Origin of the sequence: Streptomyces sp. NPDC048254 (assembly GCF_043201895.1) — a bacterium.
Classification (GTDB): domain Bacteria; phylum Actinomycetota; class Actinomycetes; order Streptomycetales; family Streptomycetaceae; genus Streptomyces.
Map to the genome: position 1 here is coordinate 1 of NZ_JBICZJ010000033.1, position 55,529 is coordinate 55,529.

Sequence of the window (55,529 nt, forward strand, 5' to 3'; positions counted from 1 at the left end):
TCCGTGAGCTCGTGTCGCCGCACCATACGGGCGTCCTGCCCGGCCAACCACGAGATCCACCCACCCAACCAAGAGCCATCAGAAACGGCCTAGTCCGGCCTAGTCCTGGTCCCGTACGCCGATCACGACGTTGGCGTACAGCTCCTCCGAGACCGCGAGCCGGGCGGTCAGGCCGACGACGGCGAAGGCGTCGACGGCTGCTTCGGCCTGGCGTTCGCTGGTCTCGACGAGGACGCAGCCGCCGGGCGCGAGCCACTCGGGCGCCCCGGCGGCGACCCTGCGCAGCACGTCGAGGCCGTCGCCGCCGCCGTCGAGGGCGACCAGCGGCTCGTGGTCGCGGGCCTCGGCGGGCAGCAGGCCCACCTCGCCGCTGGGGACGTAGGGCACGTTGGCCGCGAGGATGCCGACCCGGCCGCGCAGGGCGGCGGGCAGCGCGTCGAACAGGTCGCCGAGGTGTGCGTGTCCGCCGTAGGGGGCGATGTTGTGCCGGGCGCAGTCGACCGCGGCCGGTTCGATGTCGGCGGCGTGCAGTTCGGTGTCCCCGAGGGCGGCGGCGAGGGCCGCGCCCACCGCGCCGGAGCCGCAGCACAGGTCCACGACGACGGACGCGTCCGGGGCCTGCGCCAGGGCCCGGTCGACCAGGAACTCGGTACGGCGGCGGGGCACGAACACGCCCGGTTGCACCAGCACCCGCAGCCCGTGGAAGCCGGCCCAGCCGAGGACGTGTTCGAGGGGCTGTCCGGCGGCGCGCCGGTCCACCATCGTGGCCAGTTCGTCCGGGGTGCCGGCGGTGGCGAGGATCAGCTCCGCCTCGTCCTCGGCGAAGACGCAGCCCGCGGCGCGCAGCGCGGAGACGACGGCGGTGGTGTCGGAGAGGGAGAGCATCGCCGAGAGCCTATCCGGCCGCCGGTCCGCCGGTCACACGCCGACCGTTTCCTCCGCTTCCGCCTCGGCCTCGGCCGCCTCCGCCGTGAGCCCCGCGGGCGAGTCCGGTACAACCACGCTCGCGCCCCGGGCCTTGGCCCGCTCGTACGCCGCCGCGACCGCGGTGACCGCGAGGCCGACCAGGAGCCAGACGACGAGGGTCCACACGTTGCGGCCCAGGCCGTCGTCGCCGAAGTAGAGCAGGCTGCGGATGCCCTCGACGAAGCCGGCGCCGTTCCAGAAGGCGTGCAGGGTGCCGAAGAAGCCGTTCTGCAGCTCGGGGCGGAACAACCCGCCCGAGCTGGTGAAGTTGAGCATCACGAACAGCACCATCATGGCCAGCGTGGTCCACCGCTTCAGGAAGGTGTGCAGGCCGACACCGATGAGCAGGATGCCCGCCGAGTAGAGCCAGGCCATGCCCCAGACACCGGCCAGGTCGTGGTGGGCGAGGTGGAACACCGGTCCGGCGAGCAGCGCGCCGATGCCGCTGACGACGGCGGAGACGCCGAGCGCGAGCAGGGCGCGTATCCGCATGGGGAGCGTGCCGCCGGCCGCGCCGAGGGCGGCGACCGACGCGTAGGAGCCGATGCTCACCGCGATGAGCAGGAAGAACAGGCCCTGTCCCGTGGGGTCGTCGGCGACCGGCCGGGCCACGTCGGTGACCTTGAGCGGGACGCCCTCCTCGGCGGCGACGGGGGTGAAGACCTTCTCGACGGCGGTGGCGCCCATGTCGGACGCGGCGCTCGCGACCAGCAGTTCCGGCGCCTTGACGCTCGGCACATAGGCGCCGGTCACGGTACGGGAGGTCAGCAGATGGACGGCTGCGGTACGGGTCGGGACGGTACGGACGTCCAGCCGGTCACCCGCGGTGTCCTTGACGGTCTGCGCGAACACCTTCGCCTCCGGTCCGGCGCCGACCACGGCGACGGGCAGGTGGTTCGGCTCCGGGTGGACGAACGCACCCATGTACGCCAGCCCCATACCCAGGCACATCAGCAGCGGGGTGATCAGGTGCGTGAGCACATGGCGCAGTGCCGGTGATCTCATCGCGTACGACCTCCATACCTTCCGGCCAAACTAGTTGGCTTATACAACTCACACTCAAGTTGTACTATACAACTAGAACGTCGGAGGAGGAATTCCCGTGAAGGTGCAGCTGGTGTACATGCCGCCGTCGAAGGTCCTCCCGTGACGGCGGCCGAGGTGGCTGTCGAGACCATCCAGCGCGAGATGACGGCCTTCGCGCGCCGGGCCCGGGCGTCCGCCGGGCGTATGCACCCCGAGCTGTCACTGGTGTCGTACACGCTCCTCGGGCATCTGGAGGAGCGCGGCGGCTGCCGGGCGACCGACCTGGCCGCGCACTACGCGCTGGACAAGTCGACGGTCAGCCGGCAGGTGGCGGCGCTGGAGCGGGCGGGGCTGATCGAGCGGCGCCTGGACCCGGAGGACCACCGGGTCCAGGTGCTGCATCTCACGGACGCCGGGCAGGAGATCCTGGCCCAGGTCACCCGCAGTCGCCGGGCCGCGTTCCGGGAACGGCTGGCGGACTGGCCGGAGGAGGACCTGGTCAGGTTCGCCGGATACCTGGAGCGCTACAACGCCGGGACGTCCGCGGGCACCGGCGCGGACTGACCGAACGTCTGCGGCACCCGGGCCGCCAGGAAGGCGGTACGGCGGCGCAGCCGGAAGCCGAGGGACTCGTACAGCCGGATCGCGGTGGTGTTCTCGGCGCCGGTGTGCAGGAACGGGGTCTCGCCGCGTGCCCGGATGCCGTACGCGACCGCGCGGATCAGCCGGGTCGCCAGGCCCTCGCCGCGGTACGCCGCGTCGGTGCAGACCGCGCTGATCTCCGTCCAGCCCGGCGGGTGCAGCCGCTCCCCCGCCATCGCGATGAGCTTGCCGTCACGGCGGATGCCCAGGTAGGTGCCGAGCTCGACGGTTCGGGGCAGGAACGGACCGGGCCTGGTGCGCTCGACCAGGTCGAGCATCTCGGGCACGTCGGCGGGGCCGAGGCGGACCGCCTGCGGCTCCGGGACGGCGTCCATGCCCTCGTCCACCAGTTGCACGCCCGCGAGGTTCATGGTGAGCTCCCAGCCGTCCGGGAGCTCACCCCGGAAGCCGGCCAGCCCGACCTCCGCACCCGGTCCGGCCAGGGCGGCGAGGTCAGCCCAGTCCTGCGGGCCGGGATCGTCGGGCAGGGCCAGCCACGGGGAGACGTCCACCGGGTAGCGCAGCACCCGTCCACGCCGCTCGGCGAAGAGGGCGTGCGGGCCGGTGAGCGAGGCGAGGGCGGGGTTGTCCAGGACGTGCGGGGCGCCCGCGCCGGGGCTCGGGACGCTCATGCGGCGACCTCGATCACGATCTTGCCGCGCGTGTGCCCGTCCTCGACGGTGCGCAGTGCCTGGCCGGCCTCGGCGAGCGGGAAGGTCCGCGAGACGTACGGGTCGAGTTCACCGCCCACGACGAGCTCGGCCACCTCCTCGAGGACGGTGGCGGTACGGGCGCGTTCGACCCGGCTGCCGCCCAGCGCGGCCACGGCGTCCGGGGCGGCACCCGCGGTGATGAGCTTGGTGCGGTCGGCGAGCAGGCCGGCCGCCTCGGTGAGCACCTCGCCTCCGATCAGGTCGTAGACGCCGTCCACGCCCTGGGGCGCGGCGGCCCGCACCCGCTCGGCGAGGCCGGGGCCGGAGGGCACGTGCACGGCGCCGAGCGACTCCACGAAGTCCTTCTTGGCCTCGCTCGCCACGCCCACGACCCGCAGCCCCCAGGCGCGGGCGATCTGCAGGGCCGCCGCGCCGACTCCGCCGCCCGCACCGGTGACCAGCAGGGTCGCGCCCTCGGGCAGGTCCAGCTGGCGCACCCCGTCGTAGGCGGTGGCCGCGGCGACCGGCAGGGTGGCGGCGTCGGTGAAGGACAGCGCGGCGGGCTTGTGCGCCGTCACGGACGCCGTCAGCAGGGCGTACTCGGCGAACGCGCCGGCGGGCGTGTTGCCGAAGACCTCGTCGCCGACCGCGAACCCGGTGACGCCCTCGCCGATCTCCTCGACCACTCCGGCGGCCTCGCTGCCGAGGACGACCGGGAAGCGTGCCTCGCCCTCGCCCGGGCGACGGAAGCCGTTGCGCAACTTCCAGTCGACGGGGTTGACCCCCGCCGCCCGCACCGCGACCAGCAGCTCACCGGGGCCGGGAACGGGCCGGTCCACATCGGCGAAGGCCTCGGTCTCCGGCCCGCCGTGCCTGGTGTAGACGTACGCCTTGGGCATCGTTCTCCCTCGCTCTCTGATGCTGTCACCGGTGTCCCGCTACCGGCACTCTGCGGCAAGGACGATCGCCCGGCCGCTATTCCCGCACCCTCGGATCGTTCATACGGCCGCAATGATCGGGGCCCTGACCTGGGCCGCATCTGGCTGATCGCGTCACGGCAGGCCTGCCGGCCGGCCCGGCGGGGGCGTGCGGGCCGGATGCCTCGGGGCGCCGGGGCCGGGGGTGCGGCGCGCGGCGGAACCCGTGCTTCAGCCGGTGTCGCCTTCGTAGCGCCGGCAGGTGGGCCAGGTACCCCGTACGGGGTAAACAGACCGATGTGGACGCTGGCGTGCAAGGGGGGCACGCTGGAGCTGCGGACCGGCTGTCCGGCCCTACGGCTCCCGTGGCGGCGAGGAGGTCGACATGCGTACCCGAGTGCGTGGCTGGCGCTGGCGGCACAACCCGCTGCGGCGCAGGTCCGACCTGCTGGAGGCATGGATCGCGCTGGCCGTCGCGGTCCTGTTGTGCGTGGGTGCGCCCCTGGTGGGGGCGGTGGCGGGACTGTGGGCCCATGAGCGGGCACGGTCGGTGGCCACGGTGGAGCGGGCCGAGCGGCACATGGTCCGGGCGGTGGTCGTCGGGAACACGCCGGAGCAGCTGCCGTCGGTGGAGGGCGGCGACCGGGAGCACGCCTATCAGGCGGACGTCCGCTGGACCGAACCCGGCAAGGGCACGAAGACCGCCCTGGCCCGGGTGCCGGCGGGGACCCGGGCCGGTGACACCGTGGACGTCTGGTTCGACCGTCGGGGGCACGGCGTCGCCCCGCCGCCCGACGAGGTCGCCGTCTGGCAGCACACGGTCACCGTGGGCCTGTGCGGGACGGGCGGCGCCGCGGCCGTGGTGCTGCTCGGCCACGGTGTCGTCCGCCGGGTCGCGCTGCGGCACCGGCTCGCCGAGTGGGAACAGGAGTGGGCCCGCACCGGCCCGGACTGGACCCGCGGCCGAGCCTGAGGATCCGAAGATCCCCGCCTCCGCAGTTACTCTGCCCGCCGCCCGCGTCCGGGGTGATCCGACCACCTGTGACGGCGGCCCGGCCGCCGAGGATCCCCCGGCCGCCGCCGGCGACGAGCGGCCTGGCGCCCCTGACCAGCGGATCGACTTCCGAGGGCGGGGGTCACGGTAGGTGCCGGCCGGTACGGAAGCCTGGCGACTCGTCCGATGACCGACGTACGGTGTGATCATCCGCACGATCCCTTCGCCAAAGGCGGTTGTTGATGGCTCTGTTCGACCTTCCCTTCGACGAACTCCGCGAACACCGCAGCGCGTCGGTGGCGCCCGAGGACTTCGACGCCTTCTGGTCCAAGACGCTCCAGGAAGCCCGCGAGCACGATCTCGACGCCCGCTTCGAGCCGGTCGACACCGGGCTGTCGACGGTCGACGTGTACGACGTGACGTTCGCCGGGTTCGGCGGCCACCCGGTCAAGGGCTGGCTGCGGCTGCCGGCCGGGGCCACCGGACCGCTGCCGCTGGTCGTCGAGTTCATCGGATACGGCGGCGGGCGCGGACTGGCGCACGAGAACCTGCTGTGGGCGTCGACCGGGCGGGCGCACTTCGTGATGGACACCCGCGGCCAGGGCAGCGCCTGGGGCGGCGGGGGCGGCACCGCCGACCCGGTGGGCGGCGCCCCCGCCTTCCCCGGGTTCATGACACGGGGCATCGACGCCCCCGAGAACTACTACTACCGCCGGGTGTACACGGACGCGGTCCGGGCGATCGAGGCGGCCCGCTCGCACCCGCTCACCGACGCGACCCGGACGGTGGCGCTCGGCGCCAGCCAGGGCGGCGGGATCACCATCGCGGTCGGCGGCCTGGTCCCGGACCTGGCCGCGGTGGCGCCGGACGTGCCGTTCCTGTGCGACTTCCCGCGCGCCGTCACCCTGACGGACCGTCACCCGTACCGTGAGATCGCCCTGTTCCTCAAGACGCACCGCGGCCGCTCGGCGGACGTCCAGCGCACCCTGTCCTACTTCGACGGTGTGCACTTCGCGGCGCGCGGCCGGGCCCCGGCGCTGTTCTCGGCGGCCCTGGAGGACCAGACCTGCCCGCCGTCCACGGTGTTCTCGGCCTTCAACTCCTGGGCGCACGAGGACAAGGAGATCGAGGTGTACGACTTCAACGACCACGAGGGCGGCGGTCCGTACCACGAGGCGGCGAAGCTGAGCTGGCTGCGCGCCTACGCCTGAGAGACGGAGGGGCGCCGGAGATGGACACGCGCGAGGCCGCCGAGCGGTTCGTCCGGGTGTGGGAGCGGGGCTGGGCCGCGCACGACGTGGACGCGCTGCTCGCCCTGTACGCCGAGGACTGTGAGCACCGCTCGATGCCGTTCCGGGAACCGCACCGGGGCCGGGACCGGCTCGCCGAGTATCTGCGCTGGTCGTTCGAGGCGGAGCGGGTGACGGACGTGCGGTTCTCCGCGCCCCTGGTCGGGCCCGGCGGGGTCGCGGTGGCCGAGTTCCGGGTGCTCTCCGAGGAGAGCGGTACGGCGGCCACGCTGGCCGGGTGTGTGTTCGTGCGTTTCGACGGGCGGGGCCCGGCGGTGGCGAGCCGCGACTACTGGCACACCGCGGAGGGCCACCAGGAGCCGTACGGGGGTCTCTTCCTCCACTGACCTTCCCTCCAGTCCGACCAGTCGGTACGTTCGGGGTGCCCGGGCCGCAGCGTCGCGGTCCGGGTTTTCCGGCGTACGACGGAGGACGCATGTCCGAGCACGAGCCACCGGTCCACGGTCACTGCGAGCCGCGTTTCGCGGCGGTGCGGGAGGCTTTCGAGGAGAACTTCCGGGACCGGGAGGAACTGGGCGCCGCCGTGGCGGTCACGGCCGGCGGCGAGACGGTCGTGGATCTGTGGGGCGGCTGGGCGGACCCGGGGCGCGACCGGCCGTGGGAGCGGGACACCCTGGTGAACGTCTGGTCGACGACCAAGGGACCGGTCGCCCTGTGCGCACACATCCTGGCGGACCGGGGACTGCTCGACCTCGACGCGCCGGTGGCCGACTACTGGCCCGAGTTCGCGGCGGCGGGCAAGGAGCGGGTCCTCGTGCGGCATCTGCTCTCGCACCGCGCCGGCCTGTCCGGCCTGCGGGAGCCGCACTCGCTCCAGCAGCTGTACGACTGGGAGCTGACGACCGCCCGGCTGGCGGCGACGGAGCCCTGGTGGGAGCCGGGCACCCGGTCGGGGTATCACGCGATGACCTACGGCTTCCTGGTCGGCGAGGTGGTGCGGCGGGTGTCGGGCCTGCTGCCGGGGGCGTTCCTGGAGCGGGAGGTGACCAGGCCGCTGGGCATCGACTTCACCGTCGGGCTGCCGGAGAAGGAGGCCGGGCGGGCGGCGGTGCTGGACCATCCACGGGTCCTGTCGGACAGTGAACAGGCTGCGATCTTCAGCCAGTTGGCGCCGGCGGCGGTGGCGGCCCTGGCCAACCCGGGGGTGGGCGCGAGCGCGGCGAACACGCCGGAGTGGCGGGCGGCCGAGATCCCGGCGGCCAACGGTCACGGCACGGCCCGGGCGGTCGCCGTGCTGTACGGCGTGTTCGCGGGCCGGGGCGAGTACGGCGGCCTGCGCCTGCTGTCGCCGGAGGCGGCCGAGCGGGTGCGCGAGGGCCAGGGCAGCTGCCGTGACCTGGTGCTCGGGGCGGGTTTCGAGTACGAGACCGAGGTGGCGCTCGGCCTGTGGCTGAGCGGGGTGAACGGCTCCTACGGACCGAACCCACGGGCTTTCGGGCACGACGGGTTCGGCGGTTCGTGCGGGCTGGCCGACCCGGAGGCGGGGATCTCGCTGGGGTACGTGATGAACCGTATGGGGCCTCGGATCGCGGATGATCCACGCAAGACGGCCCTGGTGAACGCCCTCTACGCGAGCCTGTGAGGCCGGTTCGGTTTCGGCCGAACCTGTGAGCCGCCCTTCCCTGATGGTTTAGACCAATGCTAGATCTGGTCGCGCAATGAGCCCGCACGGCTACGTCTTGTCACCAACAGGAGGCGCGGCATGGCCCGCACCACCCAGCACGAACACTCCGAGAGCGAAGGGCAGCCCCTGTACGGGCGGATCGCGACACAGCTCCTCGGCGAACTGCGCGACGGCACCATCCCGCCGGGCGAACGGCTGCCCGGGGAACGGCAGTTGGCACAGCACTTCGGCGTCAGCCGGGAGACCGTCCGGCAGGCGCTGGAGGTGCTGCGCCACAGCGGTCTGGTCGCCACCGACCGGCGCGGCAGCCACGCCACGCTGCGCGGCCGGCCGGTGGAGAGCCCGGTCTCCCTGGCCTTCCCGGTGGGAGCCGGGACCACGGAGCACGGCGCGGTCGACCGGGCCACGGTGACCTGGGAGGAGCCACCGCCGGAGCACGCGGCGGCCCTGGGCCTCGCCCCGCACCGGCCGACCCTGGTCCACCGCTACGAATCCGCCTTCCCCGACGGCCGTGCCCTGCGCACCGCCGTGACCTCCTTCTCGGCCGTCGCCCTGACCGAGGTCGAGGAACTGGGCCGCTACCGGGACCGGGCCGACGGCACGGCCGCCGCACAACTGCGCCGGGCCTACGACTGGATGCGCAAGGCCGGCCTCACCCTGCACCACCGGGACTCGATCAGCCAGATCGCGGACGCGGCCTCGGTCCTGGTGACCCGCCGGGTGCACGACCAGTACGCCCGCCCGCTGGAGATCACCGACCTCGTGGTGGACGCCCAGCAGGACACGCTGGTCTACGAGTTCACGGTGCCGGCAGCCGGCTGACCTTCGCCGGCCTTCCTGGCCACGACGAGCCGGGCGCGCGGGCTGCCGTCGTCACGCCGGCCGAACTCGGGCAGCCCGCGCAACTCCACCGAGAACCCCGCCCGCTCCAACTCCCCCAGCACGGACCCGAGTAGGAAGGCCCGGTAGTACATGACGAACGGCGGCCGCCACACGGCGTTGCGCACCCGCATCACGGCGTCGAAGCCGAGCAGCGTCCAGAACCCGAGGCCGGTGGGGCGGGGCGGCGCCAGCACCGGGAAGGCGAAGGTGCCGTCCGGCCGCAGTACCGAGTGCACCTGGCCGAAGAGACCGGGCAGCTCCCCGGGCAGGAAGTGCCCGAACGCCCCGAAGCTGACCACCAGGTCGAAGGCGGGCCCGAACGGCAGGGCCCGGGCGTCGGCGCGCACCCAGTGCACGTCCGGCCCGTCGGGCGGGGGCAGGCGCCGGGCGATGTCGAGCATGCCGGCGCTGAAGTCGACGCCGGTGACGCTGTTCCGGCACGCCGGGGCCAGCACGTCCAGACCGGCGCCGGTGCCGCAGCACAGGTCGAGGCCGTCCGTGAACGGGCCCAGCGGGGTGAGCGCCTTGGCGACCGCCTCCAGGACCTGGTCCGGGGTCCGGAAGGGGGTGTGGTCGAACTTGGGGGCCAGCAGGTCGTAGCCGCGCTCGACCGAGGACAGGGCCTGGACGGTGAGCTCGCGGAGACTCGGGCCATCGGGGCTGAACATCCGGCCAGCTTACGGGAGCGACCGGCGCCGGACACGGCGCAGGCGCGGCCCGTACGACGGACCGCGCCGTCAGCCGGGTGGTGTCACGCCACGCTGAGCGTGAGGGCCCCCGTGTAGGTGGAGCCGGCGGTGAGGGCGGTCTCGGTGCCGTCCACCGTCAGCTTCACCGTCCTGCCGCGCGGCGCCCGCACGGCCGCGTCGGCGGCGAGGGTGAGGCTGGTCAGGTACGAGGTGCCGGTGACCGTCCAGGTCGAGCCGCTGTTCAGCCGGACGACGACGCCGTTGTTGACGGCAGCCTGCACGGTATTGGTGACGATGCCCAGTTCGTAGAAGGTGGACGAGTCGATGGAGGGCACCCGGTGCTTGGCCCCGGTCGCCGAGATGACGCCCTCGACGCGGGAGTCCTCGAAGGTGAGGACCATGTTCTTGCCGCCTCGCATGCCGTTGTAGAAGTCGCCCTTCAGCCTGATGGAGCTGAAGGTGGCGGCGCCGTCGGTGGCGTGGACGGCGGTGACGTCGAAGGAGGAGTCCTTGGCCGGGTCGGTGGTGGGCTCGGTGTAGACGCCGATGTTCATCATCTTGCCGTTGACGTTGACCGGCCCCGGGTCGTCCAGCTCGATCATCTGGAGGATGACACCGTCGCGCGGGTTGAGCCGGGCGCCCTGCGAGCCGTCGACCGAGATCGCCGTCTGCTGGCCCTTGTTGAGGAAGGTGGCCCGCTCGGAGTTGACGACGGTGCCGCCGTCCAGGGTGAGTTGACCGGCACCGAAGAACATGTAGCCGAAGTGACCGGAGTCGACGACCGTGCTGCGCACCGGCACGCTCGCCAACTCGGCCTTGGACAAGCCGAGTTCCAGTTCGGCGTTGAGCGCGGCGACCGCCTCGCGGGAGCTGTCGCCGTAGTGCACGACGGCGGCCGGTCCGGCGATGATCGTCGCGTAGGAGCCGACGTCGAAGCGGGAGCCGAGCACACGGACGGTGGCGTCGCCGATGGCGTAGGTGCCGTAGCCGTAGTCGCCGGTGTTGCCGACATGGCTGTTGATCGCGGTCAGTTTCAGCCCGCTGCCGCCCTCGACCGACAGCGCGCCCCACGTCTCGGAGAAGACGGTCGAGTTGAGATAGGTGGCGATGCTGTTCTTGCCGATCAGGTTGGTGGCGCGGACGTTGCCGTCGAGGCCGAGCATCCAGGGCACGGACTCCATGTAGGGGGTCTCGACGGTGGCCTGGTAGTCGGCGGGCAGCACGCCGTTGCGGGCGCGCAGGAAGGAGTCCTTGACCAGCACGTTGGCGCCGTTGTCGGCGATGACGGTGGTGCGGACCACGCCCTTGGTGCCGATCCGGGCGCCGTCCACGACCAGCCTGGTCGAGGAGCCGTCGCCGACCACGGCCGCGCCGTACCCGGCGAAGTCCGAACGGCCGTTGCCCGTCAGGGAGATGGTGGGGCTCTGCAGGGTGTAGCTGCCACTTTCGACGTAGACGCCGTTGAAGCACTCGCCCGTGGAGGTGATCGACACGTTCCGGGCGGCGGCGTCGGTGACCTTGCCGCCGCGGACGGCGGAGAGCACGGACTTCGCGGAGTCGACCCCGTCGGTGCCGACGTAGAGGGCCTGCCGGAACGGGAAGGTCAGCGTCTGGTAGGTGACGTCGTTGGACTCGGCGACCGTGAGGACGACGTCGCCGCGGTAGGTGCCGGCCTGGATGAGGGTCGCGGTGCCGCCGGTCGCGGTGAGCAGCTGGCCGGTCTCCACGCCGTCGACGGTGAGGCTGATGTCGTACCCGTCCGGGGCGGCGATCCTGCCGCCGTCGCCGACGGTCAGCAGGCTGACCCTGGTGGTCGCGGCGAGTTCGTAGGTCTCCCCCGCACCGACGGAGAGCGTGCTGCCCGACGCCTTCGGCGCGGCGGTGGCGGTGCCGGAGGCGACCGGAACGAGCGCGGCCGCCGCTGTGGCGGAACCGGCGATCAGAAAGGAGCGTCGGGATGTCAGCGTCATTGCAGGCCTTTCCACGGGTGGAGTGCGCCGTCGCGCAGAGTCACGAGTCGCCCGTCGAGACCGAGGCGACGAAGGCACTTGAGGTGTGCAGGTGGGAGTGAAGCAGCCTGCGGAAACCTGGGACAGGCCTGGCACACACGCATCCCGGAACCCGATGCCTTCGATCGTCCCGCTCACTTGACAGCGATCACACAGAGTGGCCACAGTCCATGACAGTGGGGACGCACGAAGGCGAGGCGGACGGCCCGCGCGCCGTCCACCTCGCCGTGTTTCCCCGGGTGACTACGCCGGTGCGACCATCCCCGCCGACAGGTCGATGTCCGCCCCGCACAGTCCGGGCATCGCGAGCATCGCCACCAGGGCGCGGGCGACCTCGTCCTCCTCGACCAGCCGGCCGAGCGCGGCCCGGGAGACGAAGTCGCGTTCCGCCTCCTCGACGGTGGAGCCGGTGAGTTCGGCGGTGAGCCGGAAGTTGCGGTCCATGCGGGGTCCCCGGACCGGGCCCGGGGAGAGGGAGTTGACCGCGACCCCCTGGGGGCCGACCTCGCCCGCGAGGGTCCGGGTGAGGCCGATCAGGGCCATCTTGGAGGCGGTGTACGGCGTGCGGTGGAGCAGCGGGCGCTTGCCGCTGACCGAGGCGACGTTGACGATGTCACCGCGTCCGGCGGCCAGCATGGGCGGCAGAAAGGCCCGGCACATGAGGTAGACGCCGCGGACATTGGCGGCGAACACGTCGTCCCACTCCTCGGGTTCGATGTCGACGAGCGGCCGCACCGGTCCCGCGACCCCGGCGTTGTTGACGAGCAACGACACGTCCTCGTCGCCGAGTCGGCGGGCCAGGGTGCGCACGGACGCCGGGTCGGAGACGTCGCACACCGCCGTGCGGGCCGGTTCGCCCGCCTTGGCCGCCGCCTCGGCGAGGGCCTGCTCGTTCCGGCCGACGAGGACCACCCGGGCACCGGCGTCGACGAGCGCCAGCGCGAACGCCCGGCCCAGCGGACCTCCGCCGCCGGTGATCAGGGCCGTACGGCCGTCCAGGCTCACCCTTCGTTCCAGGGCAGCTCGTCGCCCGCGGCCTTCGCGGCCCGTACGTCGCCGGAGCGGGCGTGCCCCTCGAACAGCTCGACCCGGGAGGCGCGTCCGCACAGCCGCCCGAGCAGGGCCTGCGAGGCGGTGTCGGTGACCTCCTGGTAGGTGACCGTCTTCAGGTACTTCCCCACCCACAGGCCGCCGGTGTAGCGGGCGGCACCACGTGTGGGCAGCACATGGTTCGTGCCGATCACCTTGTCGCCGAACGACACACAGGTGCCCTCGCCCAGGAACAGCGCGCCGTACTGGGTCATCTTCTCCAGGGCCAGGCGCGGCTCGGTGGTGAGCACCTCCACGTGCTCGAAGGCGAACGCGTCGGCGAGGGCGTACAGCTCGTCGAGGGTGTCGACGACATGGACCTGGCCGTGGTCGCGCCAGGCGGGCCCGGCGTAGTCGCGGGTGGGCATCGAGGGCAGGATCCGCTCGACCTCGGCGATGGTCTTCTCGGCGACCTCACGGGAGGTGGTGACGAGGACGGCCGGGGAGTCCGGGCCGTGCTCGGCCTGGGAGAGCAGGTCGACCGCGCAGACGAACGGGTCCGCCTGCTCGTCGGCGAGGACCAGGATCTCGGTGGGCCCGGCGAACAGGTCGATGCCGATCTCGCCGAACAGCTGGCGCTTGGCCTCGGCCACATAGGCGTTGCCGGGTCCGGCGATCAGGTTGACCGGCTCCATGGTGTCGGTGCCCACGGCCATGGCGGCCACCGCCTGGACCCCGCCGAGCAGCCAGATCTCGTCGGCGCCCGCCAGGTGCATGGCGGCGACGGTGGCGGCGGGGATCTCCCCGTGGATGGGCGGGGTGCAGGCGACCACACGCGGTACGCCCGCCACCTTGGCGGTGACGATGGTCATATGGGCGGAGGCGGTGAGCGGGTACCGGCCGCCGGGTATGTAGGCGCCGGCCGCCTGCACCGGGATGTGCTTCTGCCCGAGCCGTACCCCCGGGAGCGTCTCCACCTCGAACGCGCGCAGGGAGTCCCGCTGGTGGCGGGCGAAGCCACGGACCTGTTCCTGGACGAACGTGATGTCGTCGATGACCTGCCGGGGCACCGAGGCGACGATCTTCTCGACCTCCTCGGCGCTCAGCCGGAAGGAGTCGGGGCTCCACTTGTCGAACTTCTCGGAGTACGCGCGGACGGCCGCGTCACCGCGTTCGCGGATGTCCGCGATGACGCCGGCCACGGTGGTGCGTACCTGGTCGAGGGAGGCGGCCACCTCGGCCCCGGGTACGGCGTGCTTCAGGATCTCTGCCACAACTACGGCCTTTCTCAGGAGGATCGGGGTTACACCGGGGGCGCTTCGAAGAGCACGTCGGGGTCGTTGAACTGCTCCTTGGCGACCGACTCGCTCATCGGGTCGGCGGTGCCCCACTGGTCCTGGGTGACCGGGTCGGCCACGTCGTGGCGGCCGGGGTGCCAGAGGTCCTCTTCGAGGACGGCGAGTTCGGTGGTGTACTCGACGGTGTTGCCGTGCGGGTCGTGGAAGTACGAGAAGGTGTTGTCGCCCGCCAGGTGCCGTCCCGGCCCCCAGGTGAGCCGGGTCCCGGCGCGCAGCGCACGCCCGGTGCCGCGCATGTACTCCTCCACACCCCGCATCTCGAACGAGGCGTGGTGCAGCGACACGTGGGGCCCGCGCGCGATGGCGAAGGAGTGGTGCAGGGGGCTGCACCGCAGGAAGTACATGAGGTCACCCATGTGCGTGGAGTACAGGGTGTCGGTGAGCCGGAAGCCCAGGTGCCGGACGTAGAAGTCGCGCAGTCCCTCCGGGTCCTGGGAGTTGACCACACAGTGCGACAGCCGCACCGGGACGGCCTCGCGCTCCTCGATCCTGCGGTGGCTGCGGGTGGCCACGTCGGCCGAGACCTCGACGACCCGCCCGTCGGGGTCGAAGAAGCGCAGCCCGTAGCCGCCGCCGGGGGTGTCCAGCGACCGGGGCTCGTGGATGATCCGCACTCCGGCGCGGCCGAGCCGTACGGTGAGTTCGTCCACCGCCGCCGGGGACACCGCGCCGAAGGCGACGAGGTCCATCCGCTTCCGCTCGTCCTTGCGGATGCGGACGATGTACTGCTCGGGGCTGCCCTCGGCGGCGAAGAACGCGATCCCGTTGTCGTTCGCCACCTCGGTCAGGCCCCAGGTGGTGCCGTAGAAGGCGCGCTGGGTGGCGAAGTCCGGTACGGCCAGGTCGACATGGCGCAGATGGCTGACGGGCTGGAAGGTCATGGGTGGCTCCTGACGGTGTTGCGCTGACGGCCGAGGCCGGTGATCTCCGCCTCGATCACGTCTCCGGGCTTGAGGAAGACCCCCCAGTGCGCGCCGTTGCCGGCCGGGGAGCCGGTGAGCAGCAGGTCGCCGGGGCGCAGGGTGGTGGTCGTGGAGGCGTAGGCGATCAGCCGCGGAATGTCGAAGATCATGTCCTTGGTGGACTCGTCCTGCCGGACCACCCCGTTGTGCCGCAGCGTGATCCGCAGGTCGCCGGGGTCGCCGACGAAGTCCGCGGGCACCAGGAAGGGGCCGGTCGGCAGGAAGGTGTCGGCGTTCTTGGCGGTGAACCAGTCGGTGCCGATGGCCTTCAGATCGGGCCGGTAGAGCCGGTCACGGGTCGTCAGGTCGTTGCTGATCGTGTACCCGGCGACGTACGCCATCGCCTCCTCGGCCGGGATGTCCTTCCCCGGCCTCCCGATGACCAGGGCGAGTTCGAGTTCCCAGTCGTGCTGGTCGCCGAGCGCGGGGAGCACGATGTCGTCGTAGGGGCCGCACAGCGCGCGCGGTGATCCGAGGAAGATGTACGGGATTCCGGCGCGGATCCGTTCGTCCATCATCTTCTCGGCGTCGGCGCGGGCCTCCTGCGGGGTGGCGCCGTGCACGCTCTCCTTCTCGGCGGCGACCAGATCGACCACGTGTTTGCGGTAGTTGGCGCCGCTCTGCAGGATCTGGCCAGGCTCGATCGGTGTCAGGATCCGCAGGGCGGCCAGGTCGTGCCAGATGCCGTCGGCTTCGGCGGCGTCGGCCAGTTGGTGCAGCCGGGGCAGCCAGCTGTCCCAGTCCTCGACCAGCGCGCGTACCGACGCCACCAGGCCGGAGAGGTCGCGGATCCGCGCGCCGGCGACCAGCCCGGGGAAGGCGGCCGCGCCGTCGCTGAAGGTGCCGAGCGCGAAGGGGCCGGCAGGGGAAGGAAAAGGTTCGGGCACGGGCGGCTCTCCTCGTACGGGTGCGGGCTCGCCTTCGACGCTAGGCACCGCACACGGTCGGCGGAAATGGCCGTTGGCGATGGCTGCCATCGCCCGCGGTTCCGCCCCCTGCCCGCACTGACGTGCGGCGCCGCCATCGTCGTACGGGATGGATGCCGTCCCCCTTGCCGATGCCTCGATCCGTTGACCCTGCACGGACCGCCGACCAGGCTCGATGCCACCCCGAACCCGAGGAGAACACCGTGGTGGTCGAGCATGCGGAGCTGACCGTCGAGGAAGGCCGGGAGGCCGAATTCGCGGAGGTCTTCGGAAAGGCCCGCGAGGTGCTCGCCGAGGCCGGCGGTTTCCGCTGGGCGGAGCTGCTGCGCTGCGACGAACGGCCGCGGACCTTCCTGCTGCTGGTCGGCTGGGAGTCGGTCGAGGCGCACACGGTCGGCTTCCGGGAGTCGGAGCGGTTCGCGCGCTGGCGGGCGCTGGTCGGCCCGTACTTCGCGGCGCCGCCGGCCGTCGAGCACTACCACGAGCTGGGCCCGCGCTTCACCGGCTGACAGCCGCAGGCCGCTGACCCCTGCCTTTCCAATTTGAGGTCTTTCTACGTTGAACAAGGATCGCCCATGCCCGTTCACAAGGTGCTCGTCGTCGGCGGCGGCATCACCGGAAGCGTGCTGTGTCTCGCGCTCGCCCAGCGCGGTGTCGAGGTGGAGCTGGTCGAGATCTCGCCCCGGTGGTTCGGGGTGGGCCATGGCATCACCATCCAGGGCAACGCGCTCAAGGCGCTGCGTTCGGTCGGCGTGCTTGACCGGGTGCTGGCCCGGGCGGTGCCGTTCGACCTCATGCGGCTGCGCCGGGCGGACGGCGGTCTGATCACCGAGCTGGAGACCCCGCACACCGGCGGTGCGGACCTGCCGTCCACGGCGGGCGCGCTCCGCGCGGACCTGCAGAACGCGCTGTGCGACGCGGTGTACGCGCACGGCGTCACGGTCCGTCTGGGCCAGAGCGTCGAGCGCCTCGCCCACTCCCCCGATCACATCGATGTCACCTTCACCGACGGCTCCGCCGGCCGCTACGACCTGGTGGTCGGAGCGGACGGCATCAACTCGGCGATGCGCGCGCTCATCGGCATCACCACGAAGCCTCGCCCGGTCGGTATGTCGATCTTCCGGGTGGTGGCTCAGCGGCCCGCCGAGATGGACTGCGCCGAGGTGTACTACGGCGGCCCGCGCTACAAGGCGGGGTACAGCCCGATATCCGGCGACCAGTGCTACGCCTACCTCCTCGACGAGAACCTCGACGCCTCCCTGATCGGCCCGCGCGCCTCGCTGGACCTGCTGCGCGAGCGCGGCGCCGGGTACGGCGGCACGTGGGGGAGGATCATCGCCTCGCTGCCGGACGACACGGCGGTGGACTACCGCTGGATCGAGGCGGTGCTGGTCGACGAGGACTGGTACCGGGGCCGGGCGATGGTGATCGGCGACGCGGCGCACGCCTGTCCGCCGCTGATCGCGCAGGGCGCCGCGATGTGCATGGAGGACGCGGTGCTGCTGGCCGAGCTGGTCACCGCCGACGAGCCGGTGGACCGGGCCCTGGCCCGGTTCATGGCCCGGCGGCTGCCGCGGGTGCGGATGGTGCTGGACAACTCCCTGCGGCTCGCCGAGTGGGAGATCCACCCGGAGACCCCCGGCGCCGACCCGGCGCGGATCATGTCGGAGACGCTCTCCTCGCTGACGGTGGCCGCATGAGCACGCCCGTCGTCGACTTCCACGGCCATCTCGCGGTTCCCGGGGCCGACGCCCTGGTGGCCGGCACCGAGGGCTTCGCGACCGAACTGGCCGCCGAGCAGCGCGCCCACTCCCCCGCGTCGCTGGCCGCCAACCGGGCCCAACTCCAGCGGCTGACAACGCAGTTGACGGATGTCGGTGCCCGTCTGGCCGACCTGGACGCGATGGGCGTCGACGTCCAGGTGGTCGGCCCGATGCCCATGCACCACTACTGGGCCGGCCCCGATCTGGCGGTACGACTGGCCCGTACCGTCAACGAGTCGGTGGCCGCACACTGCGCCGCCGCGCCCGAGCGGCTGCATGGCCTGGGCACGGTACCGCTCCAGCACCCGGACCTCGCGGTCGCCCTGCTGGACACGGCGGTCACCGAGCTGGGCCTGCACGGCGTCAGCGTCTCCACCACCGTGGACGGCCGCGAGCTGGCCGACCCCGCGCACGACGAAGTCTGGCTGAAGGCCGAGGAGTTGGGCGCGGTGGTCTTCGTGCACCCCTGGGGCTGCTCGCTCGGCGAGCGGCTCGCCACGCACTACCTCGGCAACACGGTCGGCCAGCCCGCCGAGACCACGGTCGCGCTCTCCCGGCTGATCTTCACCGGGGTCCTGGACCGCTTCCCGAGGCTGAAGCTGGTGGCCGCGCACGGCGGCGGCTATCTGCCGACGTACATCGGCCGCTCCGACCACGCCTGGCGGGTACGGCCGGACGCGCGCGGCTGCGCCGAACCGCCCAGCTCCTATCTGCGCCGGATGTGGTTCGACGCCCTGGTCTACACCCCGCGCGCGCTGCGCCATCTGGTCGAGGAGGTGGGCGCGGACCGGGTGGTGCTCGGCACCGACCACCCCTTCGACATGGGGGTGACGGACCCGGTGGCCCGGCTCGACGCGGCCGGTCTCGATCCGGTCGCGCGGGACGCGATCGCCGGGGGCAACGCCCTGGAACTGCTGCTGAAAGGACACGTCCGATGACCGTCGGTCCCATCGAGGAAGAGCTCGCCAAGGCCCGTGCCCTGTACCGCAACTGGGGCCGCTGGGGCGAGGACGACGTGCTGGGCACACTCAACTTCGTCGACGACGCGATCCGCGCGCACGCCGCCGGTCTGGTCCGGCGGGGCCGTTCCTTCTCACTGGCGCAGGAGTTCAACGAGTCGGGTCCGCAGCGCGGCTTCCGGGGCCGGATCAACCCGGTGCACTACATGCGCGACACCGGCTCCGACGCGGCGGCCGGCACCCAGGGCTTCCCGCACGGTTTCGGCGGCGCCGACGACCATGTGCTGATGCCGCTCCAGGCCTCCACGCAGTGGGACGGGCTGGGCCACATCTACGACAACAAGCAGGCCTGGAACGGCCGTCCGTGCACGATCGTCAACGGCGACGGCGACTCCGTGACCGGCATCGAGCACATGCGGGACGCTTTCACCGGCCGCGGGGTGCTGCTCGACGTCGGCCGGGCGGCCGGCGACGCGCGCGGTGAACTCCCGGACGGCTTCCCGATCCTGGAGGAGCACCTGCGCACCACCATCGAGGCGCAGGGCGCCACGTCGAGTGTGCGCCGGGGTGACATCGTGCTCGTCCGCACCGGGCAACTGGGGCGGGTGCGGCGGCTCGGCGAGTGGGGCGGGTACGCGGCGGGGGACGCGCCCGGCCTGTCCTTCACCACCCTCGGCTGGCTGCACCGCACGGAGATCGCGGCCATCGCCTCCGACACCTGGGGCCTTGAGGTGCGGCCGTACGAGTTCGCCGAGCCGGCGATGTCGCCGCTGCACCAGATCGCCATCCCCAACATGGGCCTGCCGCTGGGCGAGATGTGGGATCTGGAGGCCCTGGCGGAGGACTGCGCGGCCGACGGTGTCTATGAGTTCCTGCTGGTCGCGGCGCCGCTGCCGGTGACCGGCGCGGTCGGTGCCCCCGTCAACCCCATCGCGGTCAAGTGAGCCGCCCGGTGACCACGATCAATCGGGGGACGGCCCCCGAACCCCCGGACGAGAACCGCTTCTCCGGCACCCTGCACCTCCCCGGTGACGAGGGCTTCGAGGAGGCCGTGTACCGGCGGGTCTTCAACGCCCGCCGCCCGGCCGGCCGCACCCCCGCGGCCGTGCTCGAGGCGGCCACCGAACAGGACGTGGTCGAGGGCGTACGGCTCGCCCTGGAGCGCGGCTGGCAGGTCACCGTGCGCTCCGGCGGACACAGCTGGGCCGCGTGGTCGGTGCGCCGGGACACGCTGCTGATCGACCTCGGCGGCTTCCGCGAGATGGCGTACGACCCGCGGACCGGGATCGTCACGGCCACTCCCAGTGTCAAAGGCGGCGACGAACTCAACCCGTATCTGGGTGAGTTCGGACGGTTCTTCAACGGCGGCCACTGTCCGTCGGTGGGCATCGGCGGTTTCCTGCTCCAGGGCGGGCAGGGCTGGAACGCGCGCGGCTGGGGCTGGGCGGCCGAGAACATCGTGGCGATCGACGTCGTCACGGCGGACGGCGAACTGGTCCGGGCCGACGAGAGGCGGCACAGCGACCTGTTCTGGGCGGCACGCGGTGCGGGCCCGGGGTTCTTCGGGGTCGTGACCCGCTTCCATCTGCGCACCCGCCCGCTCCCCGGGCACCTGGCGCACACCGTGCACGCCTACCCGCTGGACCTCTTCGACGAGGTCATGACCTGGTTGCACGACACCCATCACACGGTCTCCGACCTGGTGGAGATCGTCGCTCTCACCCAGACCCCGCCCGATCTCGACGGACCGGTGCTGCTGGTGACGGGTGTGGCGATGACGGAGACCCCTCAGGAGGCGGCCGAGGCGCTCGCGCCCCTGCACGCCAACCCGTACGCCGACCGGGCCCTGTTCCGGGTCGAGGCCCAACCCACCACCTTCGCGGAGCAGTTGGCCGGGCAGCGCACCGCCAACCCGGAGGGCCACCGCTACTTCGTCGACAACGCGTGGCTGACCGGCACCGCCGAGGAGGTCGTCCCGGCGATCCGCAAGGCGTTCACCGAACACCCCACTCGGGGGACCTTCACCATCTGGTTCTCCATGGCCCCGTTGCGCCGACTGCCCGACATGGCGTTCTCGTTGCAGTCGGAGATCTACTGCGCGAGCTATGTCGTCCACGACGAACCGGGGCGGGACGCTGAGCTGCGCGGCTGGCTGGACGGGGCGATGGCGGCGATGGAGCCGGTGACCGCCGGCCAGTACCTGGGCGATTCCGACTTCACGGTACGGCAGTTGAGGTTCATGGGCGACGAGCAGTGGCGGCGGCTGATGGAGATCCGGGCAGCCCGTGATCCCAAGGGCGTGTTCGCCGGCTATCTGAGCGCCGGGACCGTCACCAACACCAACCACTGGGAGCAGTGAGCCATGCGTTTCGCGACATACGAGCACGAGGGTGAGGAGCGCGCCGGTGTGGTGCGGGACGGGGTGATCCACCCGCTGCCCGAGGGGGTGAGCGTCCTCACGCTCGTCGAGGCCGGCGTGCTGTACGCGGCCGGAGTCGAAGCCCTGGACTCCCCCAGCGGGCCGACGGTGGACCGGGTACGCCTGCTGCCACCGCTGAAGCCGCCCTCGATCCGGGACTTCGTCGGGTTCGAGGCGCACATCGAGGGCGTTTCGAAGTCGCTGGACGGTCTGGAGCGGGTGCCCGAGGAGTGGTACCGGGCGCCCAACTTCTACTTCACCAACCCGCATGCCGCCTACGGCGCGCACGACGACGTGCCGGTCCCGGCGGGCTGCTCGGTGCTGGACTTCGAGCTGGAGGTCGGCGCGGTCATCGGCCGCAGCGGCCGCGATCTCACCCCCGAGCGGGCCGGGGACCACATCATCGGCTATCTGGTCTTCAACGACTGGTCGGCCCGTGACCTGCAGAAGCCGGAGAAGAACCTCGGCCTGGGCTTCTCCAAGGGCAAGGACTTCGCCAACACGCTCGGCCCCTACCTGGTCACCGCCGACGAGGTGCGGGACCGGCGGGATCCGGACGGCTTCCTGGACCTGGAGATGACGGTCACCCTGAACGGGGAACTGATCGGCCGGGACACCCTCGCCAACGCCTCCTGGACCTTCGAGGAGATGATCGCCTACGCCAGCCGGGACGCCTGGGTACGGCCCGGTGACATCCTCGGCTCGGGCACCTGCGGCTGGGGCTCGCTGGCGGAGTTCTGGGGCCGGCTCGGGGAGCGCACCCCGCCCCCGCTGAAGCCCGGCGACGAGGTGACGCTGAGCGTCGAGGGGCTCGGCACGGTGTCCAACCGGATCGTGCCCGGGCGGGCGGACGCCTACCTTCCGCGGGCCCGCAAGAGGGGCCGCACCCCGCGCCCGTAGCACCCGAAGCTGTGGGGGGCCTGTGGTGCGCGCAGGCCCCTCCACCTGGGGGTATCCGGTGCCCGGATGCCTGGCATCGCATCTTCCTGAGAGTCGCCCCGACCCCCTTCCTCGACGGCCGTCCGCTGGTTAACCTCCCGTTTCACCGAAGCTTCAATGACGTAGCCGGCCGGAAGGTGACACCCGTGGGTCTCGGAGCGATCGATCTCAATCTTCTGGTGGCACTGGAAGCGCTCCTGGAGGAGAAGAACGTCACCCACGCGGGGGTACGGCTGTCCACCAGCCAGTCCGCGATGAGCGGCTCGCTGGCCCGGCTGCGCCGGCACTTCAACGACGAGCTGCTGATCCGGGTGGGCCGGGAGTACGAGCTGACACCCCTCGCGGAGCGGCTGCTGCCGGTCGTCCAGGGCTCGCTGCAGAAGGCCGAGGAGGCGCTGTCGCTGACCCGGCACTTCGACCCGGGACGCAGCCGCCAGCGGTTCTCCGTGGTCATGTCGGACTACGTGATGACGGTGTTCGTGGAGCCGCTGCTGCGGGTCATCGCGGCCGAGGCGCCGGGCGTCCGGATCGACTTCCACCCGATCGTCGACGGCCAGCTGGAGACCGAGACGCATCTGCGCTGCCACGACCTGATGATCGTGCCGCTCGGCTACCAGCTCCCCGGGGTCAGCGAGGCCGTGATGCACGACCGGTTCGTGTGCCTCGTCGACCCGGACAACCCTCGCCTGGTGGACGGCCGGCTCACCCTGCGGGACCTCGCGGAGATGCCGCACGCGGCCTGCGCCATCGGCAAGAGCCACACCCCCGCCGAGCGCCAGCTGGAGACCCTCGGGATCACCCCGAAGGTCCAGGTCAGCACGCCCGGGTTCAGCGTGCTGCCGTTCCTGGTGAGCGGCACGGACCTGGTGGCGATGGTCCCGGAACGGCTGGCGAGGCGGTACGAGGGCTTCGCGCGCTGCGCGGTCGTACCGGCGCCGTTCCCGGACGTGCCGCTGGTGGAGGCCATGTACTGGCACCACAACCGGCACGCCGACCCGGCCCACCGCTGGCTGCGGGACACGGTCCGCAAGGTCGGGGCCGCGCTGGGCGAGGAGCCCCCGCACGAGATCGCCGACGTGGATGCCAGCCATCCCGAGAGCGCGTTTCCGCAGCTGTCCGCGGCTTCCTAGCGTGGACGGGAGGACATCCCGCACGCACCCTCGGAGGACATCGTGGAAGCCGTGAGCCGCACGCGCCTGGCGGGCCGTACCGTCGTCGTCACCGGAGCCGCCCAGGGCCAGGGAGCCGCGGAGGCGGCCGCGGCCGCCCGGGAGGGCGCCACGGTGATCGCGACCGACGTGCTGGACGAGGCCGGCGAGAAGCTCGCCGCGGCCCTGCGCGCCGACGGCCTCAACGTCCGGTACGTCCGTCTGGACGTGACCTCGCCGGAGGACTGGACGGCACTGGCCGCCTCCCTCGACGTCGTGCACGGTCTGGTGAACAACGCGGGCATCCCGATGCGGGCCCGGCTCGGCCAGGTCGAACTCGCCGACTGGAACCGGGCGTTCGCCGTGAACACCACCGGCGCCCTGCTCGGCATCCAGGCCCTGGCCCCGCTGATGCCGGCGGGCTCCTCGATCGTGAACGTCGGCTCGGTCGCCGGGCTCACCGCCCATCACGCGGTCGCGTACACGACCAGCAAGTGGGCGCTGCGGGGCCTGTCCAAGGTGGCGGCCCTGGAGCTGGCCCCGCGCGGCATCCGTACGAACGTGATCCACCCCGGGTACATCGAGACCCCGCTGATGGCCACCGCCAACCCGGTGTTCGTCGCCGCCCACCTCGCCATGACGCCGCAGGGCCGGCCGGGCACGGTCGACGAGGTGGCGCCGCTCGTCGTCTATCTCCTCTCCGACGAGGCGTCGTACGTCAACGGCGCGGAGATCACCGTCGACGGCGGTTACTCGGCGCACGGTCCGGTGAAGGCGATCACCGACGCCCTCGACCGGGGCTGAGCGTCAGCTTTTGAGCTGCTCCAGCGTGGACCTGGTGTCCGTCTTCAGCCAGTCCGTCACGTTGTCGAGTGTCGGCGGGTCGGTGTCGCTGTCGTACGAGGAGAAGTACGCGCTGTAGTACATGGTGTACGTCATCCAGCCGTCCCGCACCGCGAGCGTGGCGTACCGCGAGCCGCTGGTGGTGGAGCCGTTGCTGGTGTCCTGGGTGACCAGGTAGGCCTCCTCGCCGATGCCGCTCACCGGGCTCACGTCGTAGTCCGTGTGGCTGTCGCCGTACTTCTTCCAGGTGGCCGTGAACTCCGGCCCCGGGTCGGTCTTCTTGTGCAGGTCGACCGTCATGGTGAGATAGGCGTCCCCGTAGCTGGAGCTGGTCTTCTTGAGACTGAGACTGCAGTAGCTCTCGTCCAGCGCCGGGTCCTTCAGCACGTTCTTCGTCGGGGACGAGTCGTCGACGGGGTACTCGTCCTTGAACGACGAGTAGTCCGCGCCGGAGCAGAGGTTCGCGGGCGCCTGGTAGCCGCGCAGATCGGCGCGGGTGCCGAAGCCTCCGGTCAGGAAGATGCCGCCCGCCCAGGCGGCGGAGGCGACCACCGCGCCCACGACGGCCCACAGCACGGCTCTCCCGGCCGCGTTCCCGCCCGCCGACGGCGGTGCGACCGGGGGCGGGTAGCCGTAACCGGGCTGCACGGCATAGGGGTTGCCCTGCTGCGCGCCTTGTTGCGGGGGTGGCGCGGGCTGGTTGACGAGGGTCGGCTGGGCGTAGGGGTTCTGCGGGGGCGGCGACTGCGGGTTCGGATACGGGTACGCGGTCGGCTGGGGCTGCTGGGGCGCTACCGCGGGCGCCTGGTCCGGCTGCTGCGGTGGCTGCTGGGGCTGCTGGGGAGTCGACGGCGGTTGCTGCGGCGAGGACGGCGGCTGCTGCGGTGGCGTGGACATGTCGTGAAGATAAGGCATTGCCCGACATCAAGTCCCCTCCCGGCCGGGACCGTTATGGATTGCGGACATCCGTTGCCGTTCCACGACCTCCCGAGGGCACGGGAGTTGACGCAACGTCAGAAGGCCGGGGCGGGAGCCCCGGCCTTCTCCTCGTGTCCGCGGTCAGGCGGACGCGGGCTGCACCGGCAGCTGGGCCGCCGCTCGCGCGGTGTTCTTGCGGACCAGCAGCAGGGTGACCAGCGCGCCGAGCAGCGAGGCGCAGCCGCAGATCACCACGCCCAGGGCCATGCCGTGCGCGAGGGCGTCCTGCGCGGCGGCCCTGGCGCTGTCGCTGCCCGCGTTGACCACCGCGAGCGGACCGGCGGCGGCCTCCATGCCCGCGTCGGCACCGCTCAGCTTGCCGACCAGCGCGGAGGAGGCCGCGCTCATCGCGATGGTGCTGATCACGGCGGGTCCGAGGCCCTGGCCGAACTCGCGGACCAGGCTGGTCGCACCGCTCGCCATGCCGGTCATCTCGATCGGTACGGCGTTCACGGCGGCCGACGTCAGCGAGGAGACCACGCAGATGAAGCCGATGCCGAGCAGCAGGACCGGGCCGATGAAGGCGGCGAGGTCGGTGGTGGTGATGGGCAGCGCGGCGATCCAGAACTGGCCGGCGGCCATCGGCAGCAGACCGCCCATCAGCAGCCAGCGCGGCTCGACCCGGGTGAGCATCCTGCTGAGCACCGGTGCGAGGAGCAGCGGGATCAGCTGGAGGATCACGAACGGCATGCCGGCGCGCAGCGCGCTGAGGTGCATCACCGCGCCGAGCCGGATGGAGACGCAGTAGGCGGTGCCGATGAAGCCGAACATGCCGGTCAGCGCGACCACCGCGGCGGCGGCGAACGACGGGATCTTCAGCAGCTCCAGGTTGAACATCGGGGACTCGGCGCGGTTCTCCGCGACCACGAAGCCGACCAGTGCGACGGCGGCGAGCACCAGGGCGAAGACGATCGAGGGGCTGCTCCAGCCGCGGTCGCCGCCCTCGATGATGCCCCACAGCAGGGCGGTCAGGCCGACGGCGACAGTGATCTGACCCGGCCAGTCCAGGGCGCGGCCCTCGGGCGCCTTGGAGTCGGTGACCAGCGCCCAGCAGGAGATGCCGACCGCGATGCCGAGGACGACCGGCGGCACGAACGCCCAGCGGAAGTCGGCGACCGTGGCGAGGATGCCGGAGGACAGCGGGCCCACGGCGGAGGCGAGGGAAATACTCAGCGCCCAGATCGAGACCGCCTTGGCGCGGTCCTTCTCCCCCGGTGTCGCGGCCGCGATCACGGCGAGGGAGCTGGGGAACAGCGCGGCGGCGCCGACACCGGCGAGGGCCTGCCCGATCCAGAGCATGGTGATGTTCTGCGAGGTGGCGTTGAGGAGTTCACCGACCGCCAGCACGAATCCGCCGAGCACCAGCAGCCGCTTACGGCCGAACAGGTCGCCCACCACACCGAAATTCAGTTCCAGAATCGCGGTGGGGAGAATGAAGGCCGAGGTGACCCAGGCGACCTGCGATCCCGAGGCGCCGAACGCGGCCTGTATTTCCCCGTTGATGGGCGAGGGAACGGTAATGCACAGCTGCGCGGCGGCAACTGCCAGACAACAGGCCACGAGCGTGCCCACGTCCAGTTTTCTCACAGCGTTGGTCATTCCGTACTCCATCTCACGGGTTATCGGTGGTGCCGCGCTCTATGAGTTCGATGAGATTTCCCTCGGGGTCCTTGACCCAGGCCATCCGCACCTCCGGTTCAGGGGACGGGCCGGGTTTCAGCACCTCGCCCGCCCCGTGGGCCACCAGGGCGGTGTACACGGGGTCGAGTTCGGGGGTGGTGACCGCGAAGTGCCCGTACCCCTCGGTGAGGGCGGCGGTCATCGGGTCCGGTGCCCTGAGGCCGGGCGCGGACCCGGGCCTGGCGAGGAGTTCGATCCGCCAGCCGTGCGGGTGTTCCAGGACGACACCGGTCAGGCCGGGTCCGTCGAGACGGAACTCGAAGACGGTCTTCAGGCCGAAGGCCGTCCGGTACCAGGAGAGTTGGGCGGGCAGGTCGCGTACGTTGACGCCCACGTGGTCCAGCCGTGCGTGCATCGGCGCTCAGCCCGCCATCGCGCTGTCGCCGCCGTCGACCATGAGGTTGGCGCCGTTGACGAAGGCCGCCTCGTCCGAGCAGAGGAAGGCCGCGGCACGGGCGATGTCCTCGGGCTGACCGATCCGGCCGACCGGGATCCGCGCCTCCAGCTGGGCCTTCGGGCCGTCCGGGTCGTCGAGGAAGGGGGCGGTGGCCGAGGTGCGGGTCATGCCGGGGGCGATGGTGTTGACGCGGATGTGGTGCGGGGCGCCGGCCGCGCACAGGTGCCTGCTCATGGCCAGCACCCCGCCCTTGGCGGCGCCGTGCGGCACCATCGGCATGAAGGGCGCGCCGCGCACGGCGGCCACCGAGGCGACGTTCAGGACGGCCCCGCCGCCGCGCGCGACCAGGTGCGGCCAGGCGGCCCGGGTGCAGAAGTAGGGGATGTCCAGCTCGTTCCTGATGGTGAAGTACCAGTCCTCGGCCGGCATCGTCTCGAAGGGGCCGTTCCGCAATGCGGAGGCGTTGTTGTAGAGGATGTCGATCCCGCCGAACTCCGCGATCCCGGCCTCGATCCACTCCCCCGCCCCGGTCTCGGTGGAAAGGTCGACCGGTGCCAGTGAACGCATCATGCCGCCGGACTTCTCGACGAGTTCCACGGTTTCGGCGGCGCTCTTCTCGTCGATGTCACAGCCGAATACGGTGGCTCCCTCCGCCGCGAATACCTGTGCCGCGGCCCGGCCGATTCCAGCTCCCGTTCCACTGATGAAAGCGATTTTCCCGGCCAGTCGACCCATGATTGCCAAGTCCCTTGTCCCATGCCGCCGAAGTGCGGTGGTGGCAGCGTAGGTAGGGCTTATGGCCAGAACAAGAAATGCGTCGGGGAAGGGCCATCGGGGGTTCGTATGGCTGGTATGCGGCTCAGGCGCCCAGGCGGACCGGGAGGGCGCGAACGCTGTTGCCGACGAAGCTTGCTTCCCGGGCGAGGCCGTCCTCGGGCACGGCGAGGTCCAGGGCGGGGAAGCGGTCGAAGAGCCGCTCCAGGGCCACCGTGGCCTCCAGCCGGGCCAGCGGGGCGCCCAGGCAGTAGTGGGCGCCGTGGCCGAGGGAGAGGCCGCGGACGGCGTCGGGGCGGGCGGGCCGGGTGACGTCGAACCGGTCGGCGTCCGGGCCGTGCGCGGCCGGGTCTCGGCCGGCGGCGGAGTAGCCGGCCAGGACCGGGGTGCCGGCGGGGATCACCGTGCCGCCGAAGGTCAGGTCCCGTACGGGGTAGCGGAACGGGAAGAAGCTGACCGGCGCGTCCCAGCGCAGCGTCTCCTCCACCACGTCCGCCCAGCTCGCCGCGCCCTCGCGCACCAGGTCGAGCTGGTCGCGGTGGCCGCACAGGGCGCGCACGGCGTTGGTGATCAGGTTGAGGGTGGTCTCGTGCCCGGCGATGATCATCAGCACCAGGGTGCCGATCAGCTCCTCCTGTCCGAGGCGGTCGCCGTCCTCGTCGCGGGCGGCGATCAGGGCGCTGGTGAGGTCGTCGCCCGGCCGCTCGGTCCGGGCCGTGGCCACGGCGGCGAGGACGGCGACCAGTTCCCGGTTGGCGGCGACGGCCTCCTCCGGTCCGATGCCGGTGGCCACGACCTGGCTGGACAGGTGGTGCAGCCGGTCGCGGAACTCGGCGTCCACGCCCAGGAGTTCACCGATCACACTCATCGGCAGTGGCAGAGCGAAGTGCCGGCGCAGATCCGCGACCCCGGCCACCGCGGCCCGCCCCAGACCGTCGAGCAGCGATGCGGTCAACGCCTCGATCCGGGGCCGCAGTTCCTCGACCCGACGGGGCGTGAAGGCCCGGCTGACCAGTCCGCGCAGCCTACGGTGGTCGTCCCCGTCGGCGGTGGTCATGCCCCGTACGGTCGCGAAGGTCAGCAGCGGCCAGCCGGCGGGGATCCGACCCTCCCGCAGCTCGGTGAAGTGCGTTGCGTTCTTGGCTACTTCGGGGTGCTGGAGGAACTCCTTGAGCGTCTCGTGCCCGAGTACCGCCATGCCCTCGACACCGCCGGGAAGGACGACCGGCACCACGGAGCCGCGCGCCAGCAGCCGGGCGTTGTCGGCGTGCGGACAGCCGCCGGCGGGGTTCAGGCGGTGCGGCACGGGCGAGGTCTCCACCGGGGCTCCTGACAGGCGCGGCACGCGGGCACGGCCGATCGTAGGCGCACCCGGGCCGCCGGGATGCGGGGTTCTTGGCCACTCGGGTCCGGGGAGCGTCCGGGAATATCGGCGGCCGGTGCCATGTTGACGGTCGCAGAGCACCGGGTATAGTGCGAACAGCACCTGTCGTCGCCCCCCATTCGGGCGCCGGTGCCGGGTTCTCTCTCCTCCAGCCACTTCGGCCGTCGCTTTCGACCGGCCCGTCGGCTTCTTCGCACCATCTCGTGACCAGGGCTTTCCGTGCCTTCCCGAGGTGTCGTTCCCGCCGCCCGGAGGCCTGTGTGCACGCCTCCCGCTCGCGGCCCACTCCCCCCTGATCTTCTGTCTTCCGTCCTCGAAAGGACCACCTCTCATGACCACCACACTCGAGCCTCCCGTACAGCAGCAGGACCGGAACGCCGTCCGGCCCGTCACCGGTGTCCTCGACATCGACGCGGGCGGGAAGGGGCAGCTGCGGTCCCCGAGCTGCCTGTCCTCCCCGGCCGACCCCCAGGTCTCCGCCGCGCTGATCCGCCGTCACGGCCTGCGCAAGGGCGACCTCGTCGAGGGCGTCCGGGGCAACCAGCGCACCCTGACCGAGGTCACGCGCGTCAACGGCCGTACGCCCGAAGAACTGCGCGGCCGCCGTCACTTCCGCGATCTGACCCCGCTCCACCCGCGCCAGCGGATCCGCCTCGAACACCCCGCCTCGGGGCTCGCCGGCCGGGTAACCGACCTGCTCGCCCCCGTCGGCAAGGGGCAGCGCGGGCTGATCGTGGCCCCGCCGAAGACCGGCAAGACCGTGCTGCTCCAGCAGTACGCGGCCGCCGTCGCCGGCAACCACCCGGAGTGCCACCTCATGGTGCTGCTGCTCGACGAGCGCCCCGAGGAAGTCACCGACATGCGGCGCTCGGTCCACGGCGAGGTGTACGCCTCCACCTTCGACCGGCCCGCCAAGGAGCACATCGCCCTCGCCGAACTCGTCGTCGAGCGGGCCAAGCGGCTCGTCGAGGACGGCCGGGACGTCGTCATCCTGCTGGACTCCCTGACCCGGCTGTGCCGGGCCCACAACAACGCGGCCGCCTCCAACGGCCGTACCCTCAGCGGCGGCGTCGACGCCGCCGCGCTGCTCGGCCCCAAGCGGTTCTTCGGCGCCGCCCGCAAGGCCGAGGAGGGCGGCTCGCTCACCATCCTCGCCACCGTCCTGGTGGACACCGGCTCACGTGCCGACGGCTACTACTTCGAGGAGCTGAAGAGCACCGGCAACATGGAACTGCGGCTGGACCGCGAGCTGGCCTCCCGGCGGGTCTTCCCCGCCGTGGACATCGCCCCTTCCGGCACCCGCCGCGAGGAACTCCTGCTCACCCCGGCCGAGTTGACCGCCGTACGCGGACTGCGCCGGGCCCTGCAGAGCCGCGAGGGGACCCCCTCCGGCCTGGAGACACTCCTTGAGCGGATGCGTGAGACGCCGGACAACGCCACCTTCCTGCGCCGTGTCCAGCCGACCCTGCCGGCGGGCTGACACCGAAGCCGGGCGTGCGACCCGCCGCCGCCGGTGCGGCATCCGGGTTGCTCAGGGCGTCCATCCGGCCCAGGCTGCGCGCCGGACGCCGACTCCCTTCCTACGTTGATCGTATGACGATCGGATTCTCTGACCGATTCCCTCGCCGGGCGGCGGCGTCGACCTGCGCCCTCTGTGTGGCGGGCCTGCTGGCGCTGACGTCCGGTACGGCCGCCGCCGGCACCGGGGCACGGGACCCGGCCCCGCCCCCGAGGGCGGTGGTGCCCGGCCCGTCCCTGCTCTACCACTCCGGCACCCAGGTACGGCCGCACTCCGGGGTGCCCGAGGTCCCGGACGTCTCCGCGCTCTCCTGGCTGGTCGCCGACGCGGGCAGCGGCCAGGTGCTGGCGGCCGACGAGGCGCATCGCGAGCTGCCGCCGGCCAGCACGCTGAAGACCCTGTTCGCGCTGACCGTGCTGCCGGTCCTACCGGCCGGTCTGGAGCACCGGGTGACGCCCCAGGAGCTGGCGGACGTCGAGGAGGGCAGCAGCCTGGTCGGCGTCGAGCAGGGCCACACCTACCGGGTGGCCGACCTGTGGCGCGGGGTCTTCCTCAGCTCGGGAAACGACGCCGTGCACGTCCTGGCCGCACTCGCCGGGGGCTGGGACCGCACCGTCACTCGGATGCAGGCCAAGGCGCGGGCCCTGGGCGCCCTCGACACGCATGTCGAGTCCCCCGACGGCTACGACGCACCGGGGCAGTTCTCCTCGGCGTTCGACCTGGCGGTGTTCGGCCGGGCCGGGCTGCGCAACCGCGAGTTCGCCCGCTACTGCTCCACCGCCGCGGCCCGCTTCCCGGCCGGCGACGGCTGGACGTTCGGCATCGAGAACACCAACCGGCTGCTCACCGGCCTGGACGGTGTGCCGCGCTATCCCGGCCTGATCGGGATCAAGAACGGCTACACCACCAACGCCGGCAACACCCTGGTCGCCGCCGCCCGGCGGGGCGGGCGCACCCTCATCGTGACGGTGATGAACCCCCAGGACGGCGGCGTGTACGACGAGGCCCGTCAGCTGCTCGACTGGGGTTTCGAGGCGGCCGGACGGGTCGACCCGGTGGGCTCGCTGGACGCCCTGCGGGCCAGGCCGCGCCCCCAGCCGGGGCCGAGCACCGTGCCGATGGCGGCGGCCACCGCGCCGGAGGACGACTCCGACTGGTCCGACACCGCCATGGCCGCGGGCTTCGCGGTACTCGGCGTGGGCGCCGTGACCCTCGCGATGCGGCTCAGGGGCGACCGCTCCGCGCGGGGCTGACCAGTCGGCAGGCCCAGCAGCAGCCCCAGGGTGATCCAGGTGTAGATGTTGCTGCCGAGGAACCCGTCGATGCCCGACGCGTCGTCGAACCACAGCCACACCACGCTGGTGCACATCACCGCGTAGAGGGCGCCCGCGATCCGCGGGTAGCCCGCGCGGGCCAGCAGGGCGAACGAGGGCAGCGCCCACACCAGGTGGTGCACCCAGGTGATCGGGCTGACCAGGCAGGCGGCGAGCCCGGTGAGCGCGAAGGCGGCCGTCCAGTCCCCGGCCGCCACCGCCTTGCGGGTCCGCCACGCCCACACGGCCAGTGTGAGCAGCACGACCGTCGCCCACAGCGGCTTGTCCGGATGGCCGAGCCGAGCCAGTACGCCCTGCAGCGACTGGTTCGACACGTAGTCGAGCCGGCCGACCCGGTTGGTGTCCCAGAGCGCCTGCGTCCAGTAGAAACGGGACGCCTTCGGGTCGGCCCAGGCGGCGAGCCCGGTGGCGGCGAGCGCCACGGCTGTGGCGACACCGGCCGCACGCCACCTGCGGCCGATCAGCAGCATGCCGATGAACAGCGCGGGGGTGAGCTTGATCGCGGCGGCGAGCCCGATGCCGACCCCGGCCCAGCGGCCCCGCCCACTGCGCAGCAGACAGCAGTCCGCAAGCACCAGGGCGAGCAGGATCAGGTTCACCTGGCCGAAGCTGAAGGTGTCCCGCAGCGGCTCGAACAGCGCCAGCGCGCACAGGGCCAGCGCCCAGCGGTACCAGCCCCAGCGCCGCCAGCCAGGACCGGCCAGGATGCGCAGCACGAAGGCCAGCGCGGCCAGGTTGACCAGCAGCGAAACCGCGATGGCCAGGTGCAGCCCCACCAGCGCCATGGGCAGCATGCCGACGGCGGCGAACGGCGGATAGGTGAAGCCGTACGTCGTCCCGGGCACCCGGTAGTCGTAGATCCGCCCGCCGTGGTGCACCCAGGTGTGCACGGTGCCGTAGTAGACGCGCAGGTCGAACCAGTCGCGCAGGAGCGGCACGGTGGCCGTGAACACGGTCACGGCGGCGACGAGGAACAGGACGAGCAGCAGTCTCCCCCGGTCGGTACGCGGTCCTCTCATGCCGTACGTCCCACGGCCGGGGCCTGCGCGGCCTGGTGGGCCTGCCACAGCACGACCACGCCCAGCACCCCGCCGGAGACGGCGAGGACCAGCTGGCCGATGTCGGCGGGGCCGCCGCTGGGCAGCACGGCGAGCGCGAGCACTCCGGTGACGGCGGCCACCCGGTGCCGTACCGAGGTGCTGGGCGCCGCTGCCGCTATCAGGAACAGGCCCCAGATCGCGTACCAGGGCCGGATCGCCGGTCCGAAGGCGGCGACCGCGGCCAGGCTCAGGCCGAGGGCGTAGACCGGGCGGGGCCGCAGCCGGACCCATATCAGCAGCACGGTCACCGCGGTGAGCGCGAGCCCGAGCAGATGCCAGGCCGGCACGGCCAGCGGCGCCAGATCGCTGCCGAGGTGTTCCAGGAGCGCGCCGGTGGCCCGGCCGAGCAGGCTGCTGAGCGCCCAGTTGTGCGCGGAGACAGGCGTGTCCAGCGCCCTGATCCACCCGTACCCGGTCCCGGCGACCGCGGTCGCGACCACCGTCGTGGCGCCGGACGCGGCCGCCGTCAGCAGGGTGGCGCCCACCGGACTGCGGCCCTTGCGCGCCTGTACGACGATGATCGCGAGCAGCCCCAGTGCGGCCGGTGCCTTGACCAGTGCCGCGAGCGTGACGAGCACGGCTCCGAGGAGCGGCCAGCGGCCGAGCGCCGCGACCAGGCCGAGACCCAGCAGACCGAGCATGATCGCGTCGTTGTGGGCGCCGGCGACCAGGTGCAGCAGCACCAGGGGGTTGAGGGCGCCGAGCCAGAGCGCGGCCGACGGGTCGGCGCCGCTGTGCCGGGCGAGCCGGGGCAGCGCGGCCGCCATCAGGCCGACGCCGAGCAGGGCGACCAGGCGCATCCCGAAGAGCCCGGCGGGGAGTTCGCCCCGGGTCAGGCCGGACAGCAGCGAGGCCACGCCCATGAACGCGGGGCCGTACGGTGCGGCGGTGTTCTGCCAGACCGGGGCGACCTCGTCGGCCAGCGGACCGCCGAGCTGCGCGGGTCCCGCCGTGTAGACGTCCATGTGCGCGTCGACCATGGCGCCCTGCGCGAGGTAGCTGTATACGTCCCTGCTGAACAGCGGGGGCGCGAGCAGCAGCGGGGCCGCCCATACGGCGAGGACCAGCAACAGCTGGCGTGGGGCGGGCGGTTCGCCACTGCGGACGAGGCGGCCCAGCAGCAGCCACGCCGCGATGAGCAGCACAACGCCGAAGTAGACCCCGACCAGGCCGAACGCCGCCTGCACCGAGCTGGGCGCGAGCAGGTCCTCCACGGGGAGGGCGCCTGCGGTCTCACCTCCCAGAGCGAGAAACGCGGTACCGGCCAGGCCTAGGACCTGGCAGCGGCGAAGATCGACGGGAAAAGCCATGGCCAACACTGGCTCAGCGTGTCAATTGCGGGTGGCCAGAAAGCGACGGGGCGTTTTCCTGGGAGAGACCTGGCTGTGACTGGCCAGTGATTCGTCGTCGGGCGCCACAGTCACGCGTCTAGAAAACCGACAGGCCCGTCAGTGTCGTGAAGCGGTCCAGGGCCGCCACTCCCGCCACCGAGTTGCCCCGCTCGTCCAGGCCCGGGCTCCACACGCAGAGCGCACAACGGCCCGGCACCACGGCGATGATGCCGCCGCCCACCCCGCTCTTCCCCGGCAGCCCCACCCGATACGCGAAGTCGCCCGCCGCGTCGTACGTGCCGCAGGTCAGCATCACCGCGTTGACCTGCTTCGCCTGGCTGCGGGTGAGCAGGCGGCTGCCGTCGGCCCGGATGCCGTGGCGGGCCAGGAACGTGGTCGCCAGGGCGAGGTCGGCGCAGGACGCGGCGACGGAGCACTGGCGGAAGTACTGGTCGAGGAGGACCGGGACCTCGTTGTCGATGTTGCCGTAGGAGGCCATGAAGTGGGCCAGGGCCGCGTTGCGGTCGCCGTGCTGGGACTCGGAGGCGGCCACCCCCATGTCGAAGTCCAGGGCGGCGTTGCCGCTCTCGGCGCGCAGAAAGGCGAGGAGTTCGCCGGCCGCGTCTCCGGTACGGGTCTGGAGGCGGTCGGTGACGACGAGGGCGCCCGCGTTGATGAAGGGGTTGCGCGGGATGCCGTTCTCGTACTCCAGCTGGACCAGGGAGTTGAAGGGGTTGCCGGAGGGTTCGCGGCCGACGTGCTCCCAGAGTTCGTCGCCCTCGCGGCCCAGGTCGAGGGCGAGGGTGAAGACCTTGGTGATGGACTGCGTGGAGAACGGCTGCCGCCAGTCGCCGACACCGTAGACCGTGCCGTCGAGCTCGGCGACGGCCATGCCGAAGCTGCGGGGGTCGCAGGCGGCGAGCGCCGGGATGTAGTCGGCGGGCCGCCCGCGCCCCGGCGTACGGCCTATCTCCTCGGCGATCCGCTCCAGGACCGGCAGAAAGGCCGGTGACGACGTCATTGTCATGATCACTATTGTGCCTCCGCGCCGGTCCTGGTGCGTACTCGCAGGTCAGCCGAGGGGCGAGCCGCTGCCGGCGACGACCTCGGGACGCAGCAGGTCGGCGAGCCGCCCGGCCGGCAACAGTCCCTTCTCCAGGACGAGTTCCGCCACACCCCGGCCGCTGACGAGGGCCTCCTTGGCGATGTCGGTGGCCGCCGTGTACCCGATGTACGGGTTGAGGGCGGTGACCAGGCCGATGGAGTTCTCGACCGTCGCCCGCAGCACGTCGGTGTTGGCGGTGATGCCGTCGACGCACCGCTCGGCCAGCGTCAGGCAGGCGTTCCGCAGGTGCGTGATGCTCTCCGACAGGGAGTGCAGGATGATCGGCTCGAACGCGTTGAGCTGGAGCTGCCCGGCCTCGGCGGCCATGGTGATGGCGACGTCGTTGCCGATGACCTCGAAGGCGACCTGGTTGACGACCTCGGGGATGACCGGGTTGACCTTGCCGGGCATGATCGACGAGCCGGCCTGCACGGGCGGCAGGTTGATCTCGCCGAGCCCCGCGCGCGGCCCGGAGGACAGCAGCCGCAGGTCGTTGCAGCTCTTGCTGAGCTTGACCGCGATCCGCTTCAGCACGCCGGACATCTGCACGAACGCACCGCAGTCCTGGGTCGCCTCCACCAGGTTGGCGGCGGTGACCAGGGGCAGCCCGGTGATCTCGGCGAGGTGCCGGCGGGCCGACTCGGCGTATCCGGCGGGTGCGTTGAGGCCGGTGCCGATGGCGGTGGCCCCCAGGTTGATCTCATGGATCAACTCGACGGCCTCGTCAAGACGGGAGCGGTCCTCGTCAATCATGACGGCAAAGGTGGAGAACTCCTGACCGAGCGTCATGGGAACCGCATCCTGCAACTGTGTACGGCCCATCTTGAGAACATCACGGAACTCGACGGCCTTACGGCCGAAGGCGTCCTGGAGTACAGCCATCGCCTTGAGCAGTCCACGCACCGCGAAGACCGTCGCTATCTTGACGGCGGTCGGGTAGACGTCATTGGTGGACTGACCGAGGTTGACGTCCTCATTGGGGTGCAGGTACTGGTACTGCCCCTTCCGGTGCCCCAGCAACTCCAGCGCCCGATTGGCGAGCACCTCGTTGGCGTTCATGTTCGTCGAGGTCCCGGCACCGCCCTGGATGACATCCACCACGAACTGGTCGTGCAGCTTGCCGTCCCGGACCTCCCGGCAGGCGGCGACGATGGCGGCGGCCTTCGCGGGCGCCAGCAGCCCCAGCTCCTCATTGGCGAGAGCGGCGGCCTCCTTGACGGCGGCCAGGGCGTCGATCAGATGCGGGTAGGCGGAGATCGGCGTCCCGGTGATGGGGAAGTTCTCGGTGGCACGCAGGGTGTGCACACCCCAGTAGGCGTCGACGGGAACATCACGGTCACCGAGCAGATCGTGTTCGCTACGGGTGACGCCGGTGGTGGTCATGAGGGTAGGAGTTCCTCTTTCGGAAGGAGTGATTTTTCAGGACCGTGACTGAGGCGCCCGATAGGGGCGCGGGGAACTGCGCGACCAGCCACAACGGACCCGCAGCCGCCGACCGACAAGTCGGCCCGCCCCACTAGGCGCACACAGCCGCCTCAACCGGCTCCAGCGACCGAACGGGCCGCACACGCCCGACCTCCCGCCCGCCGCCGAGCAGCGCCTCCCCGGCGAACCCGGTCAGCAGCCCCGGATCAACCCCGGCCCGCGCCAACGCGGCCGCCGCCACCGGCACCCGAGCCCGGTTCGCCCCGTCGGCGATCTTCACGGCCACGGCCCGCCCGTCCGGCAGCGCCGCGACCTCGACGCCCTCGAAGCCGTCCTTGGCCAGCAGCCCCGGCACGGCAGCCATCAGCGCGGCCACGTCGCGCCCCGCCCCGGACGCCATCTCCGCGTGGTCCCGCATCGCGTCGGCGACCCGCGCCTCCGGCGTCCCCGGCGCGGCGGTCACGATCCGCGACACCGCCCGGGCCAGCCCGTGCAGGGAGATGGAGAACAGCGGCGCGCCGCAGCCGTCCACGGTGGTCCGCGCGATGCGCTGCCCGGACAGGTCCTCGACGATCTCGGCGATCGCCTGCTGGAGCGGGTGCTCCGGCGCCAGATAGTCGTCGAGCGACCAGTCGTTCAGCTGCGCGGTCCACAGCATCGCCGCGTGCTTGCCGGAGCAGTTCTGGGCGAGCCGGGACGGCTGCCGGCCCTCGCGGATCCAGGTGTCCCGGACCGCGGGGTCGTACGGCAGGTCGGGGACGTTGCGCAGGTCGTCCTCGGTGAGGCCGGCGAGGTCGAGGATGCGCCGGGTGCCGGCGAGGTGCCGCTCCTCGCCGGAGTGGCTGGCGGCGGCCAGCGAGAGCAGCTCGCCGTCGAGCGGCAGCCCGGCCCGCAGCATGGCCACGGCCTGGACGGGCTTGACGGCCGAGCGCGGGTAGAACGCGGCCTCGATGTCGCCGAGCTGGAACTGGACCTCTCCGTCGGCGCCGAGGACGACGACGGAGCCGTAGTGGATGCCCTCGACGACCCCGCCGCGTATGAGGTGGGCGACGGGGGCGTGGAGGGGCTCACGGACGATGGGTGCGGCCGCGGGGGAACTGCTGTACATCACTGCCTGGTCTCGGGTGAGGTGGGACGGACCGGTACGCGGTTCACGCGTCGGTTCCGGCGGACGGGCGCGCGAGTCGGCGGCGGATGGCGTACCAGCCGGCGACCAGCGCGGCGACGATCAGCGGCAGGCACAGCACGGTGGTGCGTCCGGCGCCGCCGTCGGCGTACATGAGGACCAGGACGGAGGCGAGGAACGCCAGCGTCACGATCTCGGTCCAGGGGGAGCCCGGCAGTCGGTAGCCGGGGCGGGTGAGTTCGCCCTTCTGGGTCTTCCGCCAGAAGAGCAGGTGACAGAGCATGATCATGCCCCAGGTGGCGAGGATGCCGATCGCCGCGAAGTTGAGGACGATCTCGAACGCCTCGGCGGGGACGACGAAGTTGAGGCCCACGCCGAGCACACAGATACCGCTGGTCAGCAGGATTCCGCCGTACGGCACCTGGCTGCGGCTCATCTTCGCGGTGAACTTGGGGGCGGAGCCGTTGACGGCCATGGAGCGCAGGATGCGTCCCGTCGAGTAGAGGCCGGAGTTGAGGGAGGACATGGCCGCGGTGAGGACGACGAGGTTCATCACGCCGCCGGCCGCCGGGATGCCGACGTGGGAGAGGACGGTCACGAAGGGGCTCTGGCCCGCCGTGTACTTGTTCCAGGGCAGCAGCATCGACAGGAGGACGACCGAGCCGACGTAGAACAGGCCGACCCGCCACATGATCGAGTTGATCGCCTTGGGCATGATCTTCTCGGGGTTCTCGGTCTCGCCGGCCGCGACGCCGACCAGCTCGACCGACGCGTAGGCGAAGACCACACCCTGGATGATCAGCAGCATGGGCAGCAGGCCGTTGGGGAAGATGCCGCCGTTGTCGGTGATCAGGGACGGGCCGGGGGTGGTGCCGTCCACCGGGTGCTGGGTGACCAGCAGGAAGATGCCGATGCACATGAAAATCACCAGCGCGCTGACCTTGACGATCGCGAACCAGAACTCCAGTTCGCCGAAGATCTTGACCGAGATCAGATTGACGGTCAACACGACGGCGAGGGCGATCAATGCGATCAACCATTGCGGGATGTCGGAGAACATCCCCCAGTAGTGCGTGTAGGTGGCCACCGCGGTGATGTCGGCGATGCCGGTGGTCGCCCAGTTCAGGAAGTACATCCAGCCCGCGGTGTACGCGCCCTTCTCGCCGAGGAACTCACGGGCGTACGAGACGAAGGCACCGGAGGACGGGCGGTACAGGACGAGTTCGCCGAGGGCGCGTACGACCAGGAAGGCGAAGACCCCGCAGACCGCGTACGCGACGAAGAGGGAGGGGCCGGCGTCGGCGAGGCGGCCGCCGGCGCCGAGGAAGAGGCCGGTGCCTATGGCGCCGCCGATGGCGATCATGTTGACGTGCCGGTGCTTCAGCGACTTGCTGTAGCCGTGGTCGCCGGCGTCGACGTGACGGGACGAGGGGCGCGTCTCGTCTTTGAGGTGCTGTTCGCTCACGCCTCGGTTCCGCCTTCCGTGTGCTCGTCCGTGCGCGCGGGGCGCACGATGTGGGTGAGGGTCGTCTCGACGCGGTCCAGGTGGTGGCTCATGGCGTCCACGGCGTCGGGTTCGGAACCGTCGATCAGTGCCTCGACGATGGCCCGGTGCTCCCGGTTGGACTGCTCGCGGCGGCCGCCCAGTTCGTTGAGGAAGGCCGACTGACGCGCCAGTGCGTCCCGGATCTCCTCGATGACCCGGCGGAAGACCGGGTTCTGGGCGGCCTCGGCCACGGCGAGGTGGAAGAGGGTGTCCATCGCGACCCACGCGGTGGTGTCCGTCTCCCGCTCCATGCGGTCGAGCAGATGGGCCAGGTGGTCCAGGTTCTCCGGGGTGCGGCGCAGCGCCGCGTACCCGGCGACCGGGATCTCGATGTGCCGGCGCACTTCGAGCAGGTCGCTGGCCGCGTAGTCGCCGAAGGTGGGGTCCTCGACGGCGCTGGCGACGACGAAGGTGCCCTTGCCGGTCTTGGAGACGGTCAGGCCCATCGTCTGCAGGGCCCGCAGGGCCTCGCGCAGGACGGGCCTGCTGACCTCCAGGGTGCGGCACAGCTCCGCCTCGGAGGGGAGCTTGTCGCCCACGGCGTACTCGCCGCGCTCGATGGCGCCGCGCAGATGCGCCAGTACCGCCTCCATGGCACTCACACGCCGCGGAGGCTGTCCGGCTGTCCGGCTGTCTGACAGGTTCACGGGTGAGATGTTCCGGGTTGCGGCACGAGACTGTCAAGGTTTCCGGAAAGGAAACATTCACGGGGTGCGACACCTGCATGGACAGGCGCCACACCCCGTGGCGGAGCGACGACGAGGTCAGGCGCTGAGCGTGTTGGTGGCGAGCAGCCCGAAGAGGGTCAGGCCGATGACGATCCGGTAGATCACGAACGCGTTGAAGGAGTGCTTGGCGACGAACTTCAGCAGCCAGGCGATGGAGGCGTAGGCGACCACGAAGGAGACGACCGTGCCGACGACCAGCGGAGCGGCGCCGACGCCCGCGCCCAGGGCGTCCTTGAGCTCGTAGAGACCTGCGCCGGTCAGGGCCGGGATGCCGAGGAAGAAGGACAGACGGGTCGCGGCGACCCGGTCCAGGTCCCGGATGAGGGCCGTCGACATGGTGGCGCCGGAGCGGGAGAAGCCGGGGAAGAGCAGGGCGAGGATCTGGGAGGAGCCGACCCACATCGCGTCCGCGAAGGAGGTGTCGTCCTCGCCGCGCTTGTGGCGGCCCATCTGGTCGGCCGCCCACATCACACCGGAGCCGAGGATCAGCGAGCCGGCCACCACCCAGAGCGAGGCGAGCGGGCCGTCGATCAGCGGCTTGGCGGCGAGACCCACCAGGACGATCGGGATGGTCGCGGCGATGACCCACCAGGCGAACTTGTAGTCGTGGTGGTAGCGCTCCTCCTTGTTGACCAGCCCCCGGCCCCAGGCGGAGACGATCCGCCGGATGTCCTTGAAGAAGTACACCAGCACAGCGGCGATGGCACCGACCTGGATGACGGCCGAGAACCCGACGACGGACTGGTCGTCGACGGGGATGTTCATGAGCCCCTCGGTGATCTTGAGGTGACCGGTCGAGGACACCGGGAGGAACTCGGTCACCCCCTCGACTACCCCGAGGATGGCGGCCTGACCGACGGAGATGGCGCTCATGGGATCCAGTTCTGCAGAGTTTGGTCGACAGTGCTGTAGACAGTCTTACAAGGCGCGGGTGTGAGGCAAGTCCTAGGCCCACACCGCCTGGGCGATCGCCACTCCGGCGAAGGCCGCCCCGAGCCCCGCCGCCACGCTCGCGACGACGTTGGCCGCAGCGTAGAGCCCGGCACCGGTCTCGGTCAGCCGCAGGGTCTCGTAGGAGAAGGTCGAGTAGGTCGTCAGCGCCCCGCACAGCCCGGTACCCACCAGCAGTTGGAGGTGGGGGCTCGCCGCGCCCGCCGAGGCCGCGCCGGTCAGCAGGCCGAGGATCAGGCAGCCGACGACGTTCACCACGAACGTACCCCAGGGAAAGACGGAGTCGTGCCTGGCCTGCACGGCGCGGTCGGTGAGGTAGCGCAGCGGAGCACCGACGACGGCACCGGCGACGACCAGCAGCCAGTTCACAACGACTTCTTACCCTTCGCGTCCGTTTTGTTGGTTTCCGCTCTGTTGGATTCGGCGTCCCGGCCGACACACCGGATGACCTCGCAGTCGTCCAGAGTGACGAGGCCCTCGGTCACCAGTTCGTCGAGCTGGGGCAGGAACGCCCGGATCCGTTCCTCCGTGTCCACGACGACGACCGCCACCGGCAGGTCCTCGCTCAGGGACAGCAGCCGGGCGGTGTGGATGCGGGAGGAGGCGCCGAAGCCCTCGATACCCCGGAAGACGCCGGCGCCCGCGAGACCGGCCGCGTGGGCGCGGTGCACGATCTCCGTGTAGAGGGGCTTGTGGTGCCAGGTGTCGTCCTCGCCGACGTAGACCGTCAGGCGCAGGGCTCGGCCGGTCAGTCTCGTCATCGCTGCCTCCGGGTGAGGACACGGCGGGTCGCGGTGGCCGCGCACCACACCGCGGCGAGGGCGGCGCACAGGGTCGCGGCGAGGTAGGCCAGGCCCGTGGCGGGCCGGCCGTGGTCCACCAGTTTCTGGATGTCGACGGCATAGGTGGAGAACGTGGTGAAGCCGCCGAGGACACCGGTGCCGAAGAAGGGGCGGACGAGGCGGTGCGCGGGCAGCCCTTCGGTGATCAGGACCAGGAACGCGCCGATCACCGCGCAGCCGATGACGTTCGTCCAGAAGGTCGCCCAGGGGAATCCGCCCGCTGCCGTGGGCAGCGCCAGGGCGAGTGTGTAGCGGGCCACCGCTCCGATCGCGCCGCCGGCGGCCACCACCGCGACGACCGGTGCCTGAGCACGCCATTCCGGCCGCCGCCCGGGGCTCGGCTGGACACGGAGGCTCTCGGCTTCCGGGGCTGTCATGGGTCGTAGGTCTCCTGTTCGGCACCGCCCCGACGGGTGCACCAGGGTACCGCCGGGGCTACCCGCCGGTCACTTCGCGGTGGGGGCCGCGCAGACCGCGACGCCGGGCTCCCAGACGCTGCCCAGGACCAGGTGGCGGCCGGTCATGCAGACGCTGGTGGCCATGCGGAAGCCGGAATGGTGGCGGGCGAGGTGGTGAACGACCCGGCCGTGGTCGTCGAGGGCCGTCACGGCGATGGTGCCGGCCGGGCGGTAGGGGGCGTGTACGGCGGCTCGCGCGGCGGCCCGGCGGACGGCGGGCGGGGTGCGGTGGAAGAGGTCGAGCGGCGGGTTGCGCGGGCCGGCCAGGGCGACCCAGATCAGCTCGCCGTCGCGCCACATGTTGTCGGGCATACCGGGGAGCTCGGCGAAGAACTCGGCGCGGCCGGCCCGCGGGCCGGTGAGCCAGTAGCGGGTGAGCCGGTACGCGCCGGTCTCGGCGACGATCAGGAAGGTGCCGTCGCCGCTCACGGCCAGCCCGTTGGCGAACTGGAGGCCGTCGCAGGCCACTTCGGGGCTGCGGGCGCCGGGCGCGAGGCGCAGCAGGCGGCCGGTGCCGCTGTGCTCGACGATGTCGCCGATCCACCGGTCCAGCGGGAAGCGGCGGCTGGAGGCGGTGAAGTACACGGTGCCGTCGGGCAGGGCGACCACATTGCTGGCGAACCGCAGCGGCTCGCCCTCGACCGAGTCCGCGAGGACGCGGACGGCGCCGTCCGCGAGGCCGACGCGCAGCAGGCCGCGCTCCGCGTCGCAGACCAGCAGGTCGCCGTCCGGGAGCAGTTCGAGGCCCAGGGGGCGGCCGCCGGTGCGGGCCAGCTCGCGGACCCGGGCGGTGTCCGGGTCGCCGAGCCCGTCCAGGCGCAGGATGCGGCCGTCCTCGACGCCGGTCAGGACCCCGCCGTCCGGATCCGTCACCACGTCCTCCGGGCCGCGGCCGCCGATGGCGACGTAGTGGAGGGGGACGAGGCGCGCGGGTCGGGCGGTTCGGTCGGGTCGGGCGGTGCGGTCCATGAGTCCCATGGTGACAGGCGGAACGGGTCTCACCAGCCCTTCTCGAACATCCGGGCCACTTCGGCGATCCGGATCTCGTCACGCCGGTAGTAGGTGCGGTGCCGGATGCGCCGGGTGCGCAGCAGCCCGAGCCGGGTCAGCACGCCCAGGTGGGTGCCGGCGACCTTGCGGGAGACGCCGAGTTTGACCGCGACGGCCCGGACGGTGACGCCGTTCTCGGTGAGGTCCACGTGAGGCTGGGGTGGGAAGTGGGCCGCCGGATCCTTGAGCCAGTCCAGAATGTCCAGGCGGCTCACGCTCTTGGAGTTCCTCAGCATCCGACCGGCCTCCGTCCGTCCCCTGCCTCCTCGTAGTTCGTTTTCCCACTGTTCCGCAGCCGAAGCCCCCACGTCAGGGACTCGATGAGCGTTGTCCGAGACCGAACGGCCGTACGAAATCGGCCGATGGGGGCCTTGCCCTCGCGATCTGCCCCGGACAGGGCGGAGGGGCCCGGCCGTCCCCTAACGGCCGGGCCCCTCGTCAGTGGTGGTTCAGCGGTGGCTGAACCACGCCATGGAGGAGAGCGCCTTGTCGTCGTAGCCGAACAGGGCCTGGTTCTCCCAGCCGTTGCCGGAGGTGGCGTCGGTCGGGTCCCAGCCGTTGCCGGTGACGGCGGTCCAGGTCGCCTCCCAGTAGAAGACGCCGAGGCCACGGCCGTTCGGGACGGCCTCGACGATGTTCGCGACGGCGTTCATCCAGGCCAGCTGGCCGGCCGCGGTGGCCGGGTAGCCGGTGACCAGTTCGCCGCTGGTGTCGATCTGGTTCTCCAGCGAGTCGTCCTGGGCGAGGGTGAACGGGTAGGCGGTCTCGGCGATGTAGACCGGCTTGGCATAGCGGGAGGCCACGTCGTCGAGGGTGGTCTGGGCGGCGGCCAGCGAGCCGTGCCAGTAGCCGTAGTACGACAGCCCGATCACGTCGTAGTTGATGCCGTAGGTCTTGGCGTTGTCGAACCACCAGCGGACCGTGGCGTCGTCGCCCGCGTTGGCCAGGTGCAGGGCGACCAGCGTGCCGGAGGAGACCGCCTTGGCCGCGCTGTAGCCGGAGTTGATCAGGCCGGCGAGCTGGGACCAGTTGTCGGTGGAGCCCTCGGACCAGAGCATGCCGCCGTTGATCTCGTTGCCGACCTGGACCATGTCGGCGGTGGTGCCCTGCGCCTTCAGCGCGTTGAGGACGTCGTACGTGTGGTTGTAGACGTCGGTCTTGAGCTGGCTGTAGGAGTGGCCGGACCAGGCGGCGGGCTTGGTCTGCTTGCCCGGGTCGGCCCAGCTGTCCGAGTAGTGGAAGTCGACCAGCAGCTTCATGCCGGCCGCCTTGACGCGCTTGGCCATGGCCAGGACGTGCGCCTTGTCGTTGTAGCCGTCGGCGGGGTTGACCCAGACCTTCAGGCGCGCGTAGTTCATGCCGGCGCTCTTGAGGATGGTGACCGCGTCCCCGGTGGTGCCGGAGCTGGTCTTGTAGACGCCGCCCTTGGCCTCGCTCTTGGCGAGTGACGAGATGTCGGAGCCCTTGATGGCCAGGCCCGTCGAGCCGGAGGCGAAGGTCAGGTCGTCGACGTTGATCCAGTTGCCCGCGTTGGCGTCGGAGTTGATGCTGATCGTGCACTGGTTGCCGGTGACCGCGATCGAGGTGACGATACGGACCCAGCTGCTGGTGGAGACCGGCAGGTCGGTCCGCTGCTCCGAACTGCCGCAGTTCTTCAGGGATATGTAGGCGGAGTTCTGCCCGCCGCTGGAGCGGACCCAGGCGGTGAGGGTGTAGGTGCCGTTGGTGAGGCCGGAGAGGTACTGGTAGGTCTCCACCTTGTAGGCGGCGGCCGAGTAGTGGCTCAGGCGGTAACTGCCGCTGTGGCCACCGGACTCGGTGTAGGAGGCGCCCGTGGCGCCGTACTCCGACCAGCCGGTGGGCGTGGCCACGCCCGCACCGTCCGACTCGAAGCCGCCGTTGGCGAGGGTGCTCGCGGCCTGGGCGGCCTGCGCGGGAAGGGCGGTGAGGGCGAGCCCGGCCAGCAGCGGCAGCAGCAGGGCTCTGATGGTGCGTCTGGGATGGAACATCATCGTCCGTCGTCCCTTCGACGTGACTGGGGAGGGGTGTCCTCCGGCAGGGCCGGAGGAGGCCCCTCCGCCCACGGCTCTCGTGGCACTCGCGGGCGGAGGGGAGTCTCGGCGGACCCGGGTGCGGCGGCCCGGTCCGCGGCCGGGGCTCAGCCGTCGAGCCGGACGACCCGGACGGCGCCCGCGGGGACCGCGAGGCGGCCCGCGGCGCGTTCGCCCGTCAGCAGTTCGGTGCCGTGTGCCTCCAGCGGCACCTTGGCGTCGGTGGCGGTGTGGTTGATGGCGAAGAGGAAGGTGCCGTGGTCGCCGGTGCGGCGGACCACCTCGACATCACGGGGCAGGTCGGCGCGGGGCGCGATCCGGGCGTCCTCGGCGGCCCACCCGAGCAGGGCGTCCAGGCCCTGCGCGTCCAGGCGGGTCGACACGTACCAGGCGGTGCCCTCGCCCAGCCGGTGCCGGGTGACGGCCGGGTGGCCGGCGGTGAGGCCGTCGGCGTAGGTCCAGACGGTCTCGGCGGCGCCCGGGACGACGAACTCGGTCCACACGTCGCCGGTCAGCTCGGAGCCGTCGGGTCCGGTGAGGCGCACCCGCTGGTCCTGGAGCAGGGGCGAGAACTCCTCGACGGTGAGGCCGAGGGCGTCGCGCAGCGGGCCCGGGTAGGCGCCCTCGTGCACGGCGTCGTGCTCGTCGACGATCCCGGAGAAGTAGGAGACGACCAGGGTGCCCCCGTTCTCGACGTACTCCTTGAGGTTGTTCCCGGCCGCCTCCGTCATCAGGTAGAGGGCCGGTACGACGACAAGGGGATAGGCCGACAAGTCGCTTTCCGGGTGGGCGAAGTCGACCGTGAGGTGGCGGTCGTAGAGGGCCTCGTAGAAGGCGTCGGCACGCTCGCGCGGGTCGTGGTCCGCGCTGGGGCGCCACTGGAGGTTCTGCGCCCACCAGGACTGCCAGTCCCACAGGACGGCCGCGTCGGCCTGGGTGCGGGCGCCCTCGACCTGGGCCAACGAGTCGAGGGAGGCGCCCAGTTCGACGACCTCGCGCCACACCCGGGTCCCGGTGCCGCCGTGCGGGAGCATCGCGGAGTGGAACTTCTCGGCGCCGCGCCGGGACTGCCGCCACTGGAAGAACATCGCGCCGTCGGAGCCGCGGGCCACATGGGCCAGGGAGTTGCGGGCCATCTGGCCGGGAGCCTTGGCCGGATTGCGCGGCTGCCAGTTGACACCCGAGGTGGAGTGCTCCAGCAGCAGCCAGGGCGCGCCCCCGGCCACCGAGCGGGTGAGGTCGGCGGCCATCGCGAGGTTGACGTGGGTGCGGCGGCCGTCGGTGATCAGGTAGTGGTCGTTGGTGACCAGGTCGACCTCGCGGCCCCAGGCCCAGTAGTCCATGGAGTCGCACTGGCTGAGGGCGGTCATGAAGTTGGTGGTCACCGGGACGCCGGGCGAGAGGCGGTGCAGGATGTCCCGCTCCGCGCGGAAGTTCTCGCGGATGGTGGCGTCGGTGAACCGCTTGTAGTCGAGGGCCTGGCCCGGGTTGCCGACGGTCGGGGTGGCGCGCGGCGGGTTGATCTGCGCCAGGCCGGTGTAGTGCTGGCCCCAGAAGGCGGTGCCCCAGGCCTCGTTGACCGCGTCGACGGTGCCGTGGGTGTCGGCGAGCCAGCGCCGGAAGTGGGCGGCGCAGGAGTCGCAGTAGCAGGCCGAGACGGGGACGCCGTACTCGTTGTGGACGTGCCACATCGCCAGCGCCGGGTGGTCGCCGTAGCGCTCGGCGAGGCGGGTGGTGATGCCGGCCGCCGCCGCGCGGTAGTCGGCGTTGCTGTGGCAGATGGCGCCGCGTGAGCCGAACTCGTAGCGCACGCCCTCCGCGGTCACCGGCAGGGCCTCGGGGTGGGCGCGGTAGAACCAGGCGGGCGGCGCCACGGTGGGGGTGCCGAGGTCGACGCGGATGCCGTTCTCGTGCAGCAGGTCGAGGACCCGGTCGAGCCAGCCGAAGTCGTACTCCCCCGGGGCCGGCTCCAGCAGGGCCCAGGAGAAGATCCCGACGCTCACCATCGTGACCCCGGCCTCGCGCATCAGCCGGGCGTCCTCCTGCCAGACGCTTTCCGGCCACTGCTCGGGGTTGTAGTCACCGCCGAAGGCGAGCCTGGTCAGGCCCCTGGGGGTGGTGTCCGGCATGGATCTCTCCCGTTTAATCGATCATTTGGGAACGTTCACACACAACGATCGTGGCGTGAGCCCAACATAACCGCACAGCAACAACCATTGACAAGTGTCTGGGATGTTTCTCTACTGTGAACGCTCACAGAGCATGGCACGGACTCGCGACGGGCGATGATCCGGGTCTGTGTTGTCTGGGTTGTCTGGAAAAGCTCACACATTCATCTGCATGGCAGGTCCCCGCGACGGGCGGGGACCCAGGTCAGGGGAGAGATCCATGCCGCACACGAAGCGCCGCCGCCTCGTGACAACCGCCGTCGCCGTCTCGCTCGGCGCCACCGCCCTCGCCGCCTGCGGCTCGTCCGACGACGACAGCAAGGCCGACTCCGGTCCGGTCTCGCTGACGTACTGGGCCTGGGCGCCCGGTATGGACAAGGTCGTCGACCTGTGGAACAAGGGCGAGGGCAAGAAGGAGCAGATCACCGTCACGGTGAAGAAGCAGGCGTCCGGCGACACGCTGGTCACCAAGATCCTCACCGCGCACAAGGCGAAGAACGGCCCCGACCTGGTGCAGGCCGAGTACCAGGCGCTGCCGACGCTGGTCAGCAACGACGCCGTCGCCGACATATCGAAGAGCGTCGGTGACGCCAAGTCCAAGTTCGCGGACGGTGTCTGGCAGCAGGTCACGCTGGGGACGGACGCGGTGTACGCGGTGCCGCAGGACATCGGCCCGATGATGTTTTACTACCGTGCGGACCTCTTCAAGAAGTACGGCCTGACCGTCCCCACCACCTGGGACGAGTTCGCGAAGACCGCCCGCGCGCTGAAGAAGAAGGCGCCGGACACCGACCTGACCACGTTCTCCGCCAACGACTCCGGCCTGTTCGCGGGCCTCGCCCAGCAGGCCGGCGCCAAGTGGTGGACCACCTCCGGCGACAAGTGGAAGGTCGCCATCAACGACGCGGCCACCCAGAAGGTCGCCAAGTTCTGGGGCGGCCTGGTCAAGGAGGGCGCCATCGACAACCAGCCGATGTACACCCCGGCCTGGAACAAGGCGCTGAACACCGGCAAGCAGATCGCCTGGGTGAGCGCGGTGTGGGCGCCGGGCACGCTGACTACGGCCGCGCCGGACACCAAGGGCAAGTGGGCGATGGCCCCGCTCCCCCAGTGGTCCGCGTCCGAGGACGTCACCGGCAGCTGGGGCGGCTCCTCCACCGCCGTCACCACCGACTCCAAGCACCAGGAGGCCGCCGCCAAGTTCGCCGCCTGGCTGAACACCGACGGCGACGCGCTCAACGCGCTGGCCAAGGAGGGCGGCATCTACCCGGCGTCCACTTCGGCCCAGCTCAGCGGCGCCTTCTCCAGCCCGCCGGAGTACTTCTCGAACCAGGCGGACTTCTACACCAAGGCCGCCGAGATCGCGAAGACGACCGCCCCGTCCGCGTGGGGTCCGAACGTGAACGTGGCCTACACGTCCTTCAACGACGCGTTCGGCGCCGCCGCCAAGAACAAGTCGGACTTCGAGGCCGCCCTGGACACCATGCAGGAGGCCACGGTCGCCGACATGAAGAAGCAGGGCTTCGAGGTCTCTCAGTGACCAGCCCCACCAGCCGGAGGTCGTACGGGGTCAAGGGGGCCCCGTACGCCTTCCTCCTCCCTGCCACCGCCCTCTTCGCCCTGTTCTTCGCGCTGCCCATCGGGTACGCGGTCTGGCTGAGCTTCCGCAAGGTGCACGTCTCCGGCCTCGGCCTGGGTGCGGGCGCCCGCAGCGAGGTGTGGGCCGGACTGGAGAACTACCGGGACGCCCTCACCGACAACGAGTTCTGGGCCGGCGCGCTGCGTGTCGTCGGCTACGGCTGCATCGTCGTCCCGGTGATGCTGGGCCTCGCCCTGCTGTTCGCCCTGATGCTCGACACCGAGCGGGTCCGGCTGGCCCCCTTCACCCGGCTCGCGATCTTCCTGCCGTACGCCATCCCCGGCGTGGTGGCCGCGCTGCTCTGGGGCTTCCTGTACCTGCCGGACGTCAGCCCCTTCTACTACGTGCTGGCGAAGCTGCACCTTCCGCAGCCGGACCTGCTGGACGGCGGGCCGCTCTACCTCGCCCTGTCGAACATCGCGGTCTGGGGCGGCACCGGCTTCAACATGATCGTCATCTACACCTCGCTGCGGTCGATCCCGGCCGAGGTGTACGAGGCGGCCAAGCTGGACGGCGCCACCCCGCTGCAGACCGCCCTCCGGATCAAGATCCCGATGTTGGCGCCCTCACTGGTGCTGACCTTCTTCTTCTCGATCATCGCGACGCTCCAGGTCTTCAACGAGCCGACCACCCTCAAGCCCCTCACCAACTCGGTCAACACGACCTGGAGTCCGCTGATGAAGGTGTACGTCGACGCCTTCGCCAAGGGGGACATCTACTCGGCGGCGGCCGAGGCGACGCTGATCGCCCTCGCCACGCTGGTGCTGTCCTTCGGGTTCCTGCGGGCCGCGAACCGCCGCAACAAGCAGGAGGCAGCCCAGTGAGTTCTCTTGCCGTCCGCAAGGCCGCCCCGGCCGCGGGTACGACTCCGGGCACCGCCCAGGGTCCGCCGCTGCGCCGCCGTATCGCCCTGATCCCGACGCTCACGCTCCTCCTCGGCGCGATCTACACGCTCCTCCCGGTGGCCTGGGTGGTGATCGCGTCCACCAAGTCCGGCAGTGAGCTGTTCTCCACCTTCACCTTCCTGCCCGGCACCGGCTTCCTCGACAACCTCAAGGACCTCGACGCCTACCGCGAGGGCATCTACTGGAACTGGATGGGCAACTCCGCCCTGTACGCCGGTCTGGGCGCCCTGCTGTCGACCTGCGTGTCCGCCTTCAGCGGCTACGCACTCGCCACCTACCGCTTCCCGGGCCGTGAGTCGATCTTCAACGTGCTGCTGGCCGGCGTGCTGATGCCCCCGGTCATCCTGGCCATCCCGCAGTACCTGCTGCTGGCCAAGGCCGATCTCACGGACTCCTACTGGTCCGTGCTGCTGCCGCAGATCCTCTCCCCGTACGGCGTCTACCTCTCCCGGATCTACGCGGCCGCGGCCGTGCCGGCCGACGTGGTCGAGGCCGGCCGGATGGACGGGGCCAGCGAGTGGCGGATCTTCACCCGGATCGCGATGCCGATGATGATCCCCGGCATGGTGACGGTGTTCCTGTTCCAGTTCGTGGCTGTCTGGAACAACTTCCTGCTGCCGTACATCATGCTGAGCGACGACGAGAAGTTCCCGCTCACGCTCGGGCTGTACACGCTCCTCGAACAGGGCGCCAACACTCCGGCGCTGTACACCCTGGTGATCACCGGAGCCTTCCTGGCCGTGCTGCCGCTGATCGCGCTGTTCCTGGTCATTCAGCGGTTCTGGAGCCTTGACCTGCTGTCCGGGGCCGTAAAGTCATGACCATGGGCAGTAATGCGGGGGGCCGGCGCAGACCGCCGACGATTCATGACGTGGCGCGCGAGGCGGGCGTCTCACGGGGAACCGTCTCGCGCGTGCTCAACGGCGGGCACTACGTCAGCCCCGCCGCGCAGGAGGCGGTCAACGACGCCATCCGCCGCACCGGGTACGTCGTGAACCGGCACGCGCGTTCGCTGATCACCGGTCGTTCGGACTCGGTCGGCTTCCTGCTGACGGAGCCCCAGGAGAGGTTCTTCGAGGACCCCAACTTCAATGTGCTGCTGAGCGGTTGCACCCAGGCGCTGGCCGGGCACGACATCCCGCTGCTGCTGATGCTGGCGGGCACGAAGGACGAACGGCGGCGCATCACGCGGTACATCAGCGCCGGGCACGTCGACGGGGTGCTGCTGGTGTCCAGTCACTCCGGCGACCCGGTCGCCGAGGAGCTGCGGGCGGCGGGCGTGCCGCTGGTCGCCTGCGGCAAGCCCATCGGCCTCGGCTCGAAGGTGAGTTACGTGGCAGCCGACGACCGGGACGGCGCCCGGGACATGGTCCGGCATCTGCTGTCGCTGGGCCGCCGCCGGATCGGCATGATCACCGGTCCGCTGGACACCCCCGGCGGTGTCGAGCGGCTCGCCGGGTACAAGGAGGTCCTCACCGAGGCGGGCGTCGAGATCGACGAGTCGCTGATCGTGTCCGGGGACTACAGCCGGGCCAGCGGCGAGGCCGGTGCCGAGCGGCTGCTCGCGCAGGCCCCGGACCTGGACGCCGTGTTCGTGGCCTCCGACCTGATGGCCCAGGGCGTGCTGACGGTGCTGCAACGCGCCGGCAAGCGGGTCCCGGATGACATCGCTGTCGGCGGATTCGACGACTCCCCGGTGGCGACCACGGTGTCGCCGGCGCTCACCACGATCCGCCAGCCCTGGGACCGGATCAGCACCGAGATGGTCCGCGTCCTGCTCGCCCAGATAGGCGGCGAGGACCCGGCGGCGGTGATCCTGCCGACGGAACTGGTGCGGCGCGAGTCGACCTGAGGCGCGGTGCGGGCGGTCCGGCAGCCGGTCAGTTTTCGAGAAGCCGTGCCGCCCCTCGCGCTCCTAGCGTGGGAACCACCGGACGGACCGCGCCGGGCAGCCACGTACGAGGAGCGAGAAGACCATGACCGCAGGCATCCAGACGATCATCTACCCCGTGAAGGACGCGGAGCGGGCCAAGGCCCTGTTCACCGCCCTGCTGGGCGTCGAGCCGTACGCCGACGAGCCGTACTACATCGGGTACAAGGCCGCCGGACAGGACGTCGGCCTGGACCCGAACGGGCATGCCCAGGGACTGACCGGGCCGACGCCGTTCTGGCACGTCACCGATCTGCGGGAGCGGCTCGCGGCGCTGCTGGCGACGGGTGCGGAGCTGGTCCAGGACGCCCGGGACGTCGGCAACGGCCGACTGGTCGCCTCCGTGAAGGACGCCGACGGGAACATGGTGGGGCTGCTCCAGGACCCGGTGGCCTGACCGTCGTACCGCCCTCCCTTGGTACGGCCTGCGGAAGACTGCTTGCACCCGCACTAGTTGCACACTCAACGATTGGCCGGATCGGTGCTACGGTGCGGGTATGGCAGTCACAACGGCCGAGGCCCGGCTGGAGGAACGCTGGCGGGACATCCTGTCGGTGCACGCACGCACGATGTGCGAGATCGACCGGGTGCTGCACCCGCACGGGCTGGGCGCGAGCGACTTCGAGGTGCTCGACCTGCTGGCCACCGAGATGCCCGTTGAGGGTGACCACTGCCGGGTGCAGAACCTGGTGGGACGGGTGCATCTCAGCCAGAGCGCGCTGTCCCGGCTGATCGGGCGGCTGGAGAAGGACGGTCTGGTGGAGCGGTCGGTCTGCGTGGAGGACCGGCGGGGCGTGTGGGTCGCGCTCACCGCCAAGGGCCGCGCCCGGCACGCCGAGGTACGGCCGCTGCAGCGGGCCGCGCTGGAGCGGATGCTCGAAGGTCCGGCTGCCGGCTAGAGCGCGAACTCGATACCGTCCGGGAGGACTTCGATGCCCTCCTCGGCCAGCTGGGTGCGGGCCCGCGAGGCCGGGTCGACCAGGGGGTTCGTGTTGTTGAGGTGGGTGTAGACCCGGCGGGTGCGGGGGTGCCGGGCCAGGGCGGCGAGGCTGCCGTTCCGGCCGGAGACCGGGAGATGGCCCAGGGCGGCCTGACCGGGTCCGGAGCGGACCGTGGAGCCCATCTCGTCGGCGGTGAAGAAAGTGCCGTCCAGCAGGACGCAGTCGGCTTCCTCGCACAGCTCGTCGAGCGTGTCGCTCCAGGCGCCGACGCAGGGCGCGTAGAGCAGGACTCCCCCGGTGGCCAGGTCCTCGACGCGGTACGCCGTGACCCAGCGGCCGTCGGCCCCCGCGAGCCCGGCCGGGACGTACTTCGGGGCCTTGGCGCTCACCGGGTGCGCGGTCACGACCAGGCCGCCGGACAGCACGAAGCCGCCGTCGGCCAGGCTGTCGGCCCACTCCCAGGGGGCGTAGCGGTCGAGGGCGCCGCGGGCCGGGGCCAGCACCGTCCGCACGGGCGGGGCCGCGTACACCTTCAGGTCCGGTGCCCCGCGCAGCACGGTCAGACCCGTGACATGGTCGGCCTCGGCGTCGGTGAGCAGCACCCCGCGCACCGGGGTCTCCCGGGGGCCCGGACCCGGCCAGAGCACCGCGGTGGCGGTGAGCTGGGCGCGGATGTCCGGGGAGGCGTTGAGCAGCCACCAGTCCCGGCCGTTGCCGGTCAGGGCGACGCACTCCTGGCTACGGGAGGGCAGCTTGCCGTCCCGGGCGGCGGCGCACAGCGCGCAGGCACAGTTCCACTGCGGGAATCCGCCTCCGGCGGCGGTGCCCAGCAGGACGACCCTCACGACGATCCGCCCCTCTCGGTCTCCCCGACCCCTCGCTGGGATCTTCCCTCAGGATGGGCCGCGCTACCCGTCGCCGGGGGGAACTTCCGGCCGTCCTCCGGGGGGCTGCCGGTCCACCGGGCGCATCGGCGGGATCGGGTCCGACGGGAAGTCGCGCCCGCCGGTCCACAGCGCCGGTACGGCGTCGCACCGGCGGCACAGTTCATAGGCCACGGCCTCGTAGTTGACCCGCCAGCCGTGGAAGTGCGGCCAGGCCTCCCTCGTGCCGCGTTCCGCGCGGAAGCCGCTCTTCTCCAGCATGGTCACGGCCGCCTCGAACTCGCCGTACGTCAGGTCGATCGGGGCGTCCGGGGGCGGGTCGGAGTCGAAGGTCGCCCGTACCGAGGCGGCGATGTCGCGCAGGGCGGTGAACCCGGCGCGCAACACCAGGCGGGCCTCCGGCGGGGCGGCGCGCGGGGTGAGCGCGAGCTGCAGGGCGGCCGCGTCCATGACGGCGATCAGCCCGACCAGCCAGCTGCGGTAGGGGCGGGGCGAGCGGAACGCCAGCAGTACCGGGTAGGTGGCGTGGCTCTCCCCCATGTCCGCGGCCAGCCGCTCCCAGTCCCGGTACAGCTGGGGCAGCGCCACCTCGGTGTCGACCAGCCACTGCCGGGCCAGGATCTCCGGACCCCAGGCGGGCTCGCCGGCCCGGGACTGGAGGAGGGTGACCTCCAGTTCGCGGCGGTTGTAGGCGGCGTACAGCGTGGGGAGGTAGGCGATCTGCAGGGCGATGACGACGGGGCCGGTGGCGGCGGCGACGAAGTCGAGCGCGGACAGCCGCAGCCGGTCGCCGCTGGCGAACCCGAGGGTGAACAGGCTGGAGCCGGCCTCCCGGAACGCGGTGCTCCAGGACAGCGGGGAGAACGCGTACAGCAGCAGGCCGAAGCCGAGGAACGCCCCGCCGAGCCAGGCGGCGAGCATGCCGATGAGCATCAGCGGGGCGAGCCAGGTCTCCGCCCGGTCGATCGCCCGGTAGTCGCGGCCGCGCGCGGTGAGGCAGAGCAGCTTGCGCAGGGTCCACCACAGCCGGTACACCAGCACGGAGTACAGGCCCCGGGGGACCACGAGGGTACGCAGGATGCTGCGCAGGACCAGGATCAGTACCAGTCCCCCGGCCACCCCGGAGATCCATTCCATGGGGCCATTCTGGCCCGCGCGGCGACCTCCCGGTGACCGGGAACCCTCGTCAGCCCGTCGGCCGGGCCAGCAGGGTGCGCACGCCCTC

The 55,529-nt window shown here is 71.5% G+C and carries 54 protein-coding genes and 1 pseudogene (1 of these 55 running past the window's edge); 22 read left to right on the plus strand and 33 right to left on the minus strand.

The features are described from left to right. Nucleotides 1–99: 99 nt before the first annotated feature. Together ACGFZQ_RS49280 and ACGFZQ_RS49285 are read right to left on the minus strand one after the other, a co-directional pair. Nucleotides 100–885: a putative protein N(5)-glutamine methyltransferase gene (locus tag ACGFZQ_RS49280; protein WP_393846044.1), complete on the minus strand. Its 786-nt coding sequence runs from the start codon at nt 883–885 to the stop codon at nt 100–102. A gap of 33 nt (nt 886–918) precedes the next feature. Further along, nucleotides 919–1,971, minus strand: coding sequence for a hypothetical protein (locus ACGFZQ_RS49285; protein WP_393846045.1), 1,053 nt, complete (start codon nt 1,969–1,971; stop codon nt 919–921). Between the two features lie 183 nt (nt 1,972–2,154). Here ACGFZQ_RS49285 and ACGFZQ_RS49290 point away from each other — a divergent pair, with 183 nt between their 5' ends. Beyond that, a complete protein-coding gene (locus ACGFZQ_RS49290; protein WP_393846102.1) occupies nt 2,155–2,556 on the plus strand; it encodes a MarR family winged helix-turn-helix transcriptional regulator in 402 nt (133 codons plus the stop codon). On the opposite strand, the gene ACGFZQ_RS49295 is transcribed toward ACGFZQ_RS49290, so the two are convergent. Both ACGFZQ_RS49295 and ACGFZQ_RS49300 read right to left on the minus strand, forming a co-directional pair. Then, nucleotides 2,517–3,266: a GNAT family N-acetyltransferase gene (locus tag ACGFZQ_RS49295; protein WP_351736243.1), complete on the minus strand. Its 750-nt coding sequence runs from the start codon at nt 3,264–3,266 to the stop codon at nt 2,517–2,519. The genes ACGFZQ_RS49290 and ACGFZQ_RS49295 overlap by 40 nt on opposite strands. Beyond that, complete coding sequence (locus ACGFZQ_RS49300; RefSeq protein WP_393846046.1) at nt 3,263–4,186, minus strand: NADP-dependent oxidoreductase; 924 nt, start codon at nt 4,184–4,186, stop codon at nt 3,263–3,265. The genes ACGFZQ_RS49295 and ACGFZQ_RS49300 overlap by 4 nt, the downstream gene beginning before the upstream one ends. Before the next feature lie 403 nt (nt 4,187–4,589). Between ACGFZQ_RS49300 and ACGFZQ_RS49305 the strand changes: the two genes are divergently transcribed. From ACGFZQ_RS49305 to ACGFZQ_RS49325, 5 genes are all read left to right on the plus strand, one after another. Beyond that, a complete protein-coding gene (locus ACGFZQ_RS49305; protein ID WP_393846047.1) occupies nt 4,590–5,177 on the plus strand; it encodes a DUF3592 domain-containing protein in 588 nt (195 codons plus the stop codon). Between the two features lie 263 nt (nt 5,178–5,440). Next, entirely contained in the window at nt 5,441–6,409 is a 969-nt protein-coding gene (locus ACGFZQ_RS49310; protein ID WP_393846048.1) for an acetylxylan esterase, read from the plus strand. A gap of 20 nt (nt 6,410–6,429) precedes the next feature. After that, nucleotides 6,430–6,834: a nuclear transport factor 2 family protein gene (locus tag ACGFZQ_RS49315; RefSeq protein ID WP_393846049.1), complete on the plus strand. Its 405-nt coding sequence runs from the start codon at nt 6,430–6,432 to the stop codon at nt 6,832–6,834. An 89-nt stretch (nt 6,835–6,923) separates the two neighbouring features. After that, the gene (locus ACGFZQ_RS49320) at nt 6,924–8,090 is read left to right on the plus strand and encodes a serine hydrolase domain-containing protein (RefSeq protein ID WP_393846050.1); all 1,167 of its coding nucleotides are present in this window, start codon (nt 6,924–6,926) and stop codon (nt 8,088–8,090) included. Between the two features lie 120 nt (nt 8,091–8,210). Next, nucleotides 8,211–8,954, plus strand: a complete 744-nt coding sequence (locus ACGFZQ_RS49325) for a GntR family transcriptional regulator (RefSeq protein ID WP_393846051.1) — start codon at nt 8,211–8,213, stop codon at nt 8,952–8,954. Here the strand turns inward: ACGFZQ_RS49325 and ACGFZQ_RS49330 are convergent. The 6 genes from ACGFZQ_RS49330 to ACGFZQ_RS49355 all read right to left on the minus strand — a co-directional run bounded on the left by ACGFZQ_RS49330 (nt 8,924) and on the right by ACGFZQ_RS49355 (nt 15,948). Next, nucleotides 8,924–9,682 carry a class I SAM-dependent methyltransferase gene (locus tag ACGFZQ_RS49330; protein WP_393846052.1) on the minus strand — a complete coding sequence of 253 codons (759 nt, stop codon included), beginning with the start codon at nt 9,680–9,682 and terminating at the stop codon, nt 8,924–8,926. The genes ACGFZQ_RS49325 and ACGFZQ_RS49330 overlap by 31 nt on opposite strands. 83 nt (nt 9,683–9,765) lie before the next feature. Next, a complete protein-coding gene (locus tag ACGFZQ_RS49335) occupies nt 9,766–11,673 on the minus strand; it encodes a hypothetical protein (protein ID WP_393846053.1) in 1,908 nt (635 codons plus the stop codon). Nucleotides 11,674–11,955: 282 nt separating this feature from the next. Then, nucleotides 11,956–12,717, minus strand: coding sequence for an SDR family NAD(P)-dependent oxidoreductase (locus tag ACGFZQ_RS49340; RefSeq protein ID WP_393846054.1), 762 nt, complete (start codon nt 12,715–12,717; stop codon nt 11,956–11,958). Continuing rightward, complete coding sequence (gene hisD, locus ACGFZQ_RS49345; RefSeq protein ID WP_393846055.1) at nt 12,714–14,015, minus strand: histidinol dehydrogenase; 1,302 nt, start codon at nt 14,013–14,015, stop codon at nt 12,714–12,716. The genes ACGFZQ_RS49340 and hisD overlap by 4 nt, the downstream gene beginning before the upstream one ends. A 29-nt stretch (nt 14,016–14,044) precedes the next feature. Beyond that, nucleotides 14,045–14,980: a VOC family protein gene (locus ACGFZQ_RS49350; protein ID WP_393846056.1), complete on the minus strand. Its 936-nt coding sequence runs from the start codon at nt 14,978–14,980 to the stop codon at nt 14,045–14,047. After that, on the minus strand, nt 14,977–15,948 hold the full coding sequence (locus ACGFZQ_RS49355) for a fumarylacetoacetate hydrolase family protein (protein ID WP_393846057.1): 972 nt from the start codon (nt 15,946–15,948) through the stop codon (nt 14,977–14,979). Before ACGFZQ_RS49355 ends, ACGFZQ_RS49350 begins: the two co-directional genes overlap by 4 nt. Before the next feature lie 242 nt (nt 15,949–16,190). Between ACGFZQ_RS49355 and ACGFZQ_RS49360 the strand changes: the two genes are divergently transcribed. The 8 genes from ACGFZQ_RS49360 (at nt 16,191) to ACGFZQ_RS49395 (ending at nt 24,019) form a co-directional block, all read left to right on the plus strand. Then, a complete protein-coding gene (locus ACGFZQ_RS49360; RefSeq protein WP_393846058.1) occupies nt 16,191–16,496 on the plus strand; it encodes an antibiotic biosynthesis monooxygenase family protein in 306 nt (101 codons plus the stop codon). Between the two features lie 66 nt (nt 16,497–16,562). After that, nucleotides 16,563–17,687, plus strand: a complete 1,125-nt coding sequence (locus tag ACGFZQ_RS49365; protein WP_393846059.1) for an FAD-dependent monooxygenase — start codon at nt 16,563–16,565, stop codon at nt 17,685–17,687. Continuing rightward, a complete protein-coding gene (locus tag ACGFZQ_RS49370; protein ID WP_393846060.1) occupies nt 17,684–18,688 on the plus strand; it encodes an amidohydrolase family protein in 1,005 nt (334 codons plus the stop codon). Before ACGFZQ_RS49365 ends, ACGFZQ_RS49370 begins: the two co-directional genes overlap by 4 nt. Continuing rightward, a complete protein-coding gene (locus ACGFZQ_RS49375; protein WP_351736275.1) occupies nt 18,685–19,653 on the plus strand; it encodes a cyclase family protein in 969 nt (322 codons plus the stop codon). Before ACGFZQ_RS49370 ends, ACGFZQ_RS49375 begins: the two co-directional genes overlap by 4 nt. Before the next feature lie 8 nt (nt 19,654–19,661). Further along, nucleotides 19,662–21,068: an FAD-binding oxidoreductase gene (locus ACGFZQ_RS49380; protein ID WP_393846061.1), complete on the plus strand. Its 1,407-nt coding sequence runs from the start codon at nt 19,662–19,664 to the stop codon at nt 21,066–21,068. Nucleotides 21,069–21,071: 3 nt separating this feature from the next. Continuing rightward, on the plus strand, nt 21,072–22,028 hold the full coding sequence (locus tag ACGFZQ_RS49385; RefSeq protein WP_393846062.1) for a fumarylacetoacetate hydrolase family protein: 957 nt from the start codon (nt 21,072–21,074) through the stop codon (nt 22,026–22,028). Between the two features lie 185 nt (nt 22,029–22,213). After that, on the plus strand, nt 22,214–23,197 hold the full coding sequence (locus ACGFZQ_RS49390) for a LysR family transcriptional regulator (protein ID WP_351702733.1): 984 nt from the start codon (nt 22,214–22,216) through the stop codon (nt 23,195–23,197). 51 nt (nt 23,198–23,248) lie between these two features. Then, nucleotides 23,249–24,019, plus strand: coding sequence for an SDR family NAD(P)-dependent oxidoreductase (locus ACGFZQ_RS49395; protein WP_393846063.1), 771 nt, complete (start codon nt 23,249–23,251; stop codon nt 24,017–24,019). 3 nt (nt 24,020–24,022) lie between these two features. Here the strand turns inward: ACGFZQ_RS49395 and ACGFZQ_RS49400 are convergent, their stop codons facing one another. The 5 genes from ACGFZQ_RS49400 to ACGFZQ_RS49420 form a co-directional block, all read right to left on the minus strand. Next, the gene (locus ACGFZQ_RS49400; RefSeq protein WP_393846064.1) at nt 24,023–24,955 is read right to left on the minus strand and encodes a hypothetical protein; all 933 of its coding nucleotides are present in this window, start codon (nt 24,953–24,955) and stop codon (nt 24,023–24,025) included. Nucleotides 24,956–25,117: 162 nt separating this feature from the next. Further along, a complete protein-coding gene (locus tag ACGFZQ_RS49405; protein ID WP_351736287.1) occupies nt 25,118–26,635 on the minus strand; it encodes an MFS transporter in 1,518 nt (505 codons plus the stop codon). A 13-nt stretch (nt 26,636–26,648) separates the two neighbouring features. Beyond that, nucleotides 26,649–27,071, minus strand: a complete 423-nt coding sequence (locus tag ACGFZQ_RS49410) for a VOC family protein (protein WP_351736289.1) — start codon at nt 27,069–27,071, stop codon at nt 26,649–26,651. 6 nt (nt 27,072–27,077) lie between these two features. Next, nucleotides 27,078–27,848: an SDR family NAD(P)-dependent oxidoreductase gene (locus ACGFZQ_RS49415; RefSeq protein ID WP_393846065.1), complete on the minus strand. Its 771-nt coding sequence runs from the start codon at nt 27,846–27,848 to the stop codon at nt 27,078–27,080. Between the two features lie 124 nt (nt 27,849–27,972). Continuing rightward, entirely contained in the window at nt 27,973–29,208 is a 1,236-nt protein-coding gene (locus tag ACGFZQ_RS49420; protein WP_393846066.1) for a cytochrome P450, read from the minus strand. A gap of 394 nt (nt 29,209–29,602) precedes the next feature. On the opposite strand from ACGFZQ_RS49420, the gene rho reads away from it, so the two are divergent. Both rho and ACGFZQ_RS49430 read left to right on the plus strand, forming a co-directional pair. Next, nucleotides 29,603–30,751, plus strand: coding sequence for a transcription termination factor Rho (gene rho, locus ACGFZQ_RS49425; RefSeq protein ID WP_393846067.1), 1,149 nt, complete (start codon nt 29,603–29,605; stop codon nt 30,749–30,751). Between the two features lie 113 nt (nt 30,752–30,864). Next, nucleotides 30,865–31,710, plus strand: a pseudogene (locus tag ACGFZQ_RS49430) (D-alanyl-D-alanine carboxypeptidase family protein); the annotation flags it as partial. An 89-nt stretch (nt 31,711–31,799) separates the two neighbouring features. Here the strand turns inward: ACGFZQ_RS49430 and ACGFZQ_RS49435 are convergent. The 15 genes from ACGFZQ_RS49435 to ACGFZQ_RS49505 form a co-directional block, all read right to left on the minus strand. Further along, complete coding sequence (locus ACGFZQ_RS49435; RefSeq protein WP_393846068.1) at nt 31,800–33,143, minus strand: glycosyltransferase family 87 protein; 1,344 nt, start codon at nt 33,141–33,143, stop codon at nt 31,800–31,802. Continuing rightward, nucleotides 33,140–34,534 (minus strand): polyprenol phosphomannose-dependent alpha 1,6 mannosyltransferase MptB, encoded by a 1,395-nt coding sequence (gene mptB / locus ACGFZQ_RS49440; RefSeq protein ID WP_393846069.1) that lies wholly within the window; start codon nt 34,532–34,534, stop codon nt 33,140–33,142. Before mptB ends, ACGFZQ_RS49435 begins: the two co-directional genes overlap by 4 nt. Before the next feature lie 118 nt (nt 34,535–34,652). Continuing rightward, nucleotides 34,653–35,582, minus strand: coding sequence for a glutaminase (locus tag ACGFZQ_RS49445; protein WP_393846070.1), 930 nt, complete (start codon nt 35,580–35,582; stop codon nt 34,653–34,655). A gap of 45 nt (nt 35,583–35,627) precedes the next feature. Beyond that, a complete protein-coding gene (aspA, locus tag ACGFZQ_RS49450; protein WP_393846071.1) occupies nt 35,628–37,043 on the minus strand; it encodes an aspartate ammonia-lyase in 1,416 nt (471 codons plus the stop codon). A 133-nt stretch (nt 37,044–37,176) separates the two neighbouring features. Then, complete coding sequence (locus ACGFZQ_RS49455) at nt 37,177–38,193, minus strand: asparaginase (RefSeq protein ID WP_393846072.1); 1,017 nt, start codon at nt 38,191–38,193, stop codon at nt 37,177–37,179. Between the two features lie 43 nt (nt 38,194–38,236). Then, the gene (locus tag ACGFZQ_RS49460; protein WP_393846073.1) at nt 38,237–39,676 is read right to left on the minus strand and encodes an amino acid permease; all 1,440 of its coding nucleotides are present in this window, start codon (nt 39,674–39,676) and stop codon (nt 38,237–38,239) included. Then, nucleotides 39,673–40,350 (minus strand): FadR/GntR family transcriptional regulator, encoded by a 678-nt coding sequence (locus tag ACGFZQ_RS49465; protein ID WP_351736505.1) that lies wholly within the window; start codon nt 40,348–40,350, stop codon nt 39,673–39,675. Before ACGFZQ_RS49465 ends, ACGFZQ_RS49460 begins: the two co-directional genes overlap by 4 nt. A 171-nt stretch (nt 40,351–40,521) precedes the next feature. After that, the gene (locus ACGFZQ_RS49470) at nt 40,522–41,358 is read right to left on the minus strand and encodes an undecaprenyl-diphosphate phosphatase (protein ID WP_351736309.1); all 837 of its coding nucleotides are present in this window, start codon (nt 41,356–41,358) and stop codon (nt 40,522–40,524) included. A gap of 72 nt (nt 41,359–41,430) precedes the next feature. Then, nucleotides 41,431–41,805 (minus strand): fluoride efflux transporter CrcB, encoded by a 375-nt coding sequence (gene crcB, locus ACGFZQ_RS49475; protein ID WP_351736311.1) that lies wholly within the window; start codon nt 41,803–41,805, stop codon nt 41,431–41,433. Beyond that, nucleotides 41,802–42,197, minus strand: coding sequence for a DUF190 domain-containing protein (locus ACGFZQ_RS49480; protein WP_393846074.1), 396 nt, complete (start codon nt 42,195–42,197; stop codon nt 41,802–41,804). Before ACGFZQ_RS49480 ends, crcB (ACGFZQ_RS49475) begins: the two co-directional genes overlap by 4 nt. Then, nucleotides 42,194–42,655 (minus strand): fluoride efflux transporter CrcB, encoded by a 462-nt coding sequence (gene crcB, locus ACGFZQ_RS49485; protein WP_393846075.1) that lies wholly within the window; start codon nt 42,653–42,655, stop codon nt 42,194–42,196. Before crcB (ACGFZQ_RS49485) ends, ACGFZQ_RS49480 begins: the two co-directional genes overlap by 4 nt. Before the next feature lie 69 nt (nt 42,656–42,724). Next, nucleotides 42,725–43,705, minus strand: coding sequence for an SMP-30/gluconolactonase/LRE family protein (locus tag ACGFZQ_RS49490; RefSeq protein ID WP_393846076.1), 981 nt, complete (start codon nt 43,703–43,705; stop codon nt 42,725–42,727). A 29-nt stretch (nt 43,706–43,734) separates the two neighbouring features. Further along, nucleotides 43,735–44,022, minus strand: a complete 288-nt coding sequence (locus ACGFZQ_RS49495; protein ID WP_393846077.1) for an ArsR/SmtB family transcription factor — start codon at nt 44,020–44,022, stop codon at nt 43,735–43,737. Between the two features lie 213 nt (nt 44,023–44,235). Then, complete coding sequence (locus ACGFZQ_RS49500) at nt 44,236–45,795, minus strand: glycosyl hydrolase 53 family protein (RefSeq protein WP_393846078.1); 1,560 nt, start codon at nt 45,793–45,795, stop codon at nt 44,236–44,238. Nucleotides 45,796–45,944: 149 nt separating this feature from the next. Beyond that, the gene (locus ACGFZQ_RS49505) at nt 45,945–47,966 is read right to left on the minus strand and encodes a beta-galactosidase (protein ID WP_393846079.1); all 2,022 of its coding nucleotides are present in this window, start codon (nt 47,964–47,966) and stop codon (nt 45,945–45,947) included. A 259-nt stretch (nt 47,967–48,225) separates the two neighbouring features. On the opposite strand from ACGFZQ_RS49505, the gene ACGFZQ_RS49510 reads away from it, so the two are divergent. The 6 genes from ACGFZQ_RS49510 (at nt 48,226) to ACGFZQ_RS49535 (ending at nt 53,378) form a co-directional block, all read left to right on the plus strand. After that, nucleotides 48,226–49,545 (plus strand): ABC transporter substrate-binding protein, encoded by a 1,320-nt coding sequence (locus ACGFZQ_RS49510; RefSeq protein ID WP_393846080.1) that lies wholly within the window; start codon nt 48,226–48,228, stop codon nt 49,543–49,545. Next, nucleotides 49,542–50,468, plus strand: a complete 927-nt coding sequence (locus ACGFZQ_RS49515; RefSeq protein WP_393846081.1) for a carbohydrate ABC transporter permease — start codon at nt 49,542–49,544, stop codon at nt 50,466–50,468. The genes ACGFZQ_RS49510 and ACGFZQ_RS49515 overlap by 4 nt, the downstream gene beginning before the upstream one ends. Next, nucleotides 50,465–51,370, plus strand: a complete 906-nt coding sequence (locus ACGFZQ_RS49520; RefSeq protein ID WP_351736327.1) for a carbohydrate ABC transporter permease — start codon at nt 50,465–50,467, stop codon at nt 51,368–51,370. The genes ACGFZQ_RS49515 and ACGFZQ_RS49520 overlap by 4 nt, the downstream gene beginning before the upstream one ends. Further along, a complete protein-coding gene (locus tag ACGFZQ_RS49525) occupies nt 51,367–52,401 on the plus strand; it encodes a LacI family DNA-binding transcriptional regulator (protein ID WP_351702799.1) in 1,035 nt (344 codons plus the stop codon). The genes ACGFZQ_RS49520 and ACGFZQ_RS49525 overlap by 4 nt, the downstream gene beginning before the upstream one ends. A gap of 124 nt (nt 52,402–52,525) precedes the next feature. Next, a complete protein-coding gene (locus tag ACGFZQ_RS49530) occupies nt 52,526–52,876 on the plus strand; it encodes a VOC family protein (protein WP_393846082.1) in 351 nt (116 codons plus the stop codon). 100 nt (nt 52,877–52,976) lie between these two features. Beyond that, a complete protein-coding gene (locus tag ACGFZQ_RS49535) occupies nt 52,977–53,378 on the plus strand; it encodes a MarR family winged helix-turn-helix transcriptional regulator (RefSeq protein ID WP_393846083.1) in 402 nt (133 codons plus the stop codon). Here the strand turns inward: ACGFZQ_RS49535 and pqqB are convergent. The 3 genes from pqqB to ACGFZQ_RS49550 all read right to left on the minus strand — a co-directional run. After that, a complete protein-coding gene (pqqB, locus tag ACGFZQ_RS49540; protein WP_393846084.1) occupies nt 53,375–54,265 on the minus strand; it encodes a pyrroloquinoline quinone biosynthesis protein PqqB in 891 nt (296 codons plus the stop codon). The genes ACGFZQ_RS49535 and pqqB overlap by 4 nt on opposite strands. A gap of 63 nt (nt 54,266–54,328) precedes the next feature. Then, a complete protein-coding gene (locus ACGFZQ_RS49545) occupies nt 54,329–55,441 on the minus strand; it encodes a hypothetical protein (protein WP_393846085.1) in 1,113 nt (370 codons plus the stop codon). Nucleotides 55,442–55,490: 49 nt separating this feature from the next. Further along, on the minus strand, nt 55,491–55,529 hold the 3' end of the coding sequence (locus tag ACGFZQ_RS49550; RefSeq protein ID WP_351736337.1) for an SseB family protein. Its footprint extends 363 nt past the window's final position; 39 of the gene's 402 nt are visible here — the last part of the coding sequence; its start codon lies off the right edge, out of view — the gene reads right to left on this strand; it ends in the stop codon at nt 55,491–55,493.

Excerpts from the sequence above, each read along its gene's own strand:
- ACGFZQ_RS49415 (WP_393846065.1), bottom strand. The coding sequence starts at position 27,848 with ATGGGTCGACTGGCCGGGAAAATCGCTTTCATCAGTGGAACGGGAGCT.
- ACGFZQ_RS49335 (WP_393846053.1), bottom strand. The coding sequence starts at position 11,673 with ATGACGCTGACATCCCGACGCTCCTTTCTGATCGCCGGTTCCGCCACA.
- ACGFZQ_RS49280 (WP_393846044.1), bottom strand. The coding sequence starts at position 885 with ATGCTCTCCCTCTCCGACACCACCGCCGTCGTCTCCGCGCTGCGCGCC.
- ACGFZQ_RS49525 (WP_351702799.1), top strand. The coding sequence starts at position 51,367 with ATGACCATGGGCAGTAATGCGGGGGGCCGGCGCAGACCGCCGACGATT.
- ACGFZQ_RS49410 (WP_351736289.1), bottom strand. The coding sequence starts at position 27,071 with ATGCACGCACGGCTGGACCACGTGGGCGTCAACGTACGCGACCTGCCC.
- ACGFZQ_RS49400 (WP_393846064.1), bottom strand. The coding sequence starts at position 24,955 with ATGTCCACGCCACCGCAGCAGCCGCCGTCCTCGCCGCAGCAACCGCCG.
- ACGFZQ_RS49320 (WP_393846050.1), top strand. The coding sequence starts at position 6,924 with ATGTCCGAGCACGAGCCACCGGTCCACGGTCACTGCGAGCCGCGTTTC.
- ACGFZQ_RS49510 (WP_393846080.1), top strand. The coding sequence starts at position 48,226 with ATGCCGCACACGAAGCGCCGCCGCCTCGTGACAACCGCCGTCGCCGTC.
- ACGFZQ_RS49445 (WP_393846070.1), bottom strand. The coding sequence starts at position 35,582 with ATGACAATGACGTCGTCACCGGCCTTTCTGCCGGTCCTGGAGCGGATC.
- ACGFZQ_RS49470 (WP_351736309.1), bottom strand. The coding sequence starts at position 41,358 with ATGAGCGCCATCTCCGTCGGTCAGGCCGCCATCCTCGGGGTAGTCGAG.
- ACGFZQ_RS49405 (WP_351736287.1), bottom strand. The coding sequence starts at position 26,635 with ATGACCAACGCTGTGAGAAAACTGGACGTGGGCACGCTCGTGGCCTGT.
- ACGFZQ_RS49530 (WP_393846082.1), top strand. The coding sequence starts at position 52,526 with ATGACCGCAGGCATCCAGACGATCATCTACCCCGTGAAGGACGCGGAG.
- ACGFZQ_RS49285 (WP_393846045.1), bottom strand. The coding sequence starts at position 1,971 with ATGAGATCACCGGCACTGCGCCATGTGCTCACGCACCTGATCACCCCG.
- ACGFZQ_RS49300 (WP_393846046.1), bottom strand. The coding sequence starts at position 4,186 with ATGCCCAAGGCGTACGTCTACACCAGGCACGGCGGGCCGGAGACCGAG.
- ACGFZQ_RS49305 (WP_393846047.1), top strand. The coding sequence starts at position 4,590 with ATGCGTACCCGAGTGCGTGGCTGGCGCTGGCGGCACAACCCGCTGCGG.
- ACGFZQ_RS49370 (WP_393846060.1), top strand. The coding sequence starts at position 17,684 with ATGAGCACGCCCGTCGTCGACTTCCACGGCCATCTCGCGGTTCCCGGG.
- rho (WP_393846067.1), top strand. The coding sequence starts at position 29,603 with ATGACCACCACACTCGAGCCTCCCGTACAGCAGCAGGACCGGAACGCC.
- crcB (WP_393846075.1), bottom strand. The coding sequence starts at position 42,655 with ATGACAGCCCCGGAAGCCGAGAGCCTCCGTGTCCAGCCGAGCCCCGGG.
- ACGFZQ_RS49315 (WP_393846049.1), top strand. The coding sequence starts at position 6,430 with ATGGACACGCGCGAGGCCGCCGAGCGGTTCGTCCGGGTGTGGGAGCGG.
- ACGFZQ_RS49545 (WP_393846085.1), bottom strand. The coding sequence starts at position 55,441 with ATGGAATGGATCTCCGGGGTGGCCGGGGGACTGGTACTGATCCTGGTC.
- ACGFZQ_RS49310 (WP_393846048.1), top strand. The coding sequence starts at position 5,441 with ATGGCTCTGTTCGACCTTCCCTTCGACGAACTCCGCGAACACCGCAGC.
- ACGFZQ_RS49290 (WP_393846102.1), top strand. The coding sequence starts at position 2,155 with ATGACGGCCTTCGCGCGCCGGGCCCGGGCGTCCGCCGGGCGTATGCAC.
- aspA (WP_393846071.1), bottom strand. The coding sequence starts at position 37,043 with ATGACCACCACCGGCGTCACCCGTAGCGAACACGATCTGCTCGGTGAC.
- ACGFZQ_RS49465 (WP_351736505.1), bottom strand. The coding sequence starts at position 40,350 with ATGGAGGCGGTACTGGCGCATCTGCGCGGCGCCATCGAGCGCGGCGAG.
- ACGFZQ_RS49480 (WP_393846074.1), bottom strand. The coding sequence starts at position 42,197 with ATGACGAGACTGACCGGCCGAGCCCTGCGCCTGACGGTCTACGTCGGC.
- ACGFZQ_RS49295 (WP_351736243.1), bottom strand. The coding sequence starts at position 3,266 with ATGAGCGTCCCGAGCCCCGGCGCGGGCGCCCCGCACGTCCTGGACAAC.
- ACGFZQ_RS49495 (WP_393846077.1), bottom strand. The coding sequence starts at position 44,022 with ATGCTGAGGAACTCCAAGAGCGTGAGCCGCCTGGACATTCTGGACTGG.
- ACGFZQ_RS49505 (WP_393846079.1), bottom strand. The coding sequence starts at position 47,966 with ATGCCGGACACCACCCCCAGGGGCCTGACCAGGCTCGCCTTCGGCGGT.
- ACGFZQ_RS49375 (WP_351736275.1), top strand. The coding sequence starts at position 18,685 with ATGACCGTCGGTCCCATCGAGGAAGAGCTCGCCAAGGCCCGTGCCCTG.
- ACGFZQ_RS49500 (WP_393846078.1), bottom strand. The coding sequence starts at position 45,795 with ATGTTCCATCCCAGACGCACCATCAGAGCCCTGCTGCTGCCGCTGCTG.
- mptB (WP_393846069.1), bottom strand. The coding sequence starts at position 34,534 with ATGGCTTTTCCCGTCGATCTTCGCCGCTGCCAGGTCCTAGGCCTGGCC.
- ACGFZQ_RS49350 (WP_393846056.1), bottom strand. The coding sequence starts at position 14,980 with ATGACCTTCCAGCCCGTCAGCCATCTGCGCCATGTCGACCTGGCCGTA.
- ACGFZQ_RS49330 (WP_393846052.1), bottom strand. The coding sequence starts at position 9,682 with ATGTTCAGCCCCGATGGCCCGAGTCTCCGCGAGCTCACCGTCCAGGCC.
- ACGFZQ_RS49490 (WP_393846076.1), bottom strand. The coding sequence starts at position 43,705 with ATGGACCGCACCGCCCGACCCGACCGAACCGCCCGACCCGCGCGCCTC.
- ACGFZQ_RS49385 (WP_393846062.1), top strand. The coding sequence starts at position 21,072 with ATGCGTTTCGCGACATACGAGCACGAGGGTGAGGAGCGCGCCGGTGTG.
- ACGFZQ_RS49435 (WP_393846068.1), bottom strand. The coding sequence starts at position 33,143 with ATGAGAGGACCGCGTACCGACCGGGGGAGACTGCTGCTCGTCCTGTTC.
- ACGFZQ_RS49455 (WP_393846072.1), bottom strand. The coding sequence starts at position 38,193 with ATGTACAGCAGTTCCCCCGCGGCCGCACCCATCGTCCGTGAGCCCCTC.
- ACGFZQ_RS49535 (WP_393846083.1), top strand. The coding sequence starts at position 52,977 with ATGGCAGTCACAACGGCCGAGGCCCGGCTGGAGGAACGCTGGCGGGAC.
- ACGFZQ_RS49365 (WP_393846059.1), top strand. The coding sequence starts at position 16,563 with ATGCCCGTTCACAAGGTGCTCGTCGTCGGCGGCGGCATCACCGGAAGC.
- ACGFZQ_RS49325 (WP_393846051.1), top strand. The coding sequence starts at position 8,211 with ATGGCCCGCACCACCCAGCACGAACACTCCGAGAGCGAAGGGCAGCCC.